Annotated in this window: 50 protein-coding genes and 3 pseudogenes (1 of these 53 running past the window's edge); 27 read left to right on the top strand and 26 right to left on the bottom strand. The window is 43.8% G+C overall.

Features of this window, described 5'->3' with window-relative positions:
• Together C8N29_RS11905 and C8N29_RS11900 are read left to right on the top strand one after the other, a co-directional pair.
• Positions 1-213 carry the end of a hypothetical protein gene (locus tag C8N29_RS11905; protein ID WP_107866287.1) on the top strand. 360 nt of this gene lie to the left of the window's left edge, so the window shows 213 of its 573 coding nt (coding positions 361-573); its start codon lies beyond the left edge, outside the window; the stop codon is at positions 211-213.
• A 63-nt stretch (positions 214-276) separates the two neighbouring features.
• Entirely contained in the window at positions 277-1881 is a 1605-nt protein-coding gene (locus tag C8N29_RS11900; protein ID WP_107866286.1) for a GMC family oxidoreductase, read from the top strand.
• Positions 1882-1936: 55 nt separating this feature from the next.
• Here the strand turns inward: C8N29_RS11900 and C8N29_RS11895 are convergent, their stop codons facing one another.
• Entirely contained in the window at positions 1937-2743 is an 807-nt protein-coding gene (locus C8N29_RS11895) for a substrate-binding periplasmic protein (RefSeq protein ID WP_107866285.1), read from the bottom strand.
• A gap of 331 nt (positions 2744-3074) precedes the next feature.
• On the opposite strand from C8N29_RS11895, the gene C8N29_RS11890 reads away from it, so the two are divergent.
• Complete coding sequence (locus tag C8N29_RS11890; protein ID WP_107866284.1) at positions 3075-4253, top strand: alpha/beta hydrolase; 1179 nt, start codon at positions 3075-3077, stop codon at positions 4251-4253.
• Positions 4254-4374: 121 nt separating this feature from the next.
• Here the strand turns inward: C8N29_RS11890 and C8N29_RS11885 are convergent, their stop codons facing one another.
• The 4 genes from C8N29_RS11885 to argC form a co-directional block, all read right to left on the bottom strand.
• Positions 4375-7554 (bottom strand): efflux RND transporter permease subunit, encoded by a 3180-nt coding sequence (locus C8N29_RS11885; RefSeq protein ID WP_107866283.1) that lies wholly within the window; start codon positions 7552-7554, stop codon positions 4375-4377.
• An 11-nt stretch (positions 7555-7565) separates the two neighbouring features.
• The gene (locus tag C8N29_RS11880; RefSeq protein WP_107866282.1) at positions 7566-8780 is read right to left on the bottom strand and encodes an efflux RND transporter periplasmic adaptor subunit; all 1215 of its coding nucleotides are present in this window, start codon (positions 8778-8780) and stop codon (positions 7566-7568) included.
• 494 nt (positions 8781-9274) lie between these two features.
• Positions 9275-9976 (bottom strand): DUF6776 family protein, encoded by a 702-nt coding sequence (locus tag C8N29_RS11875; RefSeq protein ID WP_107866281.1) that lies wholly within the window; start codon positions 9974-9976, stop codon positions 9275-9277.
• A 10-nt stretch (positions 9977-9986) separates the two neighbouring features.
• Positions 9987-11018, bottom strand: coding sequence for an N-acetyl-gamma-glutamyl-phosphate reductase (argC, locus tag C8N29_RS11870; protein WP_107866280.1), 1032 nt, complete (start codon positions 11016-11018; stop codon positions 9987-9989).
• A 136-nt stretch (positions 11019-11154) separates the two neighbouring features.
• Here argC and hemJ point away from each other — a divergent pair, with 136 nt between their 5' ends.
• The 5 genes from hemJ to C8N29_RS11845 are packed head-to-tail and all read left to right on the top strand — an operon-like array spanning position 11155 to position 15656.
• A complete protein-coding gene (gene hemJ / locus C8N29_RS11865; RefSeq protein WP_204509349.1) occupies positions 11155-11580 on the top strand; it encodes a protoporphyrinogen oxidase HemJ in 426 nt (141 codons plus the stop codon).
• Between the two features lie 52 nt (positions 11581-11632).
• A complete protein-coding gene (locus C8N29_RS11860; RefSeq protein WP_107866278.1) occupies positions 11633-12418 on the top strand; it encodes a hydroxymethylpyrimidine/phosphomethylpyrimidine kinase in 786 nt (261 codons plus the stop codon).
• Positions 12415-13023: a thiamine phosphate synthase gene (thiE, locus tag C8N29_RS11855; protein ID WP_107866277.1), complete on the top strand. Its 609-nt coding sequence runs from the start codon at positions 12415-12417 to the stop codon at positions 13021-13023. The genes C8N29_RS11860 and thiE overlap by 4 nt, the downstream gene beginning before the upstream one ends.
• Positions 13024-13063: 40 nt before the next feature.
• Entirely contained in the window at positions 13064-14347 is a 1284-nt protein-coding gene (hemL, locus tag C8N29_RS11850; RefSeq protein ID WP_107866276.1) for a glutamate-1-semialdehyde 2,1-aminomutase, read from the top strand.
• A 13-nt stretch (positions 14348-14360) separates the two neighbouring features.
• Complete coding sequence (locus tag C8N29_RS11845) at positions 14361-15656, top strand: DUF3108 domain-containing protein (RefSeq protein WP_146164462.1); 1296 nt, start codon at positions 14361-14363, stop codon at positions 15654-15656.
• Between the two features lie 120 nt (positions 15657-15776).
• On the opposite strand, the gene tal is transcribed toward C8N29_RS11845, so the two are convergent.
• Complete coding sequence (tal, locus tag C8N29_RS11840) at positions 15777-16754, bottom strand: transaldolase (protein ID WP_107866274.1); 978 nt, start codon at positions 16752-16754, stop codon at positions 15777-15779.
• Positions 16723-17763: a tRNA dihydrouridine(20/20a) synthase DusA gene (gene dusA / locus C8N29_RS11835; protein ID WP_239987141.1), complete on the bottom strand. Its 1041-nt coding sequence runs from the start codon at positions 17761-17763 to the stop codon at positions 16723-16725. Before dusA ends, tal begins: the two co-directional genes overlap by 32 nt.
• 779 nt (positions 17764-18542) lie before the next feature.
• On the opposite strand from dusA, the gene C8N29_RS11830 reads away from it, so the two are divergent.
• The 4 genes from C8N29_RS11830 (at position 18543) to C8N29_RS11815 (ending at position 22853) form a co-directional block, all read left to right on the top strand.
• Complete coding sequence (locus tag C8N29_RS11830) at positions 18543-19940, top strand: 3-oxoacyl-ACP reductase (protein ID WP_107866273.1); 1398 nt, start codon at positions 18543-18545, stop codon at positions 19938-19940.
• 156 nt (positions 19941-20096) lie between these two features.
• Positions 20097-20966: a MaoC family dehydratase gene (locus C8N29_RS11825; protein ID WP_107866272.1), complete on the top strand. Its 870-nt coding sequence runs from the start codon at positions 20097-20099 to the stop codon at positions 20964-20966.
• Between the two features lie 74 nt (positions 20967-21040).
• Positions 21041-22237 (top strand): serine hydrolase domain-containing protein, encoded by a 1197-nt coding sequence (locus tag C8N29_RS11820; protein ID WP_170106974.1) that lies wholly within the window; start codon positions 21041-21043, stop codon positions 22235-22237.
• A gap of 4 nt (positions 22238-22241) precedes the next feature.
• On the top strand, positions 22242-22853 hold the full coding sequence (locus C8N29_RS11815) for a lysophospholipid acyltransferase family protein (RefSeq protein ID WP_107866270.1): 612 nt from the start codon (positions 22242-22244) through the stop codon (positions 22851-22853).
• Between the two features lie 70 nt (positions 22854-22923).
• Here C8N29_RS11815 and rraA read toward each other — a convergent pair whose 3' ends face one another.
• Positions 22924-23412 carry a ribonuclease E activity regulator RraA gene (gene rraA / locus C8N29_RS11810; RefSeq protein ID WP_107866269.1) on the bottom strand — a complete coding sequence of 163 codons (489 nt, stop codon included), beginning with the start codon at positions 23410-23412 and terminating at the stop codon, positions 22924-22926.
• 17 nt (positions 23413-23429) lie between these two features.
• A complete protein-coding gene (locus tag C8N29_RS11805) occupies positions 23430-24092 on the bottom strand; it encodes an oxidoreductase (protein WP_107866268.1) in 663 nt (220 codons plus the stop codon).
• Between the two features lie 376 nt (positions 24093-24468).
• On the opposite strand from C8N29_RS11805, the gene C8N29_RS11800 reads away from it, so the two are divergent.
• From C8N29_RS11800 to C8N29_RS11785, 4 genes are all read left to right on the top strand, one after another.
• Positions 24469-25635 (top strand): isovaleryl-CoA dehydrogenase, encoded by a 1167-nt coding sequence (locus C8N29_RS11800; RefSeq protein ID WP_107866345.1) that lies wholly within the window; start codon positions 24469-24471, stop codon positions 25633-25635.
• Between the two features lie 212 nt (positions 25636-25847).
• Positions 25848-27458 (top strand): carboxyl transferase domain-containing protein, encoded by a 1611-nt coding sequence (locus C8N29_RS11795; RefSeq protein WP_107866267.1) that lies wholly within the window; start codon positions 25848-25850, stop codon positions 27456-27458.
• A gap of 3 nt (positions 27459-27461) precedes the next feature.
• Positions 27462-28235 (top strand): enoyl-CoA hydratase-related protein, encoded by a 774-nt coding sequence (locus C8N29_RS11790; protein ID WP_107866266.1) that lies wholly within the window; start codon positions 27462-27464, stop codon positions 28233-28235.
• Positions 28232-30208, top strand: coding sequence for an acetyl/propionyl/methylcrotonyl-CoA carboxylase subunit alpha (locus C8N29_RS11785; protein WP_107866265.1), 1977 nt, complete (start codon positions 28232-28234; stop codon positions 30206-30208). The genes C8N29_RS11790 and C8N29_RS11785 overlap by 4 nt, the downstream gene beginning before the upstream one ends.
• Before the next feature lie 196 nt (positions 30209-30404).
• Here C8N29_RS11785 and sodC read toward each other — a convergent pair whose 3' ends face one another.
• From sodC to C8N29_RS11765, 4 genes are all read right to left on the bottom strand, one after another.
• On the bottom strand, positions 30405-30932 hold the full coding sequence (gene sodC / locus C8N29_RS11780; RefSeq protein WP_107866264.1) for a superoxide dismutase family protein: 528 nt from the start codon (positions 30930-30932) through the stop codon (positions 30405-30407).
• A gap of 39 nt (positions 30933-30971) precedes the next feature.
• Positions 30972-31982: a bifunctional nicotinamide-nucleotide adenylyltransferase/Nudix hydroxylase gene (locus tag C8N29_RS11775; protein WP_239987136.1), complete on the bottom strand. Its 1011-nt coding sequence runs from the start codon at positions 31980-31982 to the stop codon at positions 30972-30974.
• A gap of 45 nt (positions 31983-32027) precedes the next feature.
• The gene (locus C8N29_RS11770) at positions 32028-32705 is read right to left on the bottom strand and encodes a hypothetical protein (RefSeq protein WP_107866262.1); all 678 of its coding nucleotides are present in this window, start codon (positions 32703-32705) and stop codon (positions 32028-32030) included.
• A gap of 284 nt (positions 32706-32989) precedes the next feature.
• Entirely contained in the window at positions 32990-33361 is a 372-nt protein-coding gene (locus C8N29_RS11765; RefSeq protein WP_107866261.1) for an Mpo1-like protein, read from the bottom strand.
• Positions 33362-33625: 264 nt separating this feature from the next.
• On the opposite strand from C8N29_RS11765, the gene lptM reads away from it, so the two are divergent.
• From lptM to C8N29_RS11735, 6 genes are all read left to right on the top strand, one after another.
• A complete protein-coding gene (lptM, locus tag C8N29_RS11760; RefSeq protein WP_107866260.1) occupies positions 33626-33751 on the top strand; it encodes an LPS translocon maturation chaperone LptM in 126 nt (41 codons plus the stop codon).
• Positions 33752-33766: 15 nt separating this feature from the next.
• Entirely contained in the window at positions 33767-35014 is a 1248-nt protein-coding gene (gene lysA, locus C8N29_RS11755; protein ID WP_107866259.1) for a diaminopimelate decarboxylase, read from the top strand.
• A gap of 149 nt (positions 35015-35163) precedes the next feature.
• Positions 35164-36006 carry a diaminopimelate epimerase gene (dapF, locus tag C8N29_RS11750; RefSeq protein ID WP_107866258.1) on the top strand — a complete coding sequence of 281 codons (843 nt, stop codon included), beginning with the start codon at positions 35164-35166 and terminating at the stop codon, positions 36004-36006.
• Positions 35993-36928, top strand: a complete 936-nt coding sequence (locus tag C8N29_RS11745) for a tyrosine recombinase XerC (protein WP_107866257.1) — start codon at positions 35993-35995, stop codon at positions 36926-36928. The genes dapF and C8N29_RS11745 overlap by 14 nt, the downstream gene beginning before the upstream one ends.
• Positions 36925-37632 carry an HAD family hydrolase gene (locus C8N29_RS11740; RefSeq protein WP_107866256.1) on the top strand — a complete coding sequence of 236 codons (708 nt, stop codon included), beginning with the start codon at positions 36925-36927 and terminating at the stop codon, positions 37630-37632. Before C8N29_RS11745 ends, C8N29_RS11740 begins: the two co-directional genes overlap by 4 nt.
• Positions 37632-38084, top strand: a complete 453-nt coding sequence (locus tag C8N29_RS11735; RefSeq protein ID WP_107866255.1) for a YaiI/YqxD family protein — start codon at positions 37632-37634, stop codon at positions 38082-38084. The genes C8N29_RS11740 and C8N29_RS11735 overlap by 1 nt, the downstream gene beginning before the upstream one ends.
• A gap of 5 nt (positions 38085-38089) precedes the next feature.
• On the opposite strand, the gene C8N29_RS11730 is transcribed toward C8N29_RS11735, so the two are convergent.
• From C8N29_RS11730 to C8N29_RS11690, 9 genes and pseudogenes are all read right to left on the bottom strand, one after another.
• Entirely contained in the window at positions 38090-38995 is a 906-nt protein-coding gene (locus C8N29_RS11730) for a type II secretion system F family protein (protein WP_107866254.1), read from the bottom strand.
• A pseudogene (locus C8N29_RS17195) lies at positions 38992-39081 on the bottom strand (DUF2256 domain-containing protein); the annotation flags it as partial. The pseudogene C8N29_RS17195 and the gene C8N29_RS11730, both read right to left, overlap by 4 nt.
• Positions 39082-39146: 65 nt before the next feature.
• A complete protein-coding gene (locus C8N29_RS11720) occupies positions 39147-39995 on the bottom strand; it encodes a class I SAM-dependent methyltransferase (RefSeq protein ID WP_107866253.1) in 849 nt (282 codons plus the stop codon).
• A gap of 142 nt (positions 39996-40137) precedes the next feature.
• On the bottom strand, positions 40138-41067 hold the full coding sequence (locus C8N29_RS11715; protein WP_107866252.1) for a hypothetical protein: 930 nt from the start codon (positions 41065-41067) through the stop codon (positions 40138-40140).
• Positions 41068-41227: 160 nt separating this feature from the next.
• Positions 41228-42154, bottom strand: coding sequence for a tRNA 2-thiocytidine(32) synthetase TtcA (gene ttcA / locus C8N29_RS11710; protein ID WP_107866344.1), 927 nt, complete (start codon positions 42152-42154; stop codon positions 41228-41230).
• A gap of 146 nt (positions 42155-42300) precedes the next feature.
• Positions 42301-44637 carry a hypothetical protein gene (locus tag C8N29_RS11705; RefSeq protein ID WP_107866251.1) on the bottom strand — a complete coding sequence of 779 codons (2337 nt, stop codon included), beginning with the start codon at positions 44635-44637 and terminating at the stop codon, positions 42301-42303.
• 84 nt (positions 44638-44721) lie between these two features.
• Positions 44722-45300 carry a LuxR C-terminal-related transcriptional regulator gene (locus tag C8N29_RS11700; RefSeq protein ID WP_107866250.1) on the bottom strand — a complete coding sequence of 193 codons (579 nt, stop codon included), beginning with the start codon at positions 45298-45300 and terminating at the stop codon, positions 44722-44724.
• 169 nt (positions 45301-45469) lie between these two features.
• Entirely contained in the window at positions 45470-47227 is a 1758-nt protein-coding gene (locus C8N29_RS11695) for an ATP-binding response regulator (protein WP_146164461.1), read from the bottom strand.
• A 20-nt stretch (positions 47228-47247) separates the two neighbouring features.
• Positions 47248-48474: a nucleoside recognition domain-containing protein gene (locus C8N29_RS11690; protein ID WP_107866248.1), complete on the bottom strand. Its 1227-nt coding sequence runs from the start codon at positions 48472-48474 to the stop codon at positions 47248-47250.
• Positions 48475-49075: 601 nt separating this feature from the next.
• Between C8N29_RS11690 and C8N29_RS17320 the strand changes: the two are divergent.
• A pseudogene (locus C8N29_RS17320) lies at positions 49076-49720 on the top strand (lytic transglycosylase domain-containing protein); the annotation flags it as partial.
• A gap of 29 nt (positions 49721-49749) precedes the next feature.
• On the opposite strand, the gene C8N29_RS11680 reads toward C8N29_RS17320, so the two are convergent.
• Entirely contained in the window at positions 49750-50553 is an 804-nt protein-coding gene (locus C8N29_RS11680; RefSeq protein ID WP_107866247.1) for a ParA family protein, read from the bottom strand.
• Between the two features lie 595 nt (positions 50554-51148).
• Here C8N29_RS11680 and C8N29_RS11675 point away from each other — a divergent pair.
• The gene (locus tag C8N29_RS11675; RefSeq protein ID WP_107866246.1) at positions 51149-53125 is read left to right on the top strand and encodes an SDR family oxidoreductase; all 1977 of its coding nucleotides are present in this window, start codon (positions 51149-51151) and stop codon (positions 53123-53125) included.
• A gap of 41 nt (positions 53126-53166) precedes the next feature.
• Here C8N29_RS11675 and C8N29_RS11670 read toward each other — a convergent pair whose 3' ends face one another.
• Both C8N29_RS11670 and C8N29_RS11665 read right to left on the bottom strand, forming a co-directional pair.
• Positions 53167-53544, bottom strand: coding sequence for a SirB2 family protein (locus C8N29_RS11670; protein WP_107866245.1), 378 nt, complete (start codon positions 53542-53544; stop codon positions 53167-53169).
• 2 nt (positions 53545-53546) lie between these two features.
• Positions 53547-53858 (bottom strand): BolA family protein, encoded by a 312-nt coding sequence (locus C8N29_RS11665; protein ID WP_107866244.1) that lies wholly within the window; start codon positions 53856-53858, stop codon positions 53547-53549.
• A 176-nt stretch (positions 53859-54034) separates the two neighbouring features.
• On the opposite strand from C8N29_RS11665, the gene C8N29_RS11660 reads away from it, so the two are divergent.
• Positions 54035-55147: a ferritin-like domain-containing protein gene (locus C8N29_RS11660; protein ID WP_107866243.1), complete on the top strand. Its 1113-nt coding sequence runs from the start codon at positions 54035-54037 to the stop codon at positions 55145-55147.
• Between the two features lie 51 nt (positions 55148-55198).
• Here C8N29_RS11660 and C8N29_RS11655 read toward each other — a convergent pair whose 3' ends face one another.
• Positions 55199-55612, bottom strand: a complete 414-nt coding sequence (locus C8N29_RS11655) for a c-type cytochrome (protein ID WP_107866242.1) — start codon at positions 55610-55612, stop codon at positions 55199-55201.
• A gap of 513 nt (positions 55613-56125) precedes the next feature.
• Here C8N29_RS11655 and C8N29_RS11650 point away from each other — a divergent pair.
• Positions 56126-57310, top strand: coding sequence for a tyrosine-type recombinase/integrase (locus C8N29_RS11650; RefSeq protein WP_107866241.1), 1185 nt, complete (start codon positions 56126-56128; stop codon positions 57308-57310).
• A gap of 140 nt (positions 57311-57450) precedes the next feature.
• A pseudogene (locus tag C8N29_RS11645) lies at positions 57451-57671 on the top strand (hypothetical protein); the annotation flags it as partial.

Genomic DNA, 57671 nt, shown 5'->3' with positions numbered 1-57671 from the left:
ACCACAGGCATTTACGGTGATTGGATTAAAGCCAGCCCAGATGATATGAACAACTTCTTAGCACGTTGGCATGGTAGCTCTATAGCCCCCTTTAATGCGGGCTATCGTGTACTCAGTAAATTAGTCAGCGTCTCTTATTTTGGCTTACCTGAATCTAGACAACACGCAGGCTACAGTCCGTTAGCCATGATGTATCAAGCGGTGAATAGCTAAACCCCCCTTTTTCGACTCTGATAATGAGCACTTAAATCAGCCTTTCCCAAGAAGGAATATCTTATGGCGATTGATGATATTTATACCGCAGGTATTGCCAGTGGTTGGCAAGTCAAAGACGCGTCTACCTTTACGCAAAATATGAGCTTTGACGCTGATATTGTCATTATTGGTACAGGCGCAGGTGGCGCAACGGCTGCCGAAATCCTCACACATGCAGGCTTTAAGGTGCTGATGGTCGAAGAAGGCCCCCTAAAAACCTCTGCTGATTTCAAAGATATGGACGAGGCACGTGCTTACCGCGAGCTATATCAAGAAGCGGCAGGCCGTGCGAGTAGCGATGGTGCTATCGCTATTTTACAAGGGCGAAGTGTTGGCGGCACCACCGTGGTCAACTGGACAGCCAGTTTTAGAACACCCGCCGAAACACTGAAACACTGGGCATCTGCGCACGGTGTAAAAGGTCATAGCCCCGAAGAAATGGCACCTTGGTTTGCCAAAATGGAACAGCGTCTCAATATCAGTCCGTGGGCAATGGCACCTAATGCCAATAATAAAGTCTTACAAGATGCCTGCGCCAAACTAGATTGGGAATGGCATGTCATTCCACGCAATGTTGCAGGCTGCTGGAACAGTGGCTATTGTGGCTTTGGTTGCCCTGTTAATGCCAAACAATCCATGCTAGTGTCTACCATTCCCAGTGCCTTAGCGGGTGGAGCACAACTGATTCATCGTTTACGCGTGGAAAAAATTCAATTTAATCAAGACCAAGTCACAGGTCTGTTGGCGTTAGCCTTAGATAATAAAGCCAAACAAAAAACGGGTATTGAAGTCACACTCAAAGCCAAACATTATATTTTAGCGGGCGGTGCACTCAATAATCCTGCCTTATTATTGCGCTCCAATGCCCCTGACCCACATCAACGGGTCGGTAAACGCACGTGTATTCACCCTGTTGTCCTGACGATGGCGCAAATGCCACAAGAAGTAAATCCTTTTTATGGCGCACCGCAATCTATTGCTTCTGACTATTTTCAGTGGCGTGATGGGGCAACAGGTAAAATGGGCTATAAATTAGAAGTGCCCCCTATGTTTCCTGCCATTGCCAGTGGTGTTTTTGGAACTTACGGCAAACCATTACAAGAAGAGATGGCCATGTTACCGCATACTAATGCCATGTTAGCCTTAATGCGCGATGGCTTTGTTGACGACAGCCAAGGCGGTGAAGTTGTGATTGATGACGCGGGTGCACCTGTTCTCAATTATGACATCAGTGATTATATTTGGGACGGTGCAAAACGTGCTTATTTGAGTATGGCCGAAGCGCAATTTGCCGCAGGGGCAAATAAAGTCAGACCTGCACATTTAGATGGCCAATGGGCCAGCAGTTGGGCAGAAGCCAAGACACAAATCGAAGCCCTACCCTATAAAAAATTCCGTACCGCATTATTTAGTGCGCATTTAATGGGCGGTTGCGCGATGGGTGAAGACGAGAAAACCAGTGTCGTGAATAGCGAAGGCTTACATCATCAACTCAAGAATTTATCGATTTTTGATGGTTCGGTGTTTCCAACCAGTATTGGTGCTAATCCACAGTTATCAATTTATGGCTTGGTTGCACAAAATGCGACCCTTCTCGCCAAAAAACTGGGCGGCAAGGTCAGTTAAGCCTGTCTGCTATGCCCGTATACATTGTATAGGCATAGCATCAACTACCCTTGTCTTATGACCCCACATGTAATCTAGTCTGACAACTCATTGCACCAATATCATATTCTTCGGCTAGTTTAGTCATGACGCTATCTGTGCCTGTGAGTTTGCTAAATTGCTGCTGTAATTTAACTAATATCGCATCGCCGCCTACCACATGCTTAGCCACACCTAAATGATAAGTTCGTACTGTGCCATCTAAACGTACACATCCCACAGGTGGCATTTGAAATAAATTAGCACGTTGACCATATTTCATTACCGCAGCTTCTGCCAAAAATACATCGCAAGTTTTTTGTTTTAGGTCAAATACAATATCTTTCATACGTGGTAAGTATTTAATTTTAATATGTTTATTTAAGTTGCCATAGTCATAACCTTCTAAACCACAGACCTGATATTGGCTAAAGTCATTGACCGTTTTTACCCCTAAACCCGTCATATAACGCTCCCATGAATAGACAGCGTCAATATTTAACTGATACCAAGGGCTTGATAAATGCACGTATTTTTCTTGCTCACTGCCCTTACGAACATCTAAGACAATGTCACAGCCTGCACTGGCGGACGGACTATATAGACGTTTTTCTAGCTCCGTTTTAGCAAACGATTTTACCTCATAAGCTACACCTGCTTGACTCAGTAGTTGCTTCGCTAAGTCTAAAGAATAACCCCGTAGTTTACCTGCCCCGTTAATCTTTTCGGAGTAAACAAAAGGTGGGGTGGGTATTTTGTCTACACAAAGTTGTAAAGGCGCAGCCCATAATAGTTGACTCGATACGATGCTCGTTACTGCTAAAAGATATCGCGCAAAGCGCATAGTGACCCTCCAGTTTCAATGATTTATTGTTCTCATATCCTTATGGTCAATAGCTGCCGATATGCGTATCCTTTTATCGTGTGTGCAATTTACTTGCCATGGTGTTATCAACATAAAAGACTTGGCGATAATAACAGTTAGCTGTTAAGACGCTTATTGCAAATTGTTGTTTATACGTTTTTTTCATCTCTACACAAAGTAATAATGTGAAATCCATCACTAAAATTTAGCGTTGTTTTAATAACAAACGCGAATTGTTCTTCTATATCCCTTGACAACTCACCCATCGCCATCTAAATTAGTGTACAAATGTACACCAAGAGATTTGGCCATGAGCGAACATATAGATGCTAATATCAACAAACCTTCAGCTGCTATTCAAGCTATTACTACCGTTGGTTCTATTTGTCATCTCGCCTTACGCGGTGCACAAGAGTTAACTCATTTAGTTGCTGAAGTACACGGGACAATCAATCAATTACCTATGCCGTTTAACAAACAGCATCAACCTGATGCCCGTTATGCGCCTTTCCCCTATCGTATCATCAGTCACAGCTTTGCGCTGTTTGCCAAATTGAGTCGCTTATTTGCAGGCGAACACAAAGAATTTGCCCATCCTCTCGCCATTCGTAGTCAAGCTGCTCTCAATGGGGTATGTGGTGACAAATTAGTCGATTGGGAAAGCCCACTCGCGACGCATCTTAGCCTACGGTCAGAACAAGGCCTATTAATTGAAGATATAAACGCGTGGGCGAATGAACCTGCCAAAGCACATGTTTTATTTATTCACGGTCTATGCCACAGTGATGTCGAATGGCAAGCCGCAGAGAATCATTATCAGTTTTATTGTCAATTAGCGCAATTAGGCTACCAAGTAGCTTGGTTACGCTACAATACAGGGCGCGCCATTCATGATAATGGTGCAGAGCTAGCCGCCTTGTTAAATAGCCATTTTGCTGCCAAAGGTACACCCCTCTTATTGATTGGCCATAGTATGGGTGGATTATTGATTCGGAGTGCTTGTCATTATGCCGAGCAAGAAAATCACAGTTGGCTTAAGCGTTTAACGCATGCCGCTTATTTAGGTTCACCACATCTAGGTGCCCCTTTGGAGCGTTTAGGCAATCAAGCTAATAACTTACTGAATATCACCCCCTATACGCGTCCTTTTATGCGGTTAGGTAATATTCGTAGTCGCGGTATCAAAGACTTACGTTATGCACGTTTGACGCATGACAATGTGTTACCTCATTTATACGAAGGCATATCCCATTTATTATTAGCGGGAGCTATCAGTGAATCACATAGTCAAAATTGGATTGGTGATGGTTTGGTACCTGTCGACAGTGCGTTGGCACAAGATGAACAAGGTTATGTGTTAGATTCGCCTAAAATTCGCCGTGTGTACTTTGACGAGATGAATCATTTAGCGATGTTAAATGACCCTCGTGTCTATCAAGAATTAGCCGATTGGTTAGGTATAGGTATATTGTTAGAAACCATACACTGAGAGATGTGACGTATTTAATAGACGATTAACCTGATGAATGGAATTCATACTCAACAGGCTAACGCGGCCTATCTCATCACATAAAAAAGCGGGCAATACCCGCTTTTTTATGCCTACAGACTTAACGCTCTGCACCATCCATTGACACAGGCTTTTGGTCGATGGCTTGTTGATGGCGTTCAGCTTCTTCATGTATTTGTGCCGCCGTGCGCTTTTCGGACAAACGTCTATCGACAATCCACTTAAAAAAGGTCGGCACAAAAAAGATAGCCAAAAATGTCGCTGCCATCATACCCCCCATCACCCCCGTACCTACCGACTGGCGTGCACCTGCACCTGCACCTTGACTAATCGCCAATGGCAATACCCCTAAGATAAAGGCTAATGAGGTCATCAGAATAGGCCTAAAACGTAAGCGTGCCGCTTCAACCGCAGAGGCAGCCGTTGATAGTCCTTCTTCTTTTTTCAGAATCGCATATTCAACAATCAGAATGGCATTTTTAGCAGCCAAACCTAACAAGGTGACTAAACCAATCTGAAAATAGACATCATTGGTAAAGCCTCGCCCCCATACGGCTGCTAACGCACCAAAGATACCAAAAGGTAAGGCTAATAACACCGAAATAGGCAAAGACCATTGCCCATATAAGGCAGCCAAAATCAAAAATACCATCACTGCCCCTAAACCTAAGGCAATGCTTGATGAGCCTGTCACTTGTTTTTCTTGGTAGGACGCGCCGCCCCAATCATAACTAAAGTCACTGGGCAACACGCGTTGGGCGACTTTTTCGACTTCAGCAATCGCTTGCCCCGAACTCACGCCTGCTGCACCTTGACCAAATAATTTCACTGCGGGCAAATTATTAAAACGGTCTAAACTATCGGGGCCAGCACTGTAACTCATGGTGACCAACGAGGATAGGGGTAACATGTCCCCTTTATCTGAGCGCACCCAAATACTGCCAATATCCTCTGGTTTAGCACGGTATTGTGGCTCGGCACTCATGAGTACTTGCCATGTACGACCGTATTTATTAAAGTCATTGACATAATAAGCACCTAAGGTCGCGGCCAAGGTATCGTAAATTGTGTTTAGATTGACCCCCATTGCATGCGCTTTTTCGCGGTCAACATCAACACGTAACTGGGGGCTATTTGCTCGCCATAAGGTTTGTACACCGCCTAACATTTTGTTTTCATTAGCCGCTGCCATAAACTGTCCCATGACTTCTGCCAGTTTAGCTGCTCCGCCTTCACCGCGATTTTGGATATAAAACTCAAAACCGCCCGCTTGTCCTAAACCCATAATGGGTGGGGGATTAAAGGCTAAGACTAAGGCCTCTTTAATATGACCCGTTTTCATGTACAGCTCACCGACTAACTGTTGGCTGCTCACTTGACGCTCATCCCAATGTTTTTGCGTAACAAAAATAGTGGCTGCATTATTTCTAAAACCGCCGCCCAAAAAGTCAAAACCTGTAAACGCAACCACATCTTCATTGGCTGGATTACTTTTCATAATTGCCAAGACTTCTTGAACCACTTTATCGGTACGTTGTAAGGTTGCGCCATCGGGTAAAATCACTGCGGCAATATAATAGCCTTGGTCTTCATCGGGCACTAAACTATTGGGCGTTATTTTCCATAGTCCGATGGTCACCGCCACCATCGCAATAAATAAGAATGCAGCCACTGCACCCCGCCGAATCATCCATGTTACGCCATTCACATAATGGCCTGTAACACGATGAAACCAGTGATTAAAGGCAACAAAAAAACCACCTAAGGCTTTATGTTCACGTTTGAGAATCAAGACGCATAAAGAAGGTGTCAATGTCAGTGCCACAATACCCGAAATAATGACCGCAATCGCAATCGTGACCGCAAATTGACGATACAATTCCCCCGTTAAACCACCCAAAAAGCCAATCGGCACAAAGACTGCACATAACACCATCACAATCGCAATGATGGGGCTAGTAACCTCATGCATGGCTTTGACAGCGGCATCGTAAGCGCTTAAATGTTGCTCTTGCATAATACGTTCAACATTTTCTAGCACCACAATCGCATCATCAACGACAATACCAATCGCGAGTACCATGCCAAATAAAGTCAAGGTATTGATGGAATAGCCTAACAAATACAAACCTGCAAATGTCCCAATTAAAGATACAGGGACGGCAATGGTGGGAATTAAGGTCGCACGCCAGTTTTGTAAAAATAAGAAGACAACTAAAAAGACCAACACCATGGCTTCGGCTAAGGTTTTTAGTACTTCACGAATAGAGACTTCGACAAACCGTGTGGTATCGTAAGGAATTGAATAACTTAAACCCTCAGGAAAACGCTGTGCGACTTGTGCTAAAGTCTTCTTAACATTATCGCCCACTTCCAAAGCATTCGCGCTCGGTTGTAAAAACACGCCAACTAAGGTCGCAGGCCGACCGTTAATGCGTCCCACAAAATCATAGTCTTTTGCCCCTAACTCTACACGGGCAACATCTTTTAAGCGTAAGGTAGAGCCATCGGGCTGCGAACGAATAATGATATTTTCAAACTCGCTGGCTTCCGATAGGCGACCTTTTGTCGTGATGGTATACACCAACTCCTGACTAGCACCCGTCGGCTGTTGACCAATTTTACCTGCGGCAAATTGGCCATTCTGCTCATTAATGGCGGCGACTATTTCTTGGGTGCTGAGTTTTAATTGCGACAATCTATCTGGCTTTAACCAAATACGCATCGCATAGTCTTTTGCACCAAAAATTTGAACATTGGTCGTGCCAGGTACCCGTTTAACCGCATCTAAGACATTGAGCGTGACATAATTACTGGTATATACATCATCATAACGGCCATCAGGTGAATAAAAGGCTATCACCTGTAAAAAGCTCGAAGAGCCTTTAGTCACCGTTACCCCTTGCCGACGAACCTCTTGCGGTAAACGCGCTTCCGCTTGTTTCACTAAATTATTGACATTTTGTGCCGCTTGGTCAGCATTCGTACCAATTTGGAAAGTCACACTGATGGTCACCACCCCTTGCGAGGTTGAGGTAGACCCCATATACAGCATGCCATCCACACCGTTAATTTGATTTTCTAATGGCGCAGCAACGGTTTGCTCTAGTACTTCTGCCGATGCACCAGGATACACAGCCGTCACTTGAATCACGGGTGGCGCAATTTCTGGATATTGCGCAATCGGTAAATTGCGCATTGCCGCTAAACCTGCCAACATAATAAAAATTGACAAAACAGCGGCAAAAACAGGCCTATTGATAAAAAAACGTGCTAACACGGTTCATCTCCTTAATGGGTGCTAGGTGCAGCAGCATTTGGCGGCGTCGTTGCTTTGGCAACGCTGGCGGCGTCAACAGGCTTAACCACTGTACCAGGCATGGCCTTAAATAAACCATCCACTAAGACACGCTCACCCGCCTGCAAACCACTGTCTATCACCCAAGCCTCGGTGCCGTTAATGGTCGCCCATTCGCCGACCTTGACAGGCCGTGGCTCTATTTTGTTGTCTTTCGTCACTAACATCACCATTTTGCCTGCAGGACCTTCAATTACCGCGCGTTGAGGAACAACTAAAGCATCTACACGTTGCGCACCATTCAGCACTACACGAACAAATTGACCTGGCTTTAATTGACTTTCAGGATTTGGTAAAGCCGCACGCGCTTCGATTGTTCCTGTATTCGGATTAACTGCCATATCGGTAAAATCCAAACGTCCTGCATGTGGATACAGTGAGCCATCCGACAGTTTGATATTGGCCACATATTGACCTTGTGGCGGTAACTTAAAACGTCCTGTAGCCGCTAAATGACGATTTTTTTGTTGTTCGGCATCTGGCAGACCAAAGTAAACATGTGCAGGGTTAATTTGAGTGATGGTGGCTAATAAAATATCCGTACCCGATACTAAGGTGCCTTCGGTTTTTTGTGCCCGTCCGACAATACCGCTAATTGGCGCATCGACACGGGTATAACTTAGATTTAACTTGGCTTGTTTAATTTGAGCTTGTGCAGTTTTGATGTCAGCTTGAGCTATTTGCTGTGCCGATACCGCGTCGTCGTACTCACGCTGAGCAACCACTTTTTGTTCCCACAAGGGTTTAATACGCGCCAAATTACGTTCGGCTTGGCTCAGACGTGCTTGCGCATTCGCCAGTTGTGCTTCTGCGGCGGCTAAGGCGACTTCGTAGGGGGCATTATCTAGGCTAAATAAGGTCTGTCCTGCCTGCACTGTTTGGCCATCATTGTAGTGTCTTTTTAACAAAATACCTGTCACACGCGCCCGAATTTCAGCCTCACGTGAACCTGCGACTTGTGCCGCATACTCAAAACGCACAGGCACTGTTTGTGCCTGCACTGTGACAACAGCCACTTCGGGAGGTGGCATGGCAGGCATCCCCCCTGCATTGGCCGCTCCGCCTGCTGGAGGTTGATTACAGGCTGTTAATATGATTGAGCTGAGTGCCAATAAATAGAGTGGATACGTTAAGCGTGGCAAGTTCATGTAAGCTCCTTGTCAGCTAATGACAATCGAGTGTGGTGGTCGTTGGTGGAATAGAATTGACTTATGCGCTGCAGGTCTGGGCACTTGCCCGTTCATTTAGCATGATACCATTCTAGTGTCTGTTGACGTATTGATTAAAAAACACATCCACAAACACGTGTTCTCATAGGCTAAAAAAGACTTTCTTAAAAGTGTACTGAATCGTTCAAAATGGCTGATACTAACGAGGTTTTAATGAGATTGCTATACTCAGAAGTGCAAATACGTTGTTTACGTTTTGGAAACCATGACCTCTATCACAGGTAAGTCTCATCAAGCCTAGTGTCTCGTAGTGCCTAGCAAACACTATTGGTTTAACTTTTAGTGATGAATCGGCTCAGACCTACAGTCCTTAAAAATCCTTCATGATTAGCGGCAGTTGTATTAGCAGAATTTTTAACATAAGGTCGTGAGAGCGAACAGGCTATTTGTCGACAATACGTCAAACTGTGACGTTATGGTGCGACTTCCCACTTAAAGGTTTTTTGAATTTTACTCGCTTTTTTGCCTGTCGTTTGGATGAGCAACTGAATACTTTCGGGCTGAAACCCTACAGGTAAGACAAACTCACCCATCACATTCTGAAAATATTGTAGTTTTATCTCAACGGGAGTCGCACTCACACTTTGTTTTTTATTGCTTGCATAGACCTTGACATACACTTGTCCTGCAACAGAAGTTTGATTATTACTGAGCTGTGTAATCAACATACGGTATTGATAACGATTAGCAGAGAGATGTTTGACGGTGATACTATCAACATTCACGGCTTGGCTACTGGGTTTTGCTCCTAACAAACGCTGATAGACCGCTATTTGCTCTTGTAAATCGGCTACGGTAGCTAACTGGTTTTTAGTATCCTCTTGCAGTTTTTTGGCAGTTTCGATAGCAATATCACGGTCTTGTTGTAAGGTTAACAGTCCCATATTGAGACGTTTAATGTCGGCAGCTTGCTGTTGGTCACGAGTACGCAAGTCTTTCACTTCGGTAGCACTTGCTCCCACACTTCTCAGTCCTGCATCATAGCCCCAGTAATAACAACCTGCCCCTGTCAAGCCTAACAACAAAACCACCAATAGTGTCCATGCTACCCAATGAGCCGTGATAGGCGCAGCAATGTAGCTTTTTATTTTTTGCCGACGACCGCTACGCCACATGAATCACTCCTTAAGGCAATAAGGCAATATGCATTAAACCTGTATCTTCGGCTAAACCGAACATAATATTCATGTTTTGCACTGCCTGCCCTGCCGCACCTTTCACCAAATTGTCAATCACCGACAAGATGACAACAGTATCTCCACCTTGCGGGCGATGCACTGCGATACGACACACATTAGCACCACGTACCGAACGTGTTTCTGGATGACTGCCTGCAGGCAACACGTCAACAAACGACTCATTTGCATAAGTCTGTTCATATAAGGCTTGTAAATCGCTGACGTCTTGCGTTAAACGGGCATATAAGGTGGCATGTATACCGCGAATCATGGGCAATAAATGTGGTACAAAGGTCAAGCCCACTGCTTGACCACCGATATGTTGTAGCCCTTGTTTTATTTCGGGTAAATGACGGTGACCCGCCACACCATAGGCTTTGAAACTATCCCCTGCCTCACATAACAAGGTATGTACTTCGGCTTTACGACCTGCGCCTGACACGCCTGATTTTGCATCGGCAATCAGGCTATTTGCATCCACCAACCCTGCTTTTAATAAGGGTAAAAAGCCTAATTGCACCGCTGTAGGATAACAGCCTGGATTGGCCACTAAACGGGCTTTTTTAATCGCCTCACGATTCACCTCGGGTAAACCGTACACAGCCTCTGCCAAAATATCTTCACAGGCATGTGGCATACCATACCACTGTTGCCAATCTACAGGATTTTTTAAGCGAAAGTCGGCAGCCAAATCAATAACTTTAACGCCTTTAGCCAATAGTTCAGGCACTTGCTTCATGGCGACGCCATTAGGTGTGGCAAAAAAGACCACATCACATTGGCTTAAATTATCAACCGACGGTTCTGTAAATGTTAAATTAACGCGACCGCGTAAATTGGGGAACATCTGCGCAACGGGCATACCTGCTTCACTACGCGAGGTAATTGCCTGTAAAGCGACTTGTGGATGTTGCGCTAACAAACGCAACAATTCGACACCTGTATAGCCTGTTCCACCCACAATACCGACCTTAATCACACATTTTCTCCCAAAAAATCAATCTATTTCACTTGTTTAATCGGCTTAATGCCTTAGTGTTGATATTATATCAAGCTCTGACTTCAGCGATAGCGTCAGTTTTGTTACATCGATGCTCCATTATTTATTGAGGTTTATGATGCTTTGGCTAAAAGCCTTTCATATTGTTGCCGTTATTTGTTGGTTTGCAGGCTTATTTTATTTGCCGCGTTTGTTTGTCTATCACGCTCAAAGTGAAGACACTATCAGTATTGAACGCTTCAAAATCATGGAGCGTAAACTGTACCGAGGCATTATGTGGCCTTCGATGGTTTTGACGATTGTCTTGGGTGCGGCCATGATATATCTAGCCCCTGCTTATTATTTGCAACAAGGCTGGTTACATGCCAAATTAACCTTGGTCGGTTTGTTAATTGTTTATCATTTCTATTGTGGCTACTATCGTCAACGATTTGCCGACAATCAAAATAACAAAACACATACTTTTTATCGTGTTTTTAATGAGTTACCCGTTGTATTGTTAATTGTGATTGTCATTTTGGTGGTGGTTAAACCATTTTAACCTCTTCGTATGCCCCATCTTGGGCTAATTTAATACTGGCAAAGTAAACGTTATGCGGTCTGTTGTTTTATGTTTTAGTGGTTTAGACCCTTCGGGGGGGGCTGGCTTACAAGCCGATATTGAAGCGATTGGGGCATTGGGTAGTCATGCCGCCGTCGTGTGTACTGCCTTAACAGTACAAGACAGCCAACGCGTCTATGGTTTTCAATCGGTTGATGCTGAGTTAATACAGCAACAAGCCCTTAAAGTGCTTGCGGATTTACCTGTCAAAGCAATTAAATGTGGCATGCTGGGCACGCCTGATATCATTGCTGTCGTCGATAACATTTGTCAGCAATACCCCGATATTCCCCTGATTTTAGACCCTGTATTAGTAGCGAACAGCGGTGGCTCGTTAACCGTTGATGGCTTTATTGAACACTTAACAGTTTTATTTCCACGTACACACGTGCTAACCCCCAATAGTATAGAAGCAGAAAGTTTAACAGGGCTATCAGTCGCAGAGACGGAATCAGGCGTTATTCAACGTTTAAGTGAGATGGGGGCTAAACAGGTGTTGCTCAAAGGCGGCCATGAGCAAGGAGAGATGTTACGTAATCGTTTCTATCAAGACAACACCTTGATTCAAACTAGCCATTGGCCGCGTTTAGCGGGTGAATTTCATGGTTCAGGTTGCAGTTTAGCCGCGGGCATTGCTGCGGGTATCGCACAAGGCCATAGTCCGAGTATTGCTATCAGCCGTGCCGAGGTTTGGCTCAATAATTGTTTGTTGCGTGCTGACCGTCCGCATGCAGATGGCCAAGCCATTCCCAAACGCTTTAAGAGTTTTGGTGCATGAAACACGGCGTTTACGTCATCACTGACAGTTTGTTGCTGCATGGACGGTTACTCGAAGCGGTAGAGCAAGCGCTCATAGGCGGTGCTAACTTAGTACAATACCGCGCCAAACAAGCGACAGCCAGCACCCGTTACCAAGAGGCTTTTGCCCTCAAATCTTTATGTGTAGCTTATGAAGTCCCATTGATTATCAATGATGACCTCGACTTGGCAGCCCGCTTAAAAGTAGGGGTACATTTAGGTCGGGGGGATGGTGCGATTGAACTTGCCAGACAACGTCTAGGTGACAAAGCAATTATCGGGGCAACGTGTCATAACTCCTTAGAGTTTGCGGCGCAAGCGGTGGATGCAGGCGCAAGCTATTTGGCTTTTGGCGCATTTTACCCCTCACCCAGTAAACCTTTAGCGTCATTAGCTGACATCAACATTCTAAGACAAGCACAAGTGTTCAATTTACCACTAGTTGCTATTGGTGGCATAACCCTAGACAATGCGCCACCCCTAATCACAGCGGGAGCAAACTATCTGGCAATGATTAGTGAAATTTTTGCTAAACCTAATACCGAGATTGCTCCACACACCGCCGCATTTCGCCATTTATTTTAGACACCAATGACTGTCTAGATTTGCTATATGAGTCACTACTATGAGTCGTAATCAAGAACTTTTTACTGCCGCATGCCGTCATATTCCAGGGGGAGTCAACTCTCCCGTTAGAGCGTTCAAAGGGGTTGGTGGTACACCGATTTTTTTTAGCAAAGGTCAAGGCGCTTATTTATGGGATGCCGATGGTAAAGCCTACATTGACTATATCGGCTCATGGGGGCCGATGATTTTAGGCCATGCGCATCCTGATATTGTCCGTGCCGTACAAGAAGCAGCCGTCAACGGTTTAAGTTTTGGTGCACCCACAGAAGCTGAAATTCAAATGGCCGATAAAGTCTGCGAATTAATGCCCTCGATGGAAATGGTACGTATGGTGAGCTCAGGCACCGAAGCCACGATGAGCGCTATTCGTTTGGCACGTGGGTATACCCAACGCGATAAACTACTGAAATTTGAAGGTTGTTATCATGGCCATGCCGACTCGTTGTTAGTCAAAGCAGGCTCAGGACTCCTCACCTTAGGCGTACCTACCTCACTGGGCGTACCTGCTGATTTAGCAAAACACACACTCACACTGCCTTATAACGATATTGCTGCATTAGAGCAACTCTTTGGCCAAATGGGTGAAGAGATTGCGTGCGTGATTATTGAACCTGTTGCTGGCAATATGAACTGCGTTCCACCGTCTTTAGCGTTTCTACAAAGTTTACGCCGCTTATGTACCGAGTATGGCGCTGTATTAATTTTTGATGAAGTGATGACGGGATTTAGAGTAGCGTTGGGCGGCGCTCAGGCACTGTATAATATCAAACCCGACCTCACCACGTTAGGCAAAGTAATTGGTGCTGGTTTACCTGTGGGTGCGTTTGGCGGTAAGCGTGAAATCATGGAATGCATTGCACCATTGGGTGGGGTGTATCAGGCTGGCACTTTATCTGGTAATCCACTCGCTATGCGTGCAGGATTGGCGATGTTGGCATTAGTCAGTAAAGCAGGTTTTTATGAACAGTTAGCGGCTCAGCTCAATACACTACTAACAGGTTTACAACAACGCGCCGATGCGGTGGGTATACCTTTTACTACGACACAGGTCGGTGGTATGTTTGGCTTGTTTTTTAGCACAAAAAGCCAAATCGAGAGTTATGATGATGTGATGGCCTGTGATGTAGCACGCTTCAAATCATTCTTTCATTTGATGTTAGCAGAAGGTGTATACTTAGCCCCTTCTGCTTTTGAAGCAGGATTTATTTCTAGTGCACACGGTCACACAGAAATACAAGTGACTTTACTCGCGGCTGAACGCGCTTTTGCTCAACTTGCTTAATTAGGTTAACAGCTTGCCATTTGTCCAAACACTGAGGATACGTTTACAACGTAAACCGCTAGCTACTGCACTAGCGGCTTCAGTGCTTGTTCATTTATGTTTATTATGGGATGGCGAATTTGAACTACCTGATTTTAGTCCCGACTCGCCCGACGAAGTGCTTTCTAAAAAGAAAGCCGACGCTATTCCGCGCGTAAAACTATCCATTAAGCCACCTGCTCGCCCTAAACCACAAGTAGGTGCAGCCATTGTCACCTTAATTGAAGAAGCACCACCTGCGGCAGAGAAAATTGCGCCAAGCAAAAATAATAACAATAAGAAACAACTCACTAAAGAAAAAATCAAACCCGAAAAACCCCTTGTAGAACCTATCAGTGGTGATGATTTTGCTCCGCCCAGTCCACAAATTGCCGACAACCCCAAATCAGACAACGCCTCCACCGAACAAGTCAGTGAAGATGCCATTCCGCTAGGCGATAGCTTACCGCCACCGCCTGAGGAGTTAGCAAAAACACCACCTATCGCAATACATGAAGAGCCACCCCCCTTTCCTGTGGAAATTGCTGCCCGTTATAAAGCTAGCTTTATGGGGTTTAGTGTTGAAATCAAACAGATGTGGCGTATGGAAGGCGAACGCTACATCATTGAAAATGAGGCGTCTAAATTTGGCTTTAAGGCCAAAATGGTCAGTGAAGGCGGCGTCTCAGTCAATGGTATAAGCCCAGAACAATATCGCGTTTATATCAATAATAAACTCAATCGATTTGCCGATATTGACCGCAGCAACAATACGATTCGTTTTGGTAAAAAATCAGACGTAAAATACGCAGCGCTACAAGGTGAAATCCAAGATGCTGCCAGTCTACCGTTTCAGGTTGCGGTAAGTTTTGTAGGCACCGAAAGCCGTCAGCTACAAATTACGACTGGCAGTGCCGTTTATAATATCGAACTGAAATTGATTAGCGAAGAACGCCTCAAACTACCTGCGGGTGAAATGCGTACATTACATCTACAAGGACAACGTATTAATTTGGCTACAGGTATCGCTCAACAAGGTTATGATGTTTGGTTAGCCCCTGATTATCGTAATTTTCCTGTTAAGTTTAGAGGACCAACGAGCAAAGGTGAAGTCATGGAATACAGCTTAAAGTCGTTGGCATTTGAGGGACAAACCGTGATTGGTAAAAATCTCAAACCTGAGCCTGAAAGTAAAGAACCAGACGCTATTCCTAAAGAATTATTGGAACATGCCGAAGAGCCACCCCCATCCTTTAAGTCAGAGGTGGGGGTAGGCGAAGATGCGCCTTAAAATATTATTTTCGCTAAACCAATAATGCCCCTAATGCCTGTCAGTTAAGCAATTTTTACTGACTTCGACTCCGCTCAGTCAACGCCAAAATGCGCCCTGAGCGGAGTCAAAGGGCTGTTTTTAAGTGCCCATTTTTCTTAACTGACCAGTATTACATAAGGTCTCTATTTTTTGCTCGAGTGTCCTCAAATCGGCTGCAAAAGCACGAATACCTTCGGCTAATTTTTCAGTTGCCATCGCATCCTCATTTAATTGCCAACGAAACTCTTTTTCACTCAATGGCGATAAGCGCATGCTCAATTGCCCCTCTGTAGGACTGAGTTGACGTGTCAATTGTTCCTGATTAGAGGCCAGTGCATCTAATAAAGCAGGGCTAATCGTGAGTTTATCACAGCCCGCAAGTGCATTAATTTCGCCAATATTTCTAAAACTTGCAGCCATGACAACGGTCTGATAGTCACAGGCTTTGTAGTAATCATAAATACGTTTAACTGACAGTACACCAGGGTCGGTCTCAGCGCTATAGTCTTGGCCTGTACTCTTTTTGTACCAATCTAAAATGCGGCCTACAAAAGGAGAAATCAAGGTAACGCCTCCTTCGGCACAGGCTTGTGCTTGTGCGAAATTGAATAATAACGTCAAATTACAATGAATACCTTCTTGCTCCAAGAGACGAGCGGCTTGAATACCTTCCCATGTACTGGCAATTTTAACTAGGACACGCTCGCGGTCTATCCCTGCCTCTTGATAACGCTTAATCAAACGACGTGCTTGTTCTAAGGTCGCACGCATATCAAAAGATGCTCGTGCGTCTACTTCGGTAGAGACTAAGCCAGGAACAACTTTTAATATTTCCAATCCAAAGCCCACGCTAACGGCTTCAATAGCACCTTGTAAGCGTTGCGCCTGCGTGGGCAAGTGTTTGCTATCTTCTAGGCCTTTGGCAATAATATGGGCGTATTCATCTTGTGTGGCAGCCTTCAAAATGAGCGACGGATTGGTGGTGGCGTCTTGTGGTTGTAGGCGCTGAATACTCGCTATATCGCCTGTATCGGCGACAATCGTACTAAATTGTTGTAGCTGTTGTAGTTGATTCATAAGGTGTCCTTTGTCGGTCTTCAACAAAACTGGCGGCTTCCTCGATTAATTCGATGCCTCTGTGTTTTTGATACGCATAACTACTGAGATGTTGTCGCCACTTGCGTGCGCCAGCCATACCTTGAAATAAACCTAAGATGTGTCGGCTCATTTGCATCAATGGCACACCAGCTGTCAGTTCTTGCTCGATAAATGGCAGGAATCTTTGCAGTATTTGATGCGGTGATGGGATATCTTCGCCCCACAACGCAAGGGCTTGCGCTAAAATATAGGGGTTGTGGTACGCCTCACGACCAATCATCACACCATCTACCTGCTCCCAATGTTCAACGATTTCATTCAAGGTTTTAATGCCACCATTGATATGAATGGTTAGCTGAGGAAAATCTTGTTTGAGTTGATAAACATCGGCATAACGCAACGGAGGAATTTCACGATTTTCTTTGGGAGATAAGCCCTGCAATAAGGCAATACGCGCATGTACAATAAATTCTTGACAGCCTGTTTGTGCCACGGTTTCTACAAACCGATATAGGTTCTCGTAGTCCTGTAAGTCGTCGATACCAATACGATGTTTAATTGTCACAGGAATACGTACAGCCGCTTGCATCGCACTGATACAGTCCGCTACTAATTCAGGCTCGGCCATTAAACATGCGCCAATTTTATTTTTTTGCACACGGTCCGACGGACAACCTACATTTAAGTTCACTTCATCGTAACCGTATTGTTCTGCAAATTGGGCACATTGTGCAAGCTCTTGACTATCTGAGCCACCCACTTGTAATGCAACGGGATGTTCAATGGCATCAAAACATAAAAAGCGATGACGGCCACCATGAATCAATGCGCCTGTTGTCACCATTTCGGTATATAAACGAACATGGGGATTAAATAAACGTAAAAAATAACGGCAATGTCTATCTGTCCAATCCATCATCGGAGCAACGGACAAAATTTTATGATTCGAATTAATGTGATGAAGCATACTTTCTAAAGGAGTTAGCATAAAGACTCATAGCTGCTATACATGACAACTAAAAAATATTATACACGAAGCATGAAGGCTTGTTGTGGTTAAAAGCAAATACCCAGACATTACTCAATCATGTAATACAACGCTTGTCACCTGAACAAGAAACACTCATACGAGAAAACTTCTAGGGGCTGTTGATGTTTTACGTGTGAGCCACGTTGCTGATAAAAACTGCCTCAGACAAGGCAAAAAACGCAGCAAATAGTGATGCTATTGGCAGGTTTTGTCATACAGTTATGAAGCGATTTTTAACGCAGTCCAAAGGGAAAGAGCTATTTTTTTAGCCGCACTACTGTTCTCTGAATCTCCATAAATATCGATTGTTATGGCCTAGCCAAATACCTAGCCTGTTTCTGACAATTTTATAGCTATCATATTGGCCATTGCGCATGCCCCGTTATGCCAGAAAGCGAATGCTACTGCTGCTAAGTTTTGTTAGTCTGTTGTCGTTAAAAATTTTGTCCGCTCGCCTCGTGTTTGGTAAAGCTCAAGTGAGTAACTGTGTGTAATCGACATATTTTTTATGTTTTGTACAACAAAGCCTCTCGCCATTTTTATGCTTTTACACTAGGCTCGCGCCTCAACGATTAGTTGTCATCTATTTATTGATAGCTGACATAATCAGGTCTGTTGACCATTAACATGCGTTTGTAACAGTCTGATGTTGTAGGCTGACACGCAAAAGCTCAATAGCCCTGACTATTCGTAGTAACTAATTTTTTGTTCCACCTGTACCACCGAAGGAATATACAATGAGTGACCGTTATCAATTATTTGCAAACTCTCCTGTTGGCCGCTTATTAACCCGCAATTTAGGTTTACCTGCTCCCTTAGTATTAGAGCGTTTTGACGCCAATAAGCCCTTAGTCAATGGCGCTGTTTTGCTCGGTGCGGCTCCTAATGCCGAATTGATTGCTCCGATTGCTCGCGTATTAAAAAATATTCATGCCGAAGCCTATGCTGGCAACCAAGATTTTATTCATCAAACGGCGGCTTCTGATGCGGGTTTATCGTTACGCAAACACAATGTGGACGATAAAGAATCCAAATTCAAAGCCTTTGTGTTTGATGCGTCTGGCATTAAAAACAGCGAAGAATTAGTCGAAGTATATAACTTCTTCCACCCCATCGCGCGCCAACTCGTTAACTGTGGTCGTGTTGTGGTGTTAGGTCGTACCCCCGAAAGCTGCACCGACCCCAAACAAGCGACCGCTCAACGTGCCTTAGAAGGTTTTGTGCGTGCCGTGGCTAAAGAGTTCAAAAAAGCCAGTACTGCACAATTAATTTACGTTGCCCCCAATGCCGAAAACCAAGTTGAATCCAGCTTACGTTTCTTCTTGTCTGCCAAATCTGCTTATGTTTCGGCACAAGTCGTTCGTATTAGTCCTAACGACACACAAGTTAACTTGGACTGGAATAAACCCTTAGCAGGCAAAACAGCACTGGTCACAGGCGCAAGCCGTGGTATTGGTGAAGCTATTGCCGATGTGTTAGCGCGCGATGGCGCACATGTCATTTGCTTAGATATTCCTGCGCAAGAAGCTGACCTAAATCGCGTTGCGGGTCGTATTGGTGGTTCGGTCTTAGGCTTAGATATCACAGCGGCCGATGCACCACAAAAAATTGCCGACTTCTGTAAGGTAAAAGGCTTAGACATTATTGTGCATAATGCAGGCGTTACCCGCGATAAAACCTTAGCCAATATGACACCTCAGCAGTGGAATTTGGTCATGAACATTAACTTGTCCAGTGAAGAGCGTATCAACGATGCGTTGTTAGCCAATAATGTCATTAACAGTAATGGTCGTATTATTTGTGTATCCTCTATTAGTGGTATCGCAGGTAACTTAGGCCAGGCCAACTATGGCATGTCTAAAGCGGGTGTGATTGGCATGGTACAAGCCATGACGCCGTTATTAAAAGCTCAAAACATCACCATTAACGCGGTTGCACCAGGTTTTATTGAAACCCAAATGACGGCCGCCATTCCGTTTGCTATCCGTGAGGCAGGTCGTCGTATGAATTCGATGTCTCAAGGTGGCCAACCTGTTGACGTGGCCGAGGCAATTGCTTGGTACGCCAACCCTGCTTCTGCTGGCGTAATGGGTAATATTGTGCGTGTGTGTGGCCAAAGTTTAATTGGTGCTTAATACGCGGGGAGGGAAGCAACTTCCCTCCTCTGACACGGTTTGATAAGGATAAGTATGGATGTTTAATTGATTGATACTGTCCTTGTTTATCTTAAGGGGTAGCTATCGCGTTTTGTCCCGTTAGCACGCCTCTTTACATATTATCGAGATAACATCATGGCCAATCGTACCCTGACTCGCCTGCCCTCTAGTTTTGCAATGTATCCAAAGGCATTGGTTAATAGTCTCAAAAAGAAATCCTCCAACACCTTACCCGAACTCAGTTTAACGTTGAATGCGATTGCTATTGACCGCCAACATTTAGCCGATTACAACACGGTCTGTGGTTTTGCTCAAAGCGATGTGTTACCACCCACCTACTTACATATGTTGGTCATGCCACTACAAATGGCGTTAATGATAGAAGATGGTTTTCCATTTCCGTTATTAGGTTTAGTGCATATTGCTAATAAAATCACGCAATATCGCCCTGTTAATGCCAACGAAAAAGTGAATGTGACTTGTCGATTTGGCGAGTTAAAACCACACGATAAAGGTCAGCAATTTGCCTTATTAGGCGAAGTGTATGTCGGTAACGAATTGGTATGGACTGGCGAGAGTGTCTATTTATTCCGCCAAGCAACCAGTAGCAGCAAAACAAACGACGACAAAGCTAAACAGAGTGAAGATAAAAAACCTGTCACAGGCTTTAATGCGATTTGGAGTATTCCAAGCGATATTGGCCGTCGTTATGCTGCCGTTTCTGGTGATAGCAACCCCATTCATCTCTATGATTTTACTGCAAAATTATTTGGTTTTCCGCGGGCAATTGCACATGGTATGTGGACAAAAGCACGCTGTTTAGCTGCTTACGAAGGCCGTCTACCCGATGCGTTCAGTGTAGATGTCCAGTTTAAGTTACCCGTGTTATTGCCTGCCAAAGTGGCTTTCCAGTCCGAAATCAACAGTAAAGTGGAACGCCATTTTCAAGTCTTTGATGCCAAATCGGCGAAACCACACTTAGCGGGTATTATCAAAGCCATTTAAGACGCTGAATCATCCCCTCACAGGTCTGTTGCATGAGGGCTATGCTCAGACCTGCCAGTATTATGAGAATAACAATGACTTATACTATTCATGGCCATATAGACCCCAAATTCCGCGCTGTTGTTGATGTCTTTGCAGAACAATTACCTGCCGCACCGCGAATGGGTGGTGCAGCATTGACAGTTTATCACCGTCAGCAAAAAGTGTTAGATATTTGGGCGGGTGTTGCCAATAAAGAAGGCAACGCATGGCAAGCGGATAGTATGAGTATTAGCTATTCAACGACTAAGGGTATTTTAAGTACCTTAGCACATATGTTGGTTGACCGAGGCATACTACAATATGACTTACCCATTGCACACTATTGGCCTGAATTTGCCCAACAAGGTAAACACAGTATTAGTTTACGTCATGTGTTAACCCATGAGGCTGGCTTGTATCATATTCGCAGTATGATTCAAGACGCCCATGAGATGTTAGATTGGCCACACATGTTAGAGGTGATGGCGCAGGCACGTCCCTTACATGCCGCGGGTGCACGTAATGGGTATCATGCGCTGACCTTTGGTTGGCTGGTTGGCGGATTGATTGAAAAAGCGACACATGCACCACTCTCAGAAACACTAGCACAACTGATTACTCAGCCCTTAAAACTCGATGGTTGTTTTATTGGCGTGCCTGATAGTGAGCTTGCCCGTTGTACTGACATCATTGGGGCGGCCCGTTATAAACCACGCACAAACACCAGCAAACCTCGTACACCGTTGCCACAACAACTGATTGATAAAAGTTTACGTTGGTCTGGTTTTAATCCTGACACCACCACCGAAGCCTTACTGCCACGTGGCATGAACAAGTTTTATTTAGACGAAGCCCGCAGCTTACAAGCCTGTATTCCTGGGGCAAACGGGGTTTTTACCGCACGCTCTTTAGCTAAAGTCTATGCGGCACTCGCAAATGATGGGGAAATCGACGGTGTACGCCTGTTATCTCCTGCACGCGTCAAAGAAATCAGTCGTGTTTATAATCGTCAACGTGGAGATGTATTTCCTATGCCCATGCACTGGCGTTTAGGTTATCACCGTGTATTTACGACATGGCCACAAACCCCGCACGCTTTTGGTCACTTTGGTTATGGCGGCTCTGGCGCGTGGGCCGACCCTTCTCGTGAGTTAGGCGTGGGTTACATTGTTAACACAGGCAGTGGCTCCCCCTTTGCGGATTTTAGATTATGGCGTATAAATACAGCTGTGATTAAAGCCGCAGGATAAAATTATGTCGCACCGTTATCAGCATTTGCCTGAGCGTGGGAATAGCTTCATGAGTGCTTTGGGTCAATGGATGTTAAAAATAACGGGTTGGAAAATTGTCGGCGATATGCCAGATATCCCCAAAGCGGTGATGATTGGCGCCCCCCATACCTCTAATCTTGATGGTTTTTTTGCGTTTGCCACTATTTTTGCCTTAGACATTAAAGTCACCGTCATGGCCAAACATTCTTTATTCAAATGGGGGTTTGGTTACTTTATGCGGTGGTTAGGTGCGATTCCCATTGACCGTCAACAAGCACATCAAGTGACACAAATCAGTATCCAAAAACTTCAACAATCAGAACGTATGTTATTGTGTTTAGCGCCAGATGGCACACGGACAAGCGCGCAAGCATGGAAAACAGGTTTTCACCGCATTGCCTATGAAGCCAATGTCCCCATTATTTTATGGGGCATTGATTTCGACAAAAAAGAAGTACAAATGTTAGGGGTTTATCAGCCAACTGCCGATATGGAATATGATATCAGCCAGATTCAGCAATACTATGTCGGTGTTAAACCACACCATCCCGAAAGACTGTCTAAACCATTGCAGGATTTAGCGCAAAGACATTAGCGGCTGCATACCTCTTAGAGGCGTTGATAACCCTCCCACGGTTGGAGAGGATTATAGGTTTTCAAGGCGCTTATACCGGCATCGATAAGGCTTGGTCAGCAACAATCACACCGTTATTGTCGGCATAGATATATTCACCATCTTGAATAGTGACCCCGCCAAAAGAAAGACTAATACCCACCTCGCCAACGCCTTTACGCACACTTTTTAAGGGCATAGCCGCTAAGGCCTGCACGCCTAAATCTAACTGTGCTAACGCGTCAACATCGCGTACACAACCGTAAATCACCACGCCTTCCCAGCCATATTTGACGGCGCTGTCGCCAATTAAATCACCCAGCAAGGCACAACGTAGAGAGCCGCCACCGTCTACGACTAACACTTTACCTTTACCGTCGGTAGCCAGTAGCTCTTTTACGCGCGAATTATCTTCAAAGCACTTAACCGTCACTACTTGTCCACCAAAGGACTGACGGCCACCAAAATTCTTAAACATTGGCGTGATAACACGTACCGTAGGATACGCATCACATAAATCGGGGGTTACATAATGGCTCACGTTTAACGTCCTCTTAACTATGCCGACATCATCTCATCATAATAATAAAAATGGGGATTATCGCTGGTAGGGGGTTGCTGTGCGATTGATACCATCGCATTGGCCACAACTGCGCCCTGAATAGGTTGAATTGCTCGCAATCCACCACGTAAAAAAGGGCTGATTAATGGAAACAGATTAGCTGCCAAATTTTCCCCTAAGCGATTTTCTGCGCGCTCACCTAATAACAACGACGGCCTAAAAATACTTAAACGGGTAAACTTTAAGGCACTAATATCTTTTTCCAATAAGCCTTTAACACGACTATAAAATACTAAGGATTTAGGAAAGGCCCCTAAGGCTGAAATCAGTAAAAAATGCTGACAGCCATTTTGCTTCAGAGTGTGTGCAAACTCAAAATTATAGGTGTAGTCCACTTTATGAAATGCGGCTTTAGTGCCTGCTTGTTTAATGGTCGTACCCAAACAACAAAAGGCATCATCTGCATGAATATGCTTGAGCTCTTCAGCCAAATGGTCAAAATCAATAACCATATTTTTTAGTTTAGGATGACTGATAGACATTGAGCGACGACTCAGCGCAATGACGTGCTGATAAGCCGTTGACTCTAAAAGTAATGCTAATACTTGTTTGCCTACCATCCCTGTGGCACCAATAATAATTGCGGTTTTTCCGCTCATAACTCGCCCCAGTTTGTTGCAATCGCTACTGCTTAACTCACACCGCTTTGATTGACTAATGCAGCTCAATACAAAGACAGCGGCCTCCACCGTCGAATTATGCCTACTCAAGCAAAATTAGCAAACGGTTGATAGCAGCAAAATGCAGGCTTTTGCAGAATTTTATGATAAGCGTATGTAAACAAGAAGCCGTTAAACCCACTATCCAAGCAAGCATTTGCTTGGTATTATCCTGCCACCTTTAGAAAAGCAGATGAATGTCAGCATGGGATATCCCTACATTCAGATTTATCGTCCATCATCAAATCAGAAATAACGCTGTGTGATATCTGTCAATCAAGCAGAGCAGCGTATTACCACTTATACAGGTGTTACCATGAGCTATACAGGCATGAATTTTGGCTTAGACCCCACCTATATCCAATTACGCGATATGGTTTATAAATTTGCTCAAGAAGAAATTGCACCACGTGCCGCCGATATTGATAAATCTAATGAGTTTCCCATGGACTTGTGGCGTAAATTTGGTGATTTAGGCTTGTTAGGTATGACGGTGAGCGAAGAATATGGTGGTGTGAATATGGGCTATTTAGCGCATGTCTTAGCCATCGAAGAAATCTCCCGCGCTTCTGCCTCTGTTGGTCTATCTTATGGTGCGCATTCTAACTTATGTGTCAATCAAATTTATCGTAATGGGAATGCCGAGCAACGTGCCAAATACTTACCCAAACTGATTAGCGGCGAACATATTGGCGCCTTAGCCATGAGCGAAACGACGGCGGGTTCGGATGTCGTCAGTATGAAATTACGTGCCGACAAAGTAGACGGTGGCTTTTTGCTCAATGGCCATAAAATGTGGATTACCAATGGGCCTGATGCACATACTTATGTCATTTATGCCAAAACAGATTTAATGGGTACTCCCTCTAAAGGGATGACCGCATTCATTGTTGAGCGAGACTGGCAAGGTTTTAGCCGTTCGCCCAAACTCGATAAATTAGGCATGCGTGGTTCTAACACCTGCGAGTTAGTATTTACTGACTGTTTTGTACCCGATAGCAATATTTTAGGAGTTGTTGGTGGCGGTGCTAAAGTTTTAATGAGCGGTTTAGACTATGAGCGTATTGTCTTAGCGGCAGGCCCAGTTGGTGTTATGCAGGCCTGTTTAGACATCACGATTCCTTATATCCACGAGCGTAAACAATTTGGCCAATCAATTGGTGAATTTCAGTTAATTCAAGGCAAAGTGGCAGATATGTATACCAAGCTCAATGCCTCCCGTGCTTATTTATATGCTGTTGCCCAAGCCTGTGACCGTGGTGAGACTGCACGTAAAGATGCAGCCGCTACCATTTTATATTGCGCTGAAAATGCCACACAAACGGCTTTAGACGCGATACAAATTTTGGGCGGCAATGGTTATATCAACGACTATGCCACAGGTCGTTTATTACGAGACGCAAAATTATATGAGATTGGTGCAGGGACGTCGGAAATTCGCCGTATGTTAATTGGCCGTGAATTATTTAACGAAACACGCTAAACATATCAAGGCAACGATGCGCTAAGGGTTAGGATATCTAATCATCCCCTTCTTGACCAAGCGTGAGGGAGTGAACGCATAGGGCTTAGGCTTTTAGACCGCCTAAGTTCTAAGCAGAATGATACACATTTCTTCATATATACCTGAGTATTTTTTAGGTTTTTTAGTAAACTCTCTATTTTTAGGGAGTGTATAATATACGAGGCGATTTTATGCCCATTTTGCATAGCCAAGTGAATACGCATAGTGCGAGTTTTTTAGAAAACACCCTTGCCTTACGTCAGCAATTAGCTGAATTAAATCACGTATTATTAACCATAGAACAAGGCGGCGGTGAAGCGGCGGTCGCTCGCCATAAAAGTCGAGGCAAACTCACTGCACGTGAACGTATTTTGAGTTTATTAGATACAGGCTCTCCTTTTTTAGAATTATCGCCACTCGCCGCTTATCAAGTTTATGGCAAAGAAGATGTCCCAGCCGCAGGGTTGGTGGCAGGTATTGGCCGTGTAGGTGGGATTGAATGTGTGATTGCCGCTAATGATGCTACCGTCAAAGGTGGTTCTTATTACCCTTTAACCGTCAAAAAACATCTACGTGCACAAACAATTGCCCAAGAGAATCATTTACCCTGTATTTATTTAGTCGACTCAGGCGGTGCTAATCTGCCTAGACAAGATGAAGTATTTCCCGACGAACGCCATTTTGGACGGATTTTTTTCAATCAAGCGAATATGTCAGCACGCAATATTCCTCAAATTGCGGTGGTGATGGGCTCTTGTACAGCGGGCGGTGCTTATGTGCCATCCATGGCAGATGAAGCGATTATTGTTAAAAATCAAGGCACCATTTTTTTAGCTGGCCCTCCCTTAGTCAAAGCTGCTACAGGTGAAATTGTGAGTGCCGAAGACTTAGGTGGTGCCGACCTACATTGTCGTACCTCGGGCGTGACTGACCAATTAGCCGACAATGATACCCATGCCCTCGCCCTCGCTCGGGCAGCGATTAGTCGATTAAATCGACGTAAACAGATTCAACTTGCCGTGCAAACACCACGGCCACCGCGTTATGCTGCCGAAGAAATTTACGGCATTATTCCCAAAGATACACGTCAACCCTTTGATGTCCGTGAAATTATTGCCCGTTTAGTCGACGACTCAGCATTTGATGAATTCAAACCCTTGTATGGCAATACCTTAGTTTGCGGCTTTGCGCATTGGTGGGGGTATCCTGTAGGGATTGTTGCGAATAATGGTATTTTATTTGGTGAGTCTGCACAAAAAGGTGCGCATTTTATTGAGTTATGCTGTCAACGTAATATCCCATTGGTATTTTTACAAAATATCACGGGATTTATGGTGGGCAAAAAATACGAAGAAGGCGGCATTGCCAAACACGGTGCCAAAATGGTGACTGCTGTTGCGTGCGCCAAAGTGCCTAAATTTACGGTCATTATTGGTGGCTCTTACGGCGCAGGGAATTATGGCATGTGTGGCCGCGCCTATAGCCCACGCTTTTTATTTAGCTGGCCAAATTCACGTATTGCCGTCATGGGGGGAGAACAAGCCGCCAGCGTATTAACGGACGTCCAAAAAGCAGCCAATGCCAAACGAGGTATTCATTGGTCAGCCGAAGAAGAAGCTGCGTTTAAGCAACCTTACCTAGAAAAATATCAACGCGAATCACATCCTTTTTATGCCAGCGCACGACTCTGGGACGATGGCATTATTGACCCCGCACACACACGTGATGTGTTAGGCTTATGTATTTCGGCCAGCTTAAACGCACCAAGCGAACAGACACAATTTGGCGTTTTCAGGATGTAACTTATGCTCACTCATCACTGTGATAATCGAGGTGTAGTGACCCTATGCCTTAATCGTCCTGAATTACATAATGCGTTTGATGACAACTTAATTGCCCAATTAAATACCATCATTCGTCATTATGCTATCCAAACCGACGTACGGCTACTCGTGCTTAAAGCAACAGGTAAAAGTTTTTCCGCAGGCGCAGACTTGAATTGGATGAAACGTGTTGCCACATACAGTCCCGAAGAAAATAAACACGACGCCGAGCAGTTGGCAGAATTGATGTCGAGTTTATATCACTTTCCCTGCCCTACCTTAGCCATTGTGCAAGGTGCTGCGTTAGGAGGCGGTGTCGGGCTAGTCAGTTGTTGTGACTTAGCTATCGCCAGCGATAAAGCCAGTTTTGCACTGTCAGAGGTCAAATTAGGCCTAGTCCCTGCGGTGATTAGTCCTTATGTCATGGCCGCTATTGGTCATCGACAAGCACAGCGTTATTTTTTAACAGGCGAACGTTTTAACACAGAGACTGCCTATCGTTTGGGTTTAGTCCAGTATATGTGCACGTCTGACGCACTCGACGCCGAAAGTGAACAAATTATTCAACATTTACTGCTCAATTCACCACAGGCGTTGTCAGCCTGTAAGCGTTTAATACAACGGGTACACCCAACTCTAGATGCAGACTTACGCGACTATACCACGACATTGATTGCAGACTTGCGTGCCAGCACCGAAGGTAAAGAAGGCCTCAGTGCATTTTTGGCAAAACGCCCTGCGGGATGGATTAAATGATTACTAAGCTACTCATCGCAAATCGCGGCGAAATTGCCTGCCGCATTATCAAAACAGCACGTCGTTTAGGCATAAAAACCGTGGCCGTTTACTCTACCGCAGACGCCAACGCTCTGCATGTACAATTAGCCGATGAAGCCTATTGTATTGGTAATCCGCCTAGCCGTGAATCTTATCTATGTGCCGATAAAATGATTGCCACAGCACTGCGTAGTGGCGCACAAGCGATTCATCCAGGCTATGGATTTTTATCTGAAAATGCCGATTTTTCCGCCGCAGTCAGTGCCGCAGGCTTAATTTTTGTCGGCCCTTCTGCAGAGTCAATTGCGGCGATGGGTGGCAAATCTCAGGCTAAAGCCCTGATGCAACAAGCTGGTGTCCCACTGATACCTGGTTATCATGGTGAAGACCAAGCCTTAGACACCTTAAAAACACAAGCCTTGGCAATTGGTTTACCGGTCTTACTCAAAGCCTCTGCTGGTGGTGGTGGCAAAGGGATGCGCGCTGTACATCAAGCCCATGAGCTAGAGGAGGCGATTGCTGCCGCTCAACGTGAGGGCTTAAACAGTTTTGGTGATAGTCGCCTACTCATCGAAAAACTCTTAGTCAAACCGCGTCATGTCGAAGTACAAATCTTGGCAGACAAATATGGGCATTGCATTTATTTGTTCGACCGTGATTGTTCATTACAACGCCGCCATCAGAAAGTGGTTGAAGAAGCCCCTGCCCCCAACTTACCCGCATCGCTACGGCAAGCGATGGGTGAAGCAGCCGTACAAGCCGCAAAAGCCATTGCTTATAGTAATGCAGGAACGATTGAGTTTTTAGTGGCGAATGAACAATTCTATTTTATGGAGATGAACACCCGCCTACAGGTCGAACATCCCGTTACCGAATTTATTAGTGGCTTAGATTTGGTAGAGTGGCAACTCAAGATTGCTAACGGTGAAACCTTAACCTTGGAGCAAACACAATTACAGGCACAGGGACATGCCATTGAAGTACGCTTATATGCCGAAGACCCTACGCATGATTTTCTCCCTGTGATTGGTCGACTGACAGAATTTGACTTTCCACAACAACACACATGGCAACGTATTGACACAGGTTTTCAAGCGGGTGATGACATTTCCCCCTATTATGATCCCATGCTCGCCAAGGTCATTGCGTGGGGTGAAAATCGTACCACAGCTATCGCACGTTTATTACAAACTCTAAACGACATGCGCGTGACAGGTTTACGGCATAATTTAGGTTATTTACAAAAAGTAATTGCTCATCCTGATTTTGCAGCCTGTGATTTGGGAACAGACTTTTTAATAGGCAGACATACCGAATTAATTAGTCAAGATTCACGTCATCAACAACAGGCCTTATTGGTTGCGGCTGCTTTTTATTATCAACGTCAACGCCAGCAACAACAAAGCTCAAACACGAACGACCAATTTTCGCCGTGGCAGCAACTCGAAGGATGGCGTAGTTTTGGCCGTCGTGATAGCCAGTTGACACTAATAATCAATGAGGAATCCCACAGCCTTAGCCTCACTGCTACTGCAAGGCATCATTATCAAGCGAGACTTAACGACCAAGATATTGATTTTATCTGTTTTACAGAAAATCAAAACTGGATATACCAAGATAAAGAGCAGCGTTTAAGTTTTAAGGTTTGTTTCGATGCACATGGCCTACAACTACGCCATGAGCGTATGGTTTGGCAATGCCAATTTCAAGAACCCTATTTGCATCGTGCAAATAAGCAAGATGCCCATCAAGGCTATCGTGCGCCCATGACAGGCCGTATTACTGCCGTCTTAGTGACCGCAGGCCAAGCCGTCAAACAAGGTGATACCTTAGTGGTTATGGAGGCAATGAAAATGGAGCACCGCATCACCGCGCAATCTGACTTTACCATTACAGAAGTCTGGGTGGCAACAGGTACGTTAGTACAAGATGGGCAAGTTCTAATAGAATGAGACGCATCTGTTATATCTTTGCTTTGTCTGTCGTATTTGCTTTGAGTCTATTAGCCTCTTCATCGCAATCTGTATTAGAGCTTCACAACGGAATACTTTTTTCTATAATACAGTTGGACTCAATACAACATACAAACGCTAAGGGACTCAATTAGCGTTAGCCACGATAAGAACGGCGTATTTTACGCCGTCTTTTTTAGCCTCCACCTAATTTTTTAATGACACCACAGGCCATCCGCGCTGCACCACCCCCTAAAGGCATTGGATGGTCGGCATGATTATCACCCCCCGCATGAATCATGATTGAACGTCCAACGACATCAGCCAATTTAAGTCGTGGCGCTAGTACGGGTTGCGTCGCTTTGCCATTCGCATCCACAAACAATGCGGGTAAATCTCCTAAGTGCCCCTCTCCCCACGGTGTATCATGCTTTTTAGTACCTTTGGGGTCTAAATGACCGCCCGCAGCCAGTGCGGGAGTCATTTTTCCGTCTTTTTCTTTAGCATCACAACTGGGGTTTTCATGAATATGAAAACCATGTAAACCTGCGGGCAAGCCCGTTAAATTCGGCGTTAGTACCAAGCCATAGGCTGAATCTGCAGCATTGATTTGGCCAATACTTACACCCACGCCTTTCTCATCCACCATATTCATGGGAATAATAATGTCGGCATAACTGTGTGTTGCACAACACAATACAGCGAGTAACGATAGGACTTTCATAAGATTTCCTTTTTTTCTTGGTGAAGATATACCATTGGGCTAAAGCATGGCATTAATGATATGAAAATGGTCTTCAAATAAATACTCTGGGGTTAGTTCGGATAGAGGCAACCAAAAGGCAGATTTCGCATCGTCCCCCCCTTTGACATATGGCAAAGCCACATCGGGAGCGAACTCAAACATAAAGGCATGGGTAATCGTACGGCCACGAGCAGAACGGTTTGGCTCATCAAATACCCGTTGCGCTTTAAGTGCGCCATATAATACCGTTTCAGGGACGCCTAATTGTGTTTCTTCTTGTAGCTCACGTACACAGGCCGCAATGAGCGTTTCTTGTGCATCGACAAAGCCCCCTGGTAAAGCAAATAAACCTTTGCCTGGTCTGGTCTTACGTTCAACTAGCAAAATGTGTCCTGCTTGTAATACGACGGCATCAACAGTGACAAAGGTCGGGGCATACGGTGCAACTGACCACGCTTGTTTATATTGTTCAATAAAGGCGGCTTCTGCTGCTAGGTCTTGATAAACAGGCTGTTGCTTAAAACGTTGCAAAACCTGCTGTGTGGCCAAAGGTAATAAGGTATTGTCGAGTGTCTTGCCTAATAAATAGGCATCTCGTAAGGGGGTTGCCGACAAAGACTGAAAGTTTTCCACATCCACACTGTGCCATTGTGGAAATAAGCGTAAATAATAAGAGCTGTGGTCTTTTTGGTGACCAATCAAACCTATTTTCAGTTGCCCCCCGTCAGATTGACGACTCACAACCGTTTGTACCGCTTCTTGTACTGTTTTTACCCATAAAGCATCATTATATAAACAATCATCTAAAGGATAACAATGCACACGCGCTGCCTGTTCTGCGGCTAATGAAGATAAAATCATCTCACTACGCTCAGACACAGTAAACGGATTACGCGTATTACGCGGTTGACGGGCAGACCCAATCAGCATAATCACCTGTTGGCTTTGTGCCAGCGCCTGCGCCAATACCTGTGCATGACCGATATGAAAAGGCTGAAAACGGCCAATAAAAACAAGAAAGTCAAACACAATAGCAAGCTCCTGAGGAAAAAACACGGTCGTCTCGCCCATAGATTACCACGGGGCTTTTTGATAAAAACTCACATAACACTCGCCATCTAAACAAATCATCGGGTCTCGATTTTTGGGGTGATTTTTGAGTTCAACACGGTACTCCGTGACTTGACCTGTATCAGAACGTGCAGTCATTGTATGATTATTGAGTGACCACTGGCCGCTATCTTGATGCTGCGTATGGGTACCGCCCCACATGCCACCCCCATAAGCCTCTGTGCTACTTTCATCTTGATAGCTATAACGACCATTCGCCTCTAATACAAAACAACGACTACTTGTACTGCCGCCGCCTGTATTTGCCGAGAAAGCACTCAGCCAGCACCATTTACCTACTAAATGCGTTTGCTTTGTGCCAGTCGTGTTTTTCTGAATAGCTTGCGTCTTTTTGCTGCGTACCAAGACCATCGGTACAGTCAAATCTCCACCTTGTAGGCTTAATTTACCCTGCTGTAATTGATAATAGTAGCTACTCAGCCCTGCCGACGTTTCTACCCATAAGACATTAGCTTGCGTCGCATAACGAATCTGTTGCTGATTAAGCAGCCCCGTACCATCGGCATCTAGTTGTAGTGTCAGTGTTTCACCCTGCCATTGTGTCGTCCAATAACCGACTAAACTGTCAGCATGGACTATAGCCGATACCCATAAAGACACACTCAAATAGACAGCGCGCATACGCTACTCCTTGCGTTTTTTATATAGCAGACAGCCTTAAACTCACTGAACAACGTCATGATTTAGGCGCTATTGACAGCACCTGAACTTTAGCGATTATTTAATGACGTCAACCCAACACCTCAGCACCAAATACCTTGTTATAAGTAATGCCAGTCAGTTAAAAATTTTTTATTGGTTTCGACTCACTTCGGCTGCGCTCAGTGACCACCGCTCAACCAACGAAAAATGCCCCCTGAGCGAAGTCGCGGGGGTATTTTTCCCTTAACTGACTGGCATTACCGTTATAAGGGTATTTTTCCTGTCAGCATGTCTTTATACATTACCCAATCTCCCATAAAGCTATACAAGGGATGACTAAAGGTGGCAGGTTTATTGTGTTCAAAGAAAAAATGCCCCACCCATGCACAACCATAACCCGCCACTACCCCTGCGGCTAAATAGCGTTTTTTTCCTGTCACTAAGGTTGCCCCTAAACCTAATAGACCGAAGCTACTACCCACAAAATGTAAACGGCGACAGGTTTGATTTTCGTGCTGACTAAGATAAAAAGGATAAAACTCTTCAAAACTGGCAAAACTGAGCGGTGTTTGCTCATCGTTGGTGGGGCTTGGTACGGCATTTTCATGTAGGGGAATAATGGTTTGTGCTGTCATAATTAGCTTTCCTTATAAAGATACATAGCGTGGTCAAAGGGTATAGTCGGCGTAAACGACTCTGTCAATCATAATTTACAACGATAGACCAATCTGTCTGCCATACGACAAAGTCTTCGTTGAGAGCACGCAAGACAAATTTCTAGCTGCGTACAGACTTCAAGCAAAAGCACCATAAGACAGGCGGATTTATAAGAAGATTTTTGTATTATGTCCACAATTCCGCTAGCATAGCGGAATATTTACCCTTGGTTTTTGACTGTGATGATGCGTTCTTTCACACTACTTTTCTTCATTTGTTTATTAAGTGCTTGTGGCCAAAAAGGCGGTCTGTATTTGCCTGCTAAAAATCCACCCGCCACACCCATTGCTCCTCATTCACAGCCCTAATATTGAGCCTCGAACATGACGTTTTTTAGCTATCAACACGGCCGTTTATGTGCCGAAAACTCCGATTTAAGCCAACTTGCCCATCAATATGGTACGCCTTTATATGTCTATTCGCGTGCTGCCTTAGAAGCACATTACCGTGCCTTTGATGAGGCGTTTTCGGGTGTGGCGCATCAAGTGTGTTATGCGGTCAAAGCTAACTCTAATCTCGCTGTATTAAATGTTTTAGCGCGTTTGGGTGCAGGTTTTGACATTGTTTCAGGTGGGGAGTTAGCGCGGGTGCTCGCGGCTGGCGGTGATGCAAGCAAGGTGGTATTTTCGGGTTTAGGCAAACAAGATGCTGAAATTGCCACCGCCCTTGAGGCAGGTATCGCCTGTTTTAACGTCGAATCTGCGGCTGAATTAGAGCGTATCCATCGCGTTGCCGTCAGTCTGGGCAAACAAGCGCCCGTTTCTTTACGGGTCAATCCTGATGTTGATGCGCAAACGCATCCTTATATTTCGACAGGACTCAAAGAAAACAAATTTGGTATTGCCATTGATGAAGCCCTCGCAGTTTATCAACATGCTGCCAGCTTAAGTGGTCTCAACGTGATTGGCATTGACTGTCATATCGGCTCTCAACTGACGAGCACTACTCCCTTTGCCGATGCACTCGACCGCGTCTTGGCCATGATTGATACCTTAGCACAACACGGTATTGTTATTGAGCATTTAGATATTGGGGGTGGCTTAGGTGTACGTTATCGTGATGAAACACCGCCTACACCTGCCGAATATGCCCAAGCACTCTTGGGTAAATTACAAGGTCGTACACTGACCGTTTATTTAGAGCCTGGCCGCGCCATTGCAGCGAATGCGGGGATTTTATTGACCAAAGTAGAGTTTTTGAAACCAACGAACTATAAAAACTTCGCGATTATTGATGCCGCCATGAACGATTTAATTCGCCCTTCGTTATATGGGGCATGGATGGACATTATTCCCGTACAACCCCATACAGATATCGATAAACAACGCTATGATGTGGTAGGTGCTGTCTGTGAAACGGGCGACTTTTTAGGAAAAGACCGCGATTTAGCCCTTCGCGCAGGCGACTTATTGGCTGTTTGTGGCGCAGGCGCCTATGGCTTTGTCATGAGCTCCAATTACAACACACGCGGTCGAGCAGCAGAAATTATGGTAGATGGCGATAAATCTTATGTGATTCGCCGACGCGAAACGATTGCTGACTTATTAGCCCTTGAATCTGTGTTGCCTTAACGTCAACTATAGAGTACAAGTGATTGTTTCTAAGCGTATGATTAAACACTGTCATAGAGTCATTGCATTGATGGCCATCACGCCATACTGACTCTATGCATCACAGTCCTTAACAACGCGCGCCAAACGAATTATAAGAGAGAATGATTATGCGTCTGGAATTTACCAAGATGCATGGCCTTGGCAATGATTTTGTGGTGATTGACTGTATTAGCCAACGTGCTCGTTTAGACACTCATCAAATCAAACAAATTGCTGACCGCCATTTTGGTGTCGGCTTTGACCAATTACTGTTGGTTGAAGCTCCCACACGTCCCGATGTCGACTTCCGCTATCGTATTTTTAATGCCGATGGTTCTGAAGTTCAGCAATGTGGTAACGGCGCTCGCTGTTTTGCCCGTTTTGTCCGTGACCGTAAATTAAGTCGCAAAACAAAACTGATTGTCGAAACAGCCAGCGGTATAATTGAGCTAAATATCGCGCCCAACGGTTGGGTCAGAGTCAACATGGGAGTCCCTCGTCTTGAACCTAACGACATTCCGTTTATTGCTTCCGCACGCGCGCTTACCTATCCTTTAGACGTGAGCGACCATATTATTGAGATTAGCGCGGTCAGCATGGGAAATCCGCATGCCGTGATTTTAGTCGATAATGTCAATACCGCCCCTGTCAGAGAATGGGGACGTATCATTGAAAATCATCCGCGTTTTCCTGAGCGTGTCAATGTCGGCTTTTTAGAGATTATCGACCGTCAACGTGCAAAATTGCGTGTCTTTGAACGTGGTTCAGGCGAAACGTTAGCCTGTGGCACAGGCACATGTGCTGCCGTCGTCGCGGGTATTCAACAAGGCTTATTGGATGAACGTGTGCGTGTACAATTACGTGGTGGCGAGCTGGATATTCGCTGGCAAGGCGAAGGTCATCCTGTGTGGATGACAGGGCCTACCGCACGCGTATTTGACGGAGTATTGCGCTTGTATGAATGGCAATAAGGCACTTGTGCATTTTGAACACGACCTTGACACATGGCTCGACCTACTAGCAAGTCAGCGTTATGTCTCCGAACATACCTTACTCGCCTATCAGCGTGATATGCACAAACTGGCACAATTTTTGTGCCAGCAAGGTTGTGAAGACTGGGCAGAACTAGACCAAGACCGACTCACCCAATTTATTGGCCCTCTGTTATCGACTAACTCGTTAGCAAAAACCAGTGTACAACGTCTACTCTCGGCGATGCGTGGTTTTTATGACTGGTTGGGGCAACAAGGTAAAGTCAGTTACAACCCTGCCAAAGCCTTTCGTATCAAACGTCCACACCGTGACCTACCCACCGTCATGGACGTAGACCTTATTCACCAATTACTCGACCACTCGCCTGCACCCGAATCTGCCCATGCGGCAACATTATGGCAACGCGATAAAGCGATTATGGAGCTACTGTATTCCAGTGGCTTACGGGTCTCCGAATTGAGTCATTGTGGCTTAAATGACATCGACATACGTGCAGGCCTGATTACCGTCATCGGCAAAGGCAACAAAACACGTGTCATTCCTGTTGGCCGCAAGGCAATTGCCGCAATTAAACAATGGTTGAGCCTACGCCCAGACTTTCTTAAAGCTGACAGTGGCAACTATTTATTTCTCAATGAACGGGGTGGACGTTTTACCGAGCGGGGCATACAACAAGCCTTAACGTACCATAGCCAGCGTTTAGGCTTGCCTCAACACTTACATCCGCATTTATTCCGTCACTGTTTTGCCTCACATCTGTTAGAATCTAGCCAAGACTTGCGAGCTGTGCAGGAGTTGTTGGGTCATGCCAACATAAGCACGACTCAGATTTATACGCATTTGGATTATCAGCATCTGGCGCAAGTGTATGACAAAGCACACCCCAGAGCGAAAAAATGATTAAACTATTGACCTTTGACTTAGACAATACCTTATGGTCAGTTGACCCTATTATTGCGCGTGCCGAAAACGCCATGATGGAATGGATTTATCAAAATCAACCTGCGTTACGTTTCAAAGTCAGCATCGTTCAATTTGAACAATACAAACAAAAAATTTCTTCCGAAAACCCTGATATTCGCCACGACCTCACACAACTACGCCTCAAAACACTGAAACAGGTGTTAGATGGTCATGTTCAAGGGGATGTGAATGAGATTGTCAAAAAAGCCTATGAAGTTTTTCAGCAACAACGCAATATTGTGCAATATTTTCCTTATGTGTTGGAAACACTCGAAGAATTAGCCCCTAAATATAAAATGTATGCACTCAGCAATGGCAATGCCGATGTTCATAAAGTGGGCATTGGTCATTTATTTGAACATCATTTATCTGCTGCCAGCGTGGGCTTTGCCAAACCTCATCCTGCCATGTTTCAGCAAGCGCTCAGTCATGCCCAAGCCGACGCACACCAAGCTATTCATATTGGCGACCATCCTGTTCAAGATATTCAAGCTGCACAGGATATTGGGATGAAAACTATTTGGGTCAACTGGTTAAACCAAGTATGGCCGTTAAAAATACAGCCCGATGCGATTGTGACCAATTTTGAAGAATTACCCCAAGCGATTGCTCTGTTAGATAAACATAAGGAACATCACTAATGCACATTTGGGTAGATGCCGATGCCTGCCCCATCGTCGTCAAAGATATCTTATTCCGTGCCGTTGACCGCTTGAAAGTGCCATTGACGTTAGTGGCGAATCAACATATTCGTGTTCCTGCCTCGCCTTATATTCGCTCGATACAAGTGCCTGCGGGCTTTGATGTCGCCGATAACTGGATTGTTCAACAAGCACAACGCGGTGACTTAGTGATTACTGCCGATATTCCCCTTGCCGCAGCAGTCGTCAATAATGGGGTTTATGCCTTAAATCCACGCGGTGAGTTTTATACCCCCGAAACCATTGGCAATCGTCTGACTATGCGGAACTTGATGACCGAACTACGCGACAGTGGCCAAGTACAGAGTTTTACCGCTGCCTATAGTGCCAAAGATAAAACCGCATTTGCCAATCAGCTCGACCGCTTTTTAACCAAACATTTACCCAAATAATCGTTTCAAAGCAAATACTTGGCAATCACAATTAAGGTTAAGGCATAGTATAAACGCGGTAGCCATGTATAAAAACTGTCGGTTAGCAAACGTAAATACTGAGCCTCTGTCGCTAAATAGTGTTGGACATGACTTTCTAAACGACCACTATATTCACCAATCGACCAAATTTGTTTTAGTGCAGGATGAAGAATTAGTTCCGACTTAGTCAGTGCTAGCGTCAGGCTTTTCCCTTCCTCCAACAAGCTAAGTGCTTTTCTAACATGTATTCTATAAGTTGGTGACTCGATTACACCCTGTAATTGTTTAATCGCTTGTTGGGCATCTATACCCGCACTTAATTGCTGAATCAACAAACTACAAAAATAATATTCATAATAACGGGCTAAGGTTTTACTCAGATACAGTAGCCTACTACGCCATAACCATGCCATCACCGCTAAGTGGTCTGTGCTTAATACGCGAAATAATAGCCGTGTTGCCATAACCACACAAACCGCCACCAACAACTGCATAACTAAGGATTGACCATAAAATAAAGCCAGCACTACACTCACCGCTAAGGCAATGAGCATGACGGTTTGTGATAATACGAGTTGTGCTTTGAGTCGTTGTGTTCGTTGCTGTGCTTGTTCTTGCTCATTTGCCAACGTTATTAACGATTGTGGCAATTTACCTGCTAACTCTGCTAGCAAGAGCTGTTGGCCTTGGTAAGGATTAAAGAGATGACTTTGTTGGCATGCTTGTACAAAACTTGCGCCTTGTTGCAGCAAAGACTGACAGTACACTAAGCGTTTGCTTAGCCGATTATCTGTCCTGTTTTGCTGAATTAATTGTTCAAGTGTTTGGAGTGGACTCAGGCCAGAGCTTAATAAAGTCGCAATAATGCGATATTGGTGGACGTCAATCATGTGATATCAACGCGGGTCTGCGATTTGTTACGACGACAGCGTTCTGAGCAATACTTAACCTCATCCCATTTATCCACCCATTTTTTACGTCATGTAAAAGCATGCAAACACACTGGACATTGTTTAGAAGGCAAGTCTGTTTTGTCAATCATTAAACCCAATTTTCAACCACTCTCACCAAGCTGGCTACACGTTGTGTGGGAATGGGCAAGACGCCATAATAACTTTCTGGAATATGGACATTTGTCTTAGCAAAACCGAGCTCTTTAAAGCCTTCAATAATCGCTTGTTCATTCTTAAAGTGTAGACTGACATGGCTTTTAGTGGCCTTTGACAAGCCATAGACAAAACCATTGATGAGCTTTGTCATCGGATGCCACGGGAAATTAGGATATAAATCAGTCACATACCCTGCTTGTGGAAATTTTTTTAAGGCTTGCGCTAGGTTTTGCCAAAAAATACTAATGGTGGCTAAATCAAAATAGTTAATTAAGCCTTCGGTGATGACTAAGGTCTTGCGCTGAGGGTCTAATTGTTTAGCGAAAACAACCGCCAAGGCATCAGCACTATCCTCGGCTAAAATATTGATTGATGCCACACGATGATGTTCATTTAATAAACCATGTTCAGTGAGTAAGCGTTGCTTATGCGCCAACATGGCAGGTAAGTCCGCTTCTATATAATGCAAATCTGGGTATTGCTGACGGAAACGCACACCCCGTGGTGACATACCACAGGCTATTTCCACAATTTGACTCACGCCTTGTTCTTCTATCGCTTTTTTAACCACATAATCAATCATATGATGGCGTTGTAATAAGGTTGTTTGTGTCGAAAAACCCATCACGGTTTTAGCGATCTTTTCGATAGGTTGCCCCAAATAAAACAAGGTTTTTCCTGTATTCGTCTTAAAAATATCCGAAGACAAACCATGTTGCCGCCATACTTCACCTGTATAGTAAGCAGTAAAACTAATACTTGAGCTATCAATATCGGTCATTATATTTTCCTAATCAATCAACGTACTCACGAAGAGATACCATACTTGTGAGAGAAACTAACGCAAATAGACTTAAAAACCCATATCATTAGGGGACTGTCTCAGGTCAGCATGGCCTCAAATGACCTGTTATACGTACACCTTAGGTATTAATACCGACCAATAAATCTAAACGATTAGGCATGACACGTAGAGAACGAATCTCAAATTGATTCGCCAATTTTAATAACATATCTTCACTGTCTAACAGGAGAGAGAGACCTGGTATAACAGAGAGGTCTGTAAGACTTAGTAATTTTTCGACAATCCAAGAACGATTTTGCAACAGCTCAATCAATAAGTTTTTATGTAATGCCACACGCCACAAATAGGGGCCTTCTTGACTAAAACCATCAACACGGCTGAGAAAGAAACTCACAGGGTCAACTTTTTCAGGTAAACGTTTCAATACGAATGATGTCGTGCGTGCTGCACGGCGTAAGGCAAAATTAGTTAAACTTCGGGCTTGGCGGAGCTGGGTATCTATGTTGGTATTAACGTGCCGCAACATTAAAAATTGCTCTTGATGCGAAACCTTACACTCCAATACATCAAAGTATAAACTCAAGGTACAAATCAAACGCTGATAGTGGCCATCCAAGCTGACAATCAAACGGTCTCGTTCACAATCGACTTTAATAAAGTCAATATAATCATGGCTTTCTATCATCTTTCTCAACTGTTTATTGAGCTGAGATTCACTGACGGCAATCGTTAAGGTTGTTTTACTGAAATAGTTTTGCGCCATTTGTAAGGCTGCTTCTTGTGCCAACTGACTTGCCGCTTTGGCAGTATCACTGGCCAGTTGCGCTGTCATTTTAGCGCCACCACCTGCTAATTGAACCAAGGTTTGAGCACTGTCTGCGGTAAACTGTAAGGTATTACGTGCCGTATCGCTGGCCGCATCGACAACCGATTTGGCGGTATCCTGCGCCATGTCAACCAAGTCTTCAGCCACTTCTAAGGCTTTGTTAGCCGCACTTAAGGTTTTGTTTAGTAATTTTTTTCTGATTTTTTTTGGTTGTTCGCTCATATCAACCTCATGTTTCATGGCTATTCGATCATTTAACATAGCAAATCAATACGATACTGTCAGTAACAACCCTTAATTTAATCTAGGTATTTACAACACAAGGCGACTCATCAAAAACGATAAGCCGCCCAATGACATAAAATTTGAGAGTGCTATCGCCCTATAGCAATAAATTCACCATCTCTAAACGTTTATTGTCAGTCTGATTGGCGGTTGACTCCGTCTTTGCGTTGGTTTTTAAACTGACAAAATCAAACAGTTCTCTATCGGCTAATTGGGATGGCGCAACATTTTGAATGGCCGTAAAAATACTTTCTAAACGACCAGGATATTTTTTACCCCAGTCGCGCAGCATGTCATTAATCATGGCACGTTGTAGATTTTCTTGTGACCCACACAAATTACACGGAATAATGGGAAAGGCTTTATAACGTGCATATTCGATAATGTCTTTTTCTTCACAATACGCTAAAGGACGAATCAGGATATTTTCACCGTCATCTGACAACAGTTTAGGCGGCATCGCTTTTAATTTGCCACCGTGAAATAAATTCAAAAACAAGGTTGCCATGATATCATCACGATGATGACCTAAAGCGACTTTTGTTGCCCCAATTTCTTTAGCAAAACCGTATAAACTTCCACGACGCAAGCGCGAACAAACCGCACAATAGGTTTTCCCTTCAGGCGTTAATTCTTTAACAATACTATACGTATCTTTTTCGAGAATAAAATGGGGAATACCGCGTGCTGTCAAATAATTAGGGAGCACATCTTCGGGAAAGTTAGGCTGCTTTTGGTCTAAATTGACGGCCACAATATCAAATTTAATAGGAGCACTCATCTGTAAACTGAGCAGAATATCGAGCATGGTATAACTGTCTTTACCGCCCGACAAACAGACCATGATTTTATCGCCGTCTTCAATCATGTTGTAATCGGCAATCGCCTGCCCTGTTAAACGGCGTAAGCGTTTTTGTAGTTTATTAAACTCTGTTCGGCTTTTAGGGTCTGCCACTAAAGACTCGTCTACAGGAGCAGGCTTGGCATGTGGCAAGGCATCAGGAGCAAAAATTTCAACAGTCATGGCAACAAAATCAAAGGAAAAATAAAACATTATTTTACCTGAATTAGCCGCTATTGAACATTTGAGCCTAAAGGCGACTCCTACTTATTTTGTATGCGACCATATAAAAAAGGCGGACTCAGTCCGCCTTCACTAGGTCAATTCATTTAGATAGGCACGCAGATAAAACTGACTTTGTTTACGACAGAAGTAATCATCACCGCCTGTCCTGTGGCATTAAAAATAATTTGTATGCCGTGTGAAGCATCAGCATTTTGAGCAAATGCTTGTGCTGCATTGCTAGACACTTGCGCGGTGTCCCCCGCCCCGTTATCAAACTCTGCAATCGCTATTTTACCGTCACTCTCTGCACGTACGGTTGCACCATTTTTAGTAATAGCACAGGCTTTATTATTGGCCGCATTACGCCAGCTATAACTAAAGTCGGCTAATACACCTGCACCACAGTTTGTACCGACTGAATTAGTCGCCACAGTACAGGCACTTAATTGGATGGGACTTGTAGGCGCGGTAGTCACGGGATGAATCAATGCACCATTACGAATAGTCAAGTTTTGAGTTGTACCATTTTGAGCAGTCAGAACCACATTAGTAAAGGTAAATTGCTTAAAATTAGCGCTACTAATCGCGGTTGAACCACCACAATTGCCTGTACCATTACCAATACCACAGGCAAAGGAGTATTTATTATTTTCTAACTCTACAGAGGTGATTGCATTATTTGTCAGGGTAATTTTGATATTGGCATCGGCATTGACAAAGGTGTAGATGTCAGGACTCGTGATAGCAATAGAACTTTGTCTCGTAAAACTACAGAAATCTGCTGGCGCATTGATAAAACCTAATTTATCGTCTGTCCCCTCAGAATTACACAGCGTTGTCGTGGATTGTTTTTTACCAAAATACACACCCGATGAACCTGTAAAATCTAAACCCTCAGTACTATACTCGACTGGGTTAGTATTCGTTTTGAAGAAATTAATCTCACCGCCATTAAACAAGCCTAAATAAGATGTGCCATTGGTTAAGGGTTGTGCACTACCACAAATTTCGGTCAGATTTTTGCTTTGTCCATTTAAGGTGATTTGTGCTGAAGTATCATTGGCACTGAGGCTTAAGGTTTTTGCTGAACCATTCAAATCCACCGCATAACTGCCTGCAAACTCCTTGAGTACACTAAAGGCAGCAAAGGGTAAGCCTTTATTTGAGCAATTGGGTGCAACCACAGGTGTACCAATAATGACCTCATTTGCCTTAAAGGTTAATGTTTTTGCTGTCGCCGTTTTGGCCACAAACACGCCTAAACATTGACCTTGATTGTTGGTGACTTTCCAAGGGTGCGTCAAGAACGTGGGTTGAATGGTATAGGTTTGTCCATTGGCCAAGTTGCGGCTATAGTTTTGTAAGGCCCCCGTAAAGTTAATCCAATCCACATTCATCGGACTACCCGTTTGATTGACAAAACTGATATTCAACTGATTATTATTGGTGCCAGATTTTAGTTTAGCCGCCTCGTTACAGGCATATTCTTCTACACCATCCTCGACACGAATAGGTACAGCTGGTGTGTTATCGGTTGGCTGCTCGACGTTCACACGGTCAAACCAATAGTTAAATTGTGCGGCTGTTGCAAAGTTGAGTAGCTGGCTGTAAACCGTTGTTACCCAATTAACCCATGCCGTTAGAAAATTAGTGCTATAAAAATCCAAAGCCACTTGATTCACTTTGGCATCAAACGTGCCATCGCTAAAGTCTTGGGCGAGCGCTTTAGCCATATCGAAAGCAGGTGTGGTACTGGTGCTATTCATGCGTTTTGCTTGCTGCGCCAGCGTTGCCAAATACGCCGCATAAGCACGACGTTGTTGGTCTAAGGCACTATTAATCAGTTTTGCCAGCTCATTTTGACCAATCACTTCTGGTGCTTCGCTAATATTAAAATTGAGTTTGAGTTGGTCTTTAACCGCATTATTAGCCGCGTTGATATTTTGACTAATTAAACCACCTGTCGCTTGTTCGGCTTGTTTGACAGCGGCTTCTGTTAATGCGGTAACGGCTAGATTCGCGTTTTGGGTGACGACGGCTGCAGAGCGCAAAATGGGTTTGTTGGCATCCGCCACGGGTACGGTAATGGTAGAAATCTGATTATTGAGTGCTTCATCAATATAATCCACTTTACCTGCTAATGTGGGTAAAACAGCCGCGACTACGGGTTGCGCCAAGGCACTGATGGGTACCGTAAATTTTGCAACCCCATTATCGGCAGGCGTGAGTGTTTTAGCGGGGGCAAGGTCTTGACCATTCACATTACGTAAAATAACTCGTGCATTGACAATTTTGCCCAATGAAGGCGTCACGGTAATCGTCGTGGTCGTGACCGTAGATGTTGTTTTAGGACTTGCACCTGCATCATTATTATCATTACAGGCAACCAGACCTAACGACGAGGCTAAAATGGCAACGGCTAATAACTTGGGTTGCAACATGAGACGCGCTCCTTTGACATGCTTCTTGGAATCTTATATTTATACGCAAACTTAGACTGCAGAACCTCCCTACCTGAGTAGGGTTTATACTTTATGTTGCTGACTCAATACCAGTTCGAGACGATTTCGTACACCAAAAATAGATAAAATCGCGGTTACATGCTCTTTAACGGTATGCTCACTAATGGCTAATACACGGGCAATTTGTTTATTGGATAGTCCTGCCAGCAATGCATCAAAAACACTGCGTTGACGCTCTGTGAGCATGTCCACATAGGCTGTACTTTCTGCTTCAATGTCGTCAAAGACCTTTTCTCCCGCTTGAATACGCTTAAAACCCTCTAAGATATGATTCACGTCGGCATTTTTTAATAATAACCCGCGTGCACCACGATTTTTAGCTTGCTGAACTGCCCCTAACTCAGGTGCTGCCGAAATCAAAATGACCCGTGACATATACGGTGCCAAGAGCTCTAACATCGCTAAAAAGCCCATATCTGGTAGGTGCATATCTAAAAAAATATAATCCGCACCTGCTGCCAACGCTAAAACATCTACCGCCGAGTGACGCGCCTCAATATCTACAGGGCTATAATAGGCTTGTAAGAGACTTTTTAAGCCTGCACAAGTCATCGGATGGTCATCAATAATCAAAAGTCGCATGGTCTTATTCGCTTATTCAGGCATTGTTCTAAATAATGTCTGTGGATAGTGTGATGTGGCTTGTCTAAGAGACTGGTCGTTGTGCTTAGTCAATACACTCACACCGTATCTACCCTATCTAGTATAAAAAAGAGAATTACTAAATGACTCCCCTCTAACGGGGGGATAATTAGCGTACCAAGCCTGCCAAAGTTTGTACTAACAAATCAGGCGCAACGGGCTTAGACAATAACAATAAACCCTCTTGCTCGGCACGCTGATGTGTTTCTGCTAATAATTCACCCGATACCAATACGCCTCGGCTATTGGGCCACCAATCTAACCATTCACTTAACCATTGAATGCCATCCCACTCACTGGGCAATCGTATATCCGATAGAATTAAATCTGGTCTTAACTCAGGCTTCACCTGACGCGGGTCAGTATAATGGTAGACATTCAGCCCCCAATCTTTAGCCCATGTCATCAAGGCTTGTGCCGACATCGGGTCATCTTCAACCAATAATAAGACTTTACCTTCTAGACTTTTACCTATCACTCTCAAATCCATTTTATGGCTGACTATTTTAGGCGGTATCTCAACCAAGCTGACTGGTAAACTGACACTAAAACAACTGCCTTTATCCAACGTTGAAGTTAATATCACCCGTCCACCTAAGAGCTGCACCGCCTCTTGCACAATACTTAACCCTAAACCAATGCCTTTGGCGCGGTCACGGGTCGGATTATGTAATTGAATATACGGCTTAAATATGTGTTGTTGTTGTTCGATGGGAATACCCATCGCTTGGTCATAGACACGAATATTCAGTTGGCCGTGTTGATACTTGAAGGTAACTAATACTTTATGTCGAGCACTGGAAAACTTAATCGCATTTCCCAATAAATTATCTAAAATACGGGTTAGCAAACCACTGTCTATCATCACGGCTTTATTTAACAACAACTTAGATATATGTATTTTAAGCTGAATGCCTTGCTGTTGTGCACTTTGCTGTTGCGCGCTTAATAAACGATAGACAAACTCAGCAAGTGGTACAGTTGAGCTATTTAATTGATAAACCCCGCCTTCTAAACGCGACAAATCCATTAAATTATTAAACTGGTCTGCCAAGGCCTGTCCTGCCTCCAACATGCGTTGAATCAATTCTGCATTTTCGCCCGTCGGTAAGCGTAATTTGAGCGCATGACCTAACAACATTAACGCATGCACAGGTTGACGCAAATCATGGCTGGCCGCCGCTAAAAAGGCCGATTTTTCTAAATTCGCTTGTTTGGCGTTAGCAACTTCTAAGGCTTGTTGTGCTAGTAATTGTTCTTTTTCTATATTAAGAAGCAAATTGGCGACAATAATTTTATTACGTTCCCATGCCATACGTAAAATAACGGCATGAAAAATCAGAAAAAGAAATATCAGTTGGCCATAAAAATCGGGGTACACAACAGGAAACCGTGCAACAAAAAATGTCAATGCAAAGATTGACCCCACTAACAAATGTGCTAAACCAAAAATTGCGATTGAACTTGCACCCGCACAAACCCCCAAGTAAATCATCGTAATAATCAGGTTGTGGTCGAGCTGTTGTGGCAAGAGCAATACGCTGCTATTTCCCCACAACAAACCAACCACGGCACTGTAGGCAAAACCACCATACTCTGCCCGTCTTAAGCCTACTAAATCCAACTGTTGAATACGCTGAGCACTAAAATAAGTCTTAAAACCTAAACCTAAGAGCATGACAAGGATGGCAGCTATCACCCATAGCGTCATCGTTTGTTGATTGAGTAGAGGGTATTGTCCAAAAGCAATTGCCAATACAGCCAGTACTAAGGATAAATAAGGGCGTGTTTGTTCGATGCCTATCGTCAACATCTCTCGACAAAAAGAGAGTTGATAACTGTGATGATTAAATAGCTTCAGTTTCACAAACAAGCCCTCTGACTTATCTAATGATAAAACCAATAGGCAATCAAAATCGCCACCACGACACTGGCAAAATCGGCTAATAAACCACAGGCCAAGGCATAACGCTCATAACGAATACCGACCGCGCCAAAGTAAACCGCCAAAACATAAAAGGTCGTTTCACTAGACCCTTGTATAATCGCGGCAATCAAAGCGGGGAACGAATCCACACCATAAGTTTGCATGGTTTCTAGCATCATGGCACGTGCGCCGCTACCCGAAAAGGACTTCATAATGGCAGTAGTTAAGGCAGGTACAAAGTCGGTATTCAGTCCTAACCACGAAAAACCCATCGCTAAAACCGATAAAAACGCATCTAATACCCCACTGGCTCGTAGCATTGCTATGGCGACTAACATCGCCACCAAAAAAGGTATCAAATTGACTGCCAACTCAAAGCCCTGTTTTGCCCCTGTAATAAAGGCATCATAGAGCGGTACTTGCTTACGCCAACCTGCTAATAAAAACAGCACTATCACCGCAAAAATAGCTAAATTGCCAATTAAAGCCGAGCGTTCACTTAAGGCCGTAGGTGGCAAACCGACAACCAAACTAATGAGCACAGCCATAAATAAGGCAAAAGCGGCGGCATAAGCCAAAACAACGCGGTCAAAAAGTTTTAACTTTTGAATCCATGCAACAGTCAATAAACCGACTAAGGTCGAGGCCGCCGTGGTGAGCAAAATAGGTAAAAATACACTGGCAGGCTCAGCAGCGCCCATTTGCGCACGGTACACAAACACACTGACAGGAATTAAGGTAATTGAAGAAGTATTGATGACCAAAAATAAGATTTGTGCATTGGTGGCTACTTCGGGGTTAGGGTTTAGCGTCTGTAAATCACGCATCGCTTTGAGTCCCATCGGTGTAGCTGCGTTATCTAACCCTAACATATTAGCCGCCATATTTAAGGTCACCGAACCAATGGCAGGATGCCCTTTGGGAACTTCTGGCATCAAACGTTGAAATAGCGGGGTTAATACCCAAGCCAACCTATCGGTCAAACCACTTTTTTCAGCAATCTGAAAAAGCCCCAACCAAAAACATAAAACCCCCACTAAGCCTAAAGAAATCTCAACAGCACTCTTGGCTGTCTTAAAACAGGCTTCTACGGTGGCAGCTAAGACTTCGGGATGACCATTGATGGCCTGATAAATACAACTAAAAAAAGCCAGTAAAAAAAGTGCTGGCCATACACGATTCAACATAATAAATGCCGCCTAAGAATTAGCTTCTGCGAAAGACGACAAGTGTATCGTGTCCATGCACGCAGGCAACTTAAACTTTAGGCCAAGTTGCTAAGATAAAATGCGACTCACAACCTCTTGTCAGACAGATGACATTACAATTACAAGATAAATAATTTTGTCAACGCCATAAAGACGTTTAATTCAGCAAAAAACAGAGTTCACACACTTAATTGCTGACTAATTCAACAATTTATTCGTACTTCCTTTTTCAAAAAGTTTTCCACAAAATCTGTGGATAAGTCTGTGGATAACTCAGGTAGGCACACAGGCAAAGCTATAAGTATCAAGGGCTGCGCTCAAATTGTATATTTTTTACTCAATAAAAAAATATTTATTAAAATCAATAACTTAATTTTTACAATACTGTCACAATCAATTTTTTTATAAAAAAACGCTTGACTTGCGTAATGCTTAAACAGCCTTTTTAATATGTATATTTTTTAATCAAATAGCATCAAAAATTATGTCTAAATTTTAAAAAATATTGACATAAAAAAACTTGTCTATATTAAAGAACTTAGGCGAAAATAGGCGAAAATAAATCATAAAGACCTAAACGATGATGACCAAAGGATTACCACTGTTCAGCCTACTATTACTCGCCTGCACCCATGTGGAGGCAGGTAATATTTATAAATTTCGTGATGCTGACGGTAACATCTTATTTACGAATGTGGTCGATAGTCACAAGCGTCCGCGGGGTGAAGACTTTAACCGTTATACCAAACTAGAAAAAGTCACTTGGTTTGCAGATACGAATGTTCATAAATATACGAATTGGGGCAGTGACGAACGCGCAGTTCGCCCTAGCTTTAGCAAAAACCGCGATGCGTTTGACAGTATTATCGCTGATGCAGCCAATACGTATGGCGTCGATAAAGGTCTAGTCAAAGCCGTCATCCATACCGAGTCTGGTTTTAACCCAACCGCACGCTCTGGACCTGGCGCAAGAGGTTTGATGCAACTGATGCCCGCCACCGCCAGACGTTTTGATGTCGCGGATGTTTATGACCCTAAACAAAATATTCACGGTGGCACTAAATATTTGAGCTTTTTACTGAATCGTTTTCAAAATAATTTAGAACTTGCCCTCGCCGCTTACAACGCAGGCGAAGGCAACGTCGATAAATATAAAGGCATACCGCCTTTTGCCGAAACCCAAGATTATGTACGCCGTGTGATAAGTCGTTACAATAAATTATATGGTGGCAATGGCGAGCGTTTAAGTTTGAATTAGTCGTCTTTTAACTCCGCAAATAAGGCGATAAATTGTTCTGTCAATTTATGTTGTGGCGCTAAATACACTAAGGGCAAACTTTTTTGATGTGACTCCTTCATAATCACCGATGAAGGTAAATAAGTGGACATAATGGGCAAGCCTTCTTCTTTTAACTCTGATACCAACTGCGTAGGCAAAGAGGCGCGCGGTTGAAACTGGTTTACAATCACGCCTTCTACTTCTAAATCGGCATTATGGTCGGCACGCGTTTCACCCACGTTTTCCAACAAGGTGTATAAGGCACGTCGAGAAAAGGCATCACAATCAAACGGAATTAAACAACGCTCAGACGCAATTAAGGCCGATAAAGTATAAAAATTAAATGCAGGCGGCGTATCAATAAAAATATTGTCATATTGACGGCTAATTTCTTTTAAGGCGGCAGACAATTTATAGATTTTATGTTTACTTTGTAATAAATGTTCAATTTCACCTAATTCAGGATTAGATGGAATGACATGTAAATTCTCGAATGCCGTAGGATGCACGTACTCAGAGAGTGGTTTTTCTCGCCCTTTTAAGGAGAGGGTTTGAGCAAAAAACTGGCCAATATTTGGCTGCAATTCGGCTTTATCTGGCGCATACTCTGCAACCTCGCCCAATAAATATTGGCTGGCATTACATTGCGGGTCTAAATCTAGCACTAAGGTTTTTAAGCCTTTACTCGCACTCACTGCGGCTAAATTCACTGTAATACTGGATTTACCCACACCACCCTTTTGATTAAAAACCACACGACGCACGTTAATTCCCCTCATTTTAAGCTAATTACAAATTTTACATTTTCGTTGGCAGATGAAATTTTTATCTACTTCATACGGATGCCTGCTTATCATCACGGTATTGGCGACATATCCGTACACACAGCTCAAGCATCAATCACTCCGCCTATCGATTGTAACGATACCCTCACTAGACTTCACCTTTTTTCTGAAATGGATATCAGTCATTCCCTAGATATAGCGTTTGCTAAGCGCTGAATTTACTGGATGAAAAGACGCGCTAACCTATGCGCTTTGACTCTGTGCCCCAAATCAACATATTTACACATGGTAAGTTTGGGTTGCACTGAACGAGCACAACTGTGCTCATCCTACATGAACATGCAGATAACGTTTAATTTTTCTGTTTCATCACCTAAACCTCAGAAAAAATTAGATTTTTTACTCTAAAAATAGTTACGTCTTTTTACATTTATTCGTCGGAAAGACCAAAGATTAGAATACTTATTCTACAACATTGTCCTCTATAATCGCTGCAACACACAAATCACACACAAAAATTGTGGTTATAAAACAGTCTAATGTCGCCATCACATTAGGCTAATTTGCACACCAGCTGAGGGTTAAGACAATGAACTATTTCGTCACGGGTGGGACAGGTTTTATTGGTCGTTTTTTGGTTGAACGTTTACTCAAACGTGACAACGCCGTTATCTATTTACTCTGCCGAAAGTCTTCTCAAGGCAAATTTTTCGACTTAATGGATGAGTTAGGGGCAACAGAGCAACAACTGATTCCAATTTATGGCGATATTTCTCAACCTCTGTTAGTCAGCGATAGCGATTTAGCCAAACTTAAAGGCACCATTGACCATGTGTTTCATTTAGCCGCAATTTATGACATGAACATGTCCGAAGCCGAAGGTGAAGCCATCAATAATGAAGGCACGCGTCATGTTGTCAACTTTTGTAATCAACTGGGCGGTGATGTGCGTTTACATCACATGAGCTCAATTGCCGTTGCAGGCACAGAGTGGGAAGGCGTCTTCAATGAGTCCATGTTTGATGAAGGCCAGCGTTTTAGCCATCCTTATTATCGGAGTAAATTTATATCCGAAAAAATTGTCCGCGAAGAGTCTACAGTGCCTTATCGAATTTATAGACCGGGGATGGTTGTTGGTGATTCCAACACAGGCGTGATGGATAAAATTGATGGCCCATACTATTTCTTCAAAATGTTACAACGTTTACGTGACCATGTGCCTAAATGGTTACCTTTGTTAGGCATCACAGGCGGACAAATGCCTTTATGCCCCGTCAATTATGTGGCTGATGCGACTGACTATATTGCCCATAAAACAGGCCTAGATGGCCGTGCTTTTTGTTTAGTACAGCACCCTGCTCCTACCGTGGGTGAGTTCATGCAAATTATGTTACAAGCGGCTCATGGTCCTGAGTTTGCTAAAAGTTTTGACTTACCTGATATTAAAGTTCCTCATAAAGCCAAAGCACTGTTTGATAAATTTGCCGTTAGCGACTTAGCCCATACTATTTCTAAGGCGATTGGCGCGCCTGTTTCTACATTAACCTATGCTTTTAACAAGTTTGAATTTGACGATAAACAAGCACGTCATGCACTCAAAGGCAGTGATATTGAATGCCCTCGCTTAGAAAGCTATGCCGACAAATTATGGGACTATTGGGAGTGGTATTTAGATAGTAGTGCGTTTATGGCCTCTAAAGCACTCAAAGTCGTCAAAGGGAAAACCGTGTTAATTACAGGTGCATCCAGTGGTATCGGTTTGACTGTCGCCAAAAAGTTGGCAAAATCTGGCGCACATGTTCTTTTAGTCGCTCGCGGTATTGAAAAACTCGAACAAACCGCAGACATGATTCGTAAAATCGGGGGTACCGCCTTTGTTTACCCATGTGACCTTACAAATATGGAAGCGATTGACCAGCTTGCCGAGCAAGTGCTCGCAGAACATGGTCATATTGATATCTTAATCAATAATGCAGGCCGCTCCATTCGTCGTGCCGTAGTCGAATCTTTTGACCGTTTTCACGATTTTGAACGCACGATGCAACTAAATTACTTTGGTGCTATTCGTTTAATTATGCGGTTATTGCCCTCTATGCAAGCCGCACGCAAAGGGCAAATTATCAATATTTCATCAATTGGTTGTTTGGCCAATGCACCACGTTTCTCGGCCTATGTAGCCAGTAAAGCCGCTTTAGATGCATTTACCCGTTGTTTGTCGGCAGAAGTGCGTCAATACAATATCGAAACAACCGCTATTTATATGCCCTTGGTACGCACGCCAATGATTGCACCGACCAAAATGTATGACTATGTACCGACTTACACGCCAGACCAAGCCGCTAATTTAATTATTAAGGCCATCGTCAGCAAACCTAAACGGATTAAAACACCACTTGGGCAAACCGCAGAGCTATCTTATGCCATTTGGCCAAAGATTAACGATGCCATTTTGAGTTTAGGCTTTAAGCTCTTCCCTTCCTCTGCGGCAGCACGAGGGGTACGTGAAGAAAAACCGTCAGCCGCCGCGATTGTCTTAGCCAATGTCTTACAAGGACAACATTGGTAATTATTAAGACTCCTCCTGTGTCACAGGAGGAGTTTACAAGCCTAGCTCAACAGACCTAAGGGGGATTTAGTCACTGCAACACTGATAATAAACCCATATACCGCCATTGCTAGTACGATAAAGACTAAACGCTGGCCTTGTGTTTTCGCTTTTTTCAGCGCAACTAGTCCCAAACCAATATAAACAACCAAGAGTGTCAGTTTTACATGTACCCACACTGGAAATTGATTAGACAACACTAAGAGCGTCATCGCTGAAAATAACAGTACCGTATCAATGATATGTGGGCTAATACGCACCCATTTGGCTTGTAACTGAGGGGATTGTTGTAATGCCCACACACTACGTACCATAAAAAATAAACCACTCAAGACAACCGCCAGCAAATGCAAATGTTTTACTAACATGTAAGTATTCATGTCTAACCTCCCTTTTTATGCTGGCACGCTGGGCTTGCAGGTGCTTGCTCAATAGCTGCCCATTCTTCGGGGGTATAGGTATGTAAGGCAAGCGCATGCAAGCCTTTAGCCATCTCATCTTGTAATAAGGCATAAACCGCCTGATGCCTTTGTACTGCGCGTTTGCCAACAAAATCTGTACTGACAATCACACACTTAAAATGAGTCTCTGCATTGGGGGCACTGCGATGATTATGGGATTCATTAATCACGTCTAAATGACTAATGGCAAAAGCCTGCGTTAAGCGTTGGCTAATCAATTGTTGTCGTTGCATCTGTCGCTCACTCATATCATGTTTTTTTCAGTTTAACACAAAATAAATTTGCACTTTGTCTAAACATAGTCTATACCATTCAATATGGCACTATAGTACCAAATAATAATAACGCTTAAGAACACAATATATTCTATTTGGTGTGCTAAGCACTTTACGTTGAGGAGCGAATTTTTATGTCCATTATCGTCACCGCCAAAACGCCAGACAGCATTCGTTATTTTCCAGATGCCGATGACATTGCCAGCAAACTCAATGAAGATAACATCCAAGATATTGTAGAAATTTTTCATAGCCCTATTACAGGCAGCTATAACTGGGATTACAGCTCGGTAGATGGTCGTATTCGCAAACTTTATCGACTCGGTAAAGAGTTAAACTGGAATCAGGAGTTTGACCTTGATTGGTCACAAAACTATTCTCAAGAACAATACCCTTCCGACCCCTCTTTTAATCCTTTTGCCGGTTATGCCCCATTTGAAGCCATGTCTGACGCCGAAAAACTACGTTTTGCGTGGCACTATCAAGCATGGACCTTATCGCAGTTTTTGCATGGAGAACAAGGGGCGTTATTAGTTGCCTCACAACTCGTTTCCTGTGCACCAACCTTTGATGCCAAACTCTATGCATCTTCACAAACCTTTGATGAAGCACGACATGTAGAGACGTTTAACCGTTATTTACAAGAAAAACTACAGATGATGTATAGCATCACACCGCATCTTAAACTGTTACTCGACAAAATTTTAGCAGACTCCCGCTGGGACTTAAAATTTATCGGCATGCAAATTGTCATTGAGGGATTAGCATTAGCCGCATTTAATACCATGCGTATGACCTGTCTTGACCCGTTACTCAAAGAAATTATTTATCTAGTGACGCGTGATGAGGCACGGCATGTGACCTTTGGAGTCAACTACTTAGAGTATATTGTTAAACATCTTTCTCAAGAAGAAATTGAAGAACGTGCTCAATTTGCTTATGAAGCCTGTGTAGTCATGCGTGAGCGTCTAATTGCCAGCGAAGTATTTGCAGAATTTGGTTGGGATGTAGAGGCAGGTCGTCGGCACATGCTAGACTCTAGTGTGATGCAATACTTTAATAAGTTTTTGTTTACCCGCATCATTCCTAATTTAGGGCGTATTGGTTTGTTGACTGAGACCGTCAGACCTAAGTTTGAAGCACTCGGTATTTTAGAATATGAAAATTTAGTCAGTGACGGTGAGATTGATTGGGTCAGTTTAAGTGAACCATTATATAACGACCCACAGCCACAAAAGGCAGCATGAACTAAGGTTGGGAGAAGCGAGCTTCTCCCATATTCGATTCATATACGATGTTTATTGAACCATATAGTCAACACCGTTTTTAATCTCTTCGTCTGAACAAGCGGCACAACCCCCTTTAGCAGGCATTGAATTAAAACCTTTTATCGCATGCTCATATAAAGTAGCCTTACCTTTTGCTTTACGCGGTGCCCAGTCTGCGGTACCGTATTTAGGCGCACCCATCACGCCTGCACCATGACAGCCTGCACAAACTGCTGTATAAATTTGCTCACCAGAACGGGGAGCTGCACCAGGTGCTGGCGCACCTGCTGCCACAGGCACTTTGACTGCACATTCTTTACCTTGTACACACACGCTTCCATAGGGCTTAATACGCTCAATGATAGAGGATTGGTCTTCTTTGGCAGACAAATTAGCCGACAAGCCTAAACCAATAATTGCAGCAAGCAGAGTTAGTTTTTTCACAGAACGCCTCACAAAGCATAGGACATTAGGTGACTACAATATCAACACATGTAGTCGAAATAAGACTTTAAATAAGTTGTCAAAAATCTTACGTAAGTTGATACAAACCTAATTTGTACGAACTTACTTACGAAATGAATCTCATTAATTGCACATCATTTCAAGCGGACAGAAGTATAACCGTAAATTCTATAAGGGCAAAGCATGCCATGCGTTTTAGAGTAGAATCGGCATGAGGACTAAGCCATACACCTTTAATCCATTTTTATTCGAAGGCTTATAGATAAAAATATCAGGCATAAAAAAACCCATGATTTTTCATGGGCTTTTTATTTATCTGGCGGAGAGAGAGTCCGCTTAAAATCCATCCAAAAACATCCAAAATAAAAAATTATCTTATAAAAAACAATATATTATAAACATAAAAAATCCATTAACGTCTGTTACAATTTATTTAAATCTACGAATAATTTGTGGGTATATTTGTAGGTAGAAACTTTGTAGGTAGAAGAAATGGCACTTAATAAACTAACAGCAACAACAGTGGCTAAATTAAACCAAGTAGGAATGTATGGTGACGGAGGGGGATTATGGTTGCAAATCAAGAACGGTGGTAAGAGTTGGATATTTAGATTTATGCTTAATGGCAAAGCTCGCTCAATGGGTCTAGGCTCCGTTGATGTCTGTACATTAGCAGAGGCACGAGCGAAAGCGCATGAGTATCGTAAAATCATCGCGCAAGGAATTGATCCAATTGAGCAAAAGGAAGAACAAGTACGTCGAAATATGTTACTTGCTGCTAAATCTATTACATTTACAGACTGTGCTATGCAATACATAGAAACACAACGGTCAGGCTGGAAAAATGCAAAGCATGCTAGCCAATGGACAAACACTATTGAAAAATATGCCATGCCTGTTTTTGGTAATTTATCTGTTTCTGATATTGATTTATCTTTAGTATTACGAGTTTTAGAGCCAATCTGGAACACTAAAAATGAAACGGCAAGTCGTCTAAGGGGACGTATAGAAGCAATACTTGATTGGGCAACTGTTAGAGGTTATAGACAAGGTAACAATCCAGCACGCTGGAAAGGTCATTTAGATGTAATACTTCCCTCACCTGACAAAGTACAAAATACAGAACATCACCCTGCCTTACCTTATCGTGATATGGCAAAATTTATGGCTGCATTACGTCAACGCAAAGGTATTTCATCTTTAGCATTACACTTCACTATTCTAACAGCAGCGCGCTCTGGTGAAGTAAGAGGTGCTGAATGGTCTGAAATAGATTTAGAATCTAAAATCTGGACTATCCCTGCAAATAGAATGAAAGCTGGTAAAGAACATCGTGTTCCGCTATCTAGCCAAGTTTGTGATCTTTTAAATTCAATTCCAAAATTTGAAAACTCAAATTATATTTTTCCTTCCGTCAAAGGTGATAAATTATCAGATGTTACTTTGCTGGCCGTGCTGCGTCGGATGGAACATAAAGACATTACCGTTCATGGATTTAGATCAACTTTTAAAGATTGGGCAGCTGAAACAACCTCCTTTCCTAGAGAAGTTATTGAACATGCTTTAGCTCATCAGCTTAAAGACAAAGCAGAAGCCGCTTATCAACGCGGTGATTTATTAGTCAAACGTTCTAAGTTAATGCAGGCTTGGTCTGATTATTGTGAGTTAACTGTATAACAAAGTCTTAACCCTTATCCCAAAAAAATTCAAATATATATTACTCACCTGAGTACATCACACTCATTTCTTCCAAACCTTATACAGCCTCATATCACGTCGGTGGTATGGGGCTTTATGCTTTTATAGGATTCATCATCATGACTATGCGTTGTCCATATTGTTTGTCGTATCAGGTCGATACTTTAAATAAGGCTAAAAAGACTGGCAGTGCTGTTGGTACGGTTGCAGGAGCAGCTAGTGGCGCATCTGCTTCATTTAACGGAGCAAGAGTTGGAGCATCTATTGGTGCAGTGGTTGGCCCTGTCGGTTCGGTGGTCGGTGGTTTTGCAGGAGCGTTATTAGGTGGCTTTCTTGGGGG

Origin of the sequence: Agitococcus lubricus, assembly GCF_003051055.1 — a bacterium.
In the GTDB taxonomy this organism is placed as follows: Bacteria; Pseudomonadota; Gammaproteobacteria; order Pseudomonadales; family Moraxellaceae; genus Agitococcus; species Agitococcus lubricus.
Note: the sequence above shows the minus strand (reverse complement) of the source record. Positions and strands in the feature narration are given on the sequence as shown.

Excerpts from the sequence above, each read along its gene's own strand:
- C8N29_RS11785 (WP_107866265.1), top strand. The coding sequence starts at position 28,232 with ATGATTACTAAGCTACTCATCGCAAATCGCGGCGAAATTGCCTGCCGC.
- C8N29_RS11720 (WP_107866253.1), bottom strand. The coding sequence starts at position 39,995 with ATGACCGATATTGATAGCTCAAGTATTAGTTTTACTGCTTACTATACA.
- C8N29_RS11860 (WP_107866278.1), top strand. The coding sequence starts at position 11,633 with ATGCGGTCTGTTGTTTTATGTTTTAGTGGTTTAGACCCTTCGGGGGGG.
- C8N29_RS11705 (WP_107866251.1), bottom strand. The coding sequence starts at position 44,637 with ATGTTGCAACCCAAGTTATTAGCCGTTGCCATTTTAGCCTCGTCGTTA.
- C8N29_RS11740 (WP_107866256.1), top strand. The coding sequence starts at position 36,925 with ATGATTAAACTATTGACCTTTGACTTAGACAATACCTTATGGTCAGTT.
- lptM (WP_107866260.1), top strand. The coding sequence starts at position 33,626 with ATGATGCGTTCTTTCACACTACTTTTCTTCATTTGTTTATTAAGTGCT.
- tal (WP_107866274.1), bottom strand. The coding sequence starts at position 16,754 with ATGAATCAACTACAACAGCTACAACAATTTAGTACGATTGTCGCCGAT.
- ttcA (WP_107866344.1), bottom strand. The coding sequence starts at position 42,154 with ATGACTGTTGAAATTTTTGCTCCTGATGCCTTGCCACATGCCAAGCCT.
- hemL (WP_107866276.1), top strand. The coding sequence starts at position 13,064 with ATGAGTCGTAATCAAGAACTTTTTACTGCCGCATGCCGTCATATTCCA.
- C8N29_RS11875 (WP_107866281.1), bottom strand. The coding sequence starts at position 9,976 with ATGTGGCGTAGCGGTCGTCGGCAAAAAATAAAAAGCTACATTGCTGCG.
- C8N29_RS11680 (WP_107866247.1), bottom strand. The coding sequence starts at position 50,553 with ATGAGGGGAATTAACGTGCGTCGTGTGGTTTTTAATCAAAAGGGTGGT.
- thiE (WP_107866277.1), top strand. The coding sequence starts at position 12,415 with ATGAAACACGGCGTTTACGTCATCACTGACAGTTTGTTGCTGCATGGA.
- C8N29_RS11825 (WP_107866272.1), top strand. The coding sequence starts at position 20,097 with ATGGCCAATCGTACCCTGACTCGCCTGCCCTCTAGTTTTGCAATGTAT.
- C8N29_RS11730 (WP_107866254.1), bottom strand. The coding sequence starts at position 38,995 with ATGATTGACGTCCACCAATATCGCATTATTGCGACTTTATTAAGCTCT.
- C8N29_RS11890 (WP_107866284.1), top strand. The coding sequence starts at position 3,075 with ATGAGCGAACATATAGATGCTAATATCAACAAACCTTCAGCTGCTATT.
- C8N29_RS11745 (WP_107866257.1), top strand. The coding sequence starts at position 35,993 with ATGAATGGCAATAAGGCACTTGTGCATTTTGAACACGACCTTGACACA.
- lysA (WP_107866259.1), top strand. The coding sequence starts at position 33,767 with ATGACGTTTTTTAGCTATCAACACGGCCGTTTATGTGCCGAAAACTCC.
- C8N29_RS11650 (WP_107866241.1), top strand. The coding sequence starts at position 56,126 with ATGGCACTTAATAAACTAACAGCAACAACAGTGGCTAAATTAAACCAA.
- C8N29_RS11900 (WP_107866286.1), top strand. The coding sequence starts at position 277 with ATGGCGATTGATGATATTTATACCGCAGGTATTGCCAGTGGTTGGCAA.
- C8N29_RS11675 (WP_107866246.1), top strand. The coding sequence starts at position 51,149 with ATGAACTATTTCGTCACGGGTGGGACAGGTTTTATTGGTCGTTTTTTG.
- C8N29_RS11800 (WP_107866345.1), top strand. The coding sequence starts at position 24,469 with ATGAGCTATACAGGCATGAATTTTGGCTTAGACCCCACCTATATCCAA.
- C8N29_RS11795 (WP_107866267.1), top strand. The coding sequence starts at position 25,848 with ATGCCCATTTTGCATAGCCAAGTGAATACGCATAGTGCGAGTTTTTTA.
- C8N29_RS11765 (WP_107866261.1), bottom strand. The coding sequence starts at position 33,361 with ATGACAGCACAAACCATTATTCCCCTACATGAAAATGCCGTACCAAGC.
- C8N29_RS11880 (WP_107866282.1), bottom strand. The coding sequence starts at position 8,780 with ATGAACTTGCCACGCTTAACGTATCCACTCTATTTATTGGCACTCAGC.
- C8N29_RS11735 (WP_107866255.1), top strand. The coding sequence starts at position 37,632 with ATGCACATTTGGGTAGATGCCGATGCCTGCCCCATCGTCGTCAAAGAT.
- C8N29_RS11790 (WP_107866266.1), top strand. The coding sequence starts at position 27,462 with ATGCTCACTCATCACTGTGATAATCGAGGTGTAGTGACCCTATGCCTT.
- hemJ (WP_204509349.1), top strand. The coding sequence starts at position 11,155 with ATGATGCTTTGGCTAAAAGCCTTTCATATTGTTGCCGTTATTTGTTGG.
- C8N29_RS11830 (WP_107866273.1), top strand. The coding sequence starts at position 18,543 with ATGAGTGACCGTTATCAATTATTTGCAAACTCTCCTGTTGGCCGCTTA.
- C8N29_RS11670 (WP_107866245.1), bottom strand. The coding sequence starts at position 53,544 with ATGAATACTTACATGTTAGTAAAACATTTGCATTTGCTGGCGGTTGTC.
- C8N29_RS11660 (WP_107866243.1), top strand. The coding sequence starts at position 54,035 with ATGTCCATTATCGTCACCGCCAAAACGCCAGACAGCATTCGTTATTTT.
- C8N29_RS11895 (WP_107866285.1), bottom strand. The coding sequence starts at position 2,743 with ATGCGCTTTGCGCGATATCTTTTAGCAGTAACGAGCATCGTATCGAGT.
- C8N29_RS11690 (WP_107866248.1), bottom strand. The coding sequence starts at position 48,474 with ATGTTGAATCGTGTATGGCCAGCACTTTTTTTACTGGCTTTTTTTAGT.
- C8N29_RS11665 (WP_107866244.1), bottom strand. The coding sequence starts at position 53,858 with ATGCAACGACAACAATTGATTAGCCAACGCTTAACGCAGGCTTTTGCC.
- C8N29_RS11715 (WP_107866252.1), bottom strand. The coding sequence starts at position 41,067 with ATGAGCGAACAACCAAAAAAAATCAGAAAAAAATTACTAAACAAAACC.
- C8N29_RS11770 (WP_107866262.1), bottom strand. The coding sequence starts at position 32,705 with ATGCGCGCTGTCTATTTGAGTGTGTCTTTATGGGTATCGGCTATAGTC.
- dapF (WP_107866258.1), top strand. The coding sequence starts at position 35,164 with ATGCGTCTGGAATTTACCAAGATGCATGGCCTTGGCAATGATTTTGTG.
- sodC (WP_107866264.1), bottom strand. The coding sequence starts at position 30,932 with ATGAAAGTCCTATCGTTACTCGCTGTATTGTGTTGTGCAACACACAGT.
- C8N29_RS11805 (WP_107866268.1), bottom strand. The coding sequence starts at position 24,092 with ATGAGCGGAAAAACCGCAATTATTATTGGTGCCACAGGGATGGTAGGC.
- C8N29_RS11700 (WP_107866250.1), bottom strand. The coding sequence starts at position 45,300 with ATGCGACTTTTGATTATTGATGACCATCCGATGACTTGTGCAGGCTTA.
- dusA (WP_239987141.1), bottom strand. The coding sequence starts at position 17,763 with ATGCTAACTCCTTTAGAAAGTATGCTTCATCACATTAATTCGAATCAT.
- C8N29_RS11820 (WP_170106974.1), top strand. The coding sequence starts at position 21,041 with ATGACTTATACTATTCATGGCCATATAGACCCCAAATTCCGCGCTGTT.
- C8N29_RS11815 (WP_107866270.1), top strand. The coding sequence starts at position 22,242 with ATGTCGCACCGTTATCAGCATTTGCCTGAGCGTGGGAATAGCTTCATG.